Annotated in this window: 40 protein-coding genes; 20 read left to right on the top strand and 20 right to left on the bottom strand. The window is 68.6% G+C overall.

All coding sequences use genetic code 11. The annotated features are described in order from the left end of the window. Positions 1-127 precede the first annotated feature (127 nt). The 5 genes from ACPYN9_RS15820 to ACPYN9_RS15800 form a co-directional block, all read right to left on the bottom strand. Positions 128-898 carry an ABC transporter permease gene (locus tag ACPYN9_RS15820; protein ID WP_424467602.1) on the bottom strand — a complete coding sequence of 257 codons (771 nt, stop codon included), beginning with the start codon at positions 896-898 and terminating at the stop codon, positions 128-130. After that, positions 898-1,623: an ABC transporter permease gene (locus ACPYN9_RS15815; protein WP_424467600.1), complete on the bottom strand. Its 726-nt coding sequence runs from the start codon at positions 1,621-1,623 to the stop codon at positions 898-900. Before ACPYN9_RS15815 ends, ACPYN9_RS15820 begins: the two co-directional genes overlap by 1 nt. After that, positions 1,620-2,684 carry an ABC transporter ATP-binding protein gene (locus ACPYN9_RS15810; RefSeq protein WP_424467598.1) on the bottom strand — a complete coding sequence of 355 codons (1,065 nt, stop codon included), beginning with the start codon at positions 2,682-2,684 and terminating at the stop codon, positions 1,620-1,622. The genes ACPYN9_RS15815 and ACPYN9_RS15810 overlap by 4 nt, the downstream gene beginning before the upstream one ends. 49 nt (positions 2,685-2,733) lie before the next feature. Continuing rightward, positions 2,734-4,413, bottom strand: coding sequence for an aromatic amino acid ammonia-lyase (locus ACPYN9_RS15805; RefSeq protein ID WP_424467596.1), 1,680 nt, complete (start codon positions 4,411-4,413; stop codon positions 2,734-2,736). 143 nt (positions 4,414-4,556) lie between these two features. After that, positions 4,557-5,495 (bottom strand): ABC transporter substrate-binding protein, encoded by a 939-nt coding sequence (locus ACPYN9_RS15800; protein WP_424467594.1) that lies wholly within the window; start codon positions 5,493-5,495, stop codon positions 4,557-4,559. A 244-nt stretch (positions 5,496-5,739) separates the two neighbouring features. Here ACPYN9_RS15800 and ACPYN9_RS15795 point away from each other — a divergent pair, with 244 nt between their 5' ends. Beyond that, positions 5,740-6,681: an asparaginase domain-containing protein gene (locus ACPYN9_RS15795; RefSeq protein ID WP_424467592.1), complete on the top strand. Its 942-nt coding sequence runs from the start codon at positions 5,740-5,742 to the stop codon at positions 6,679-6,681. A gap of 212 nt (positions 6,682-6,893) precedes the next feature. On the opposite strand, the gene purM is transcribed toward ACPYN9_RS15795, so the two are convergent. Next, positions 6,894-8,000 carry a phosphoribosylformylglycinamidine cyclo-ligase gene (gene purM / locus ACPYN9_RS15790; protein ID WP_424467590.1) on the bottom strand — a complete coding sequence of 369 codons (1,107 nt, stop codon included), beginning with the start codon at positions 7,998-8,000 and terminating at the stop codon, positions 6,894-6,896. Between the two features lie 198 nt (positions 8,001-8,198). On the opposite strand from purM, the gene purF reads away from it, so the two are divergent. The 4 genes from purF to ACPYN9_RS15770 all read left to right on the top strand — a co-directional run bounded on the left by purF (position 8,199) and on the right by ACPYN9_RS15770 (position 12,389). Then, the gene (purF, locus tag ACPYN9_RS15785) at positions 8,199-9,656 is read left to right on the top strand and encodes an amidophosphoribosyltransferase (RefSeq protein ID WP_424467588.1); all 1,458 of its coding nucleotides are present in this window, start codon (positions 8,199-8,201) and stop codon (positions 9,654-9,656) included. A 214-nt stretch (positions 9,657-9,870) separates the two neighbouring features. Further along, positions 9,871-10,500, top strand: a complete 630-nt coding sequence (locus ACPYN9_RS15780) for a biotin transporter BioY (RefSeq protein ID WP_424467586.1) — start codon at positions 9,871-9,873, stop codon at positions 10,498-10,500. Between the two features lie 93 nt (positions 10,501-10,593). Next, positions 10,594-11,295, top strand: coding sequence for an energy-coupling factor ABC transporter ATP-binding protein (locus tag ACPYN9_RS15775; RefSeq protein WP_424467584.1), 702 nt, complete (start codon positions 10,594-10,596; stop codon positions 11,293-11,295). A 479-nt stretch (positions 11,296-11,774) separates the two neighbouring features. Then, on the top strand, positions 11,775-12,389 hold the full coding sequence (locus tag ACPYN9_RS15770) for an energy-coupling factor transporter transmembrane component T family protein (protein WP_424467582.1): 615 nt from the start codon (positions 11,775-11,777) through the stop codon (positions 12,387-12,389). Positions 12,390-13,472: 1,083 nt separating this feature from the next. Here the strand turns inward: ACPYN9_RS15770 and ACPYN9_RS15765 are convergent. Further along, complete coding sequence (locus ACPYN9_RS15765; protein WP_424467580.1) at positions 13,473-13,910, bottom strand: hypothetical protein; 438 nt, start codon at positions 13,908-13,910, stop codon at positions 13,473-13,475. 90 nt (positions 13,911-14,000) lie between these two features. Beyond that, complete coding sequence (locus ACPYN9_RS15760; protein ID WP_424467578.1) at positions 14,001-14,375, bottom strand: sterol carrier family protein; 375 nt, start codon at positions 14,373-14,375, stop codon at positions 14,001-14,003. A gap of 169 nt (positions 14,376-14,544) precedes the next feature. On the opposite strand from ACPYN9_RS15760, the gene purD reads away from it, so the two are divergent. The 4 genes from purD (at position 14,545) to ACPYN9_RS15740 (ending at position 18,681) form a co-directional block, all read left to right on the top strand. After that, positions 14,545-15,828: a phosphoribosylamine--glycine ligase gene (purD, locus tag ACPYN9_RS15755; RefSeq protein ID WP_424467576.1), complete on the top strand. Its 1,284-nt coding sequence runs from the start codon at positions 14,545-14,547 to the stop codon at positions 15,826-15,828. Then, on the top strand, positions 15,825-16,718 hold the full coding sequence (locus ACPYN9_RS15750) for a phosphoribosylaminoimidazolesuccinocarboxamide synthase (protein ID WP_424467574.1): 894 nt from the start codon (positions 15,825-15,827) through the stop codon (positions 16,716-16,718). The genes purD and ACPYN9_RS15750 overlap by 4 nt, the downstream gene beginning before the upstream one ends. A gap of 73 nt (positions 16,719-16,791) precedes the next feature. Further along, the gene (locus tag ACPYN9_RS15745) at positions 16,792-18,327 is read left to right on the top strand and encodes a SulP family inorganic anion transporter (protein WP_424467572.1); all 1,536 of its coding nucleotides are present in this window, start codon (positions 16,792-16,794) and stop codon (positions 18,325-18,327) included. Between the two features lie 60 nt (positions 18,328-18,387). Continuing rightward, positions 18,388-18,681, top strand: coding sequence for a DUF1905 domain-containing protein (locus tag ACPYN9_RS15740; protein ID WP_424467570.1), 294 nt, complete (start codon positions 18,388-18,390; stop codon positions 18,679-18,681). 2 nt (positions 18,682-18,683) lie between these two features. On the opposite strand, the gene ACPYN9_RS15735 is transcribed toward ACPYN9_RS15740, so the two are convergent. After that, positions 18,684-19,190, bottom strand: coding sequence for a DsbA family protein (locus tag ACPYN9_RS15735; RefSeq protein WP_424467568.1), 507 nt, complete (start codon positions 19,188-19,190; stop codon positions 18,684-18,686). Positions 19,191-19,539: 349 nt separating this feature from the next. Beyond that, positions 19,540-21,024, bottom strand: coding sequence for an MFS transporter (locus ACPYN9_RS15730; RefSeq protein WP_424467566.1), 1,485 nt, complete (start codon positions 21,022-21,024; stop codon positions 19,540-19,542). 92 nt (positions 21,025-21,116) lie between these two features. On the opposite strand from ACPYN9_RS15730, the gene ACPYN9_RS15725 reads away from it, so the two are divergent. Further along, a complete protein-coding gene (locus tag ACPYN9_RS15725; RefSeq protein ID WP_424467564.1) occupies positions 21,117-21,791 on the top strand; it encodes a TetR/AcrR family transcriptional regulator in 675 nt (224 codons plus the stop codon). 202 nt (positions 21,792-21,993) lie between these two features. On the opposite strand, the gene ACPYN9_RS15720 is transcribed toward ACPYN9_RS15725, so the two are convergent. From ACPYN9_RS15720 to ACPYN9_RS15710, 3 genes are all read right to left on the bottom strand, one after another. After that, positions 21,994-23,106, bottom strand: coding sequence for a transaldolase family protein (locus ACPYN9_RS15720; RefSeq protein ID WP_424467562.1), 1,113 nt, complete (start codon positions 23,104-23,106; stop codon positions 21,994-21,996). 240 nt (positions 23,107-23,346) lie between these two features. Further along, entirely contained in the window at positions 23,347-24,198 is an 852-nt protein-coding gene (locus tag ACPYN9_RS15715) for a hypothetical protein (RefSeq protein WP_424467560.1), read from the bottom strand. After that, the gene (locus tag ACPYN9_RS15710; RefSeq protein WP_424467558.1) at positions 24,198-25,601 is read right to left on the bottom strand and encodes an AI-2E family transporter; all 1,404 of its coding nucleotides are present in this window, start codon (positions 25,599-25,601) and stop codon (positions 24,198-24,200) included. Before ACPYN9_RS15710 ends, ACPYN9_RS15715 begins: the two co-directional genes overlap by 1 nt. A 164-nt stretch (positions 25,602-25,765) precedes the next feature. Between ACPYN9_RS15710 and purS the strand changes: the two genes are divergently transcribed. Genes purS through ACPYN9_RS15695 form a run of 3 tightly spaced genes read left to right on the top strand, consistent with a single transcriptional unit; the run spans position 25,766 to position 27,373 of the window. After that, positions 25,766-26,131 (top strand): phosphoribosylformylglycinamidine synthase subunit PurS, encoded by a 366-nt coding sequence (gene purS, locus ACPYN9_RS15705; protein WP_424467556.1) that lies wholly within the window; start codon positions 25,766-25,768, stop codon positions 26,129-26,131. After that, positions 26,128-26,832 (top strand): phosphoribosylformylglycinamidine synthase subunit PurQ, encoded by a 705-nt coding sequence (gene purQ / locus ACPYN9_RS15700; RefSeq protein ID WP_424467554.1) that lies wholly within the window; start codon positions 26,128-26,130, stop codon positions 26,830-26,832. The genes purS and purQ overlap by 4 nt, the downstream gene beginning before the upstream one ends. A gap of 31 nt (positions 26,833-26,863) precedes the next feature. Continuing rightward, positions 26,864-27,373, top strand: a complete 510-nt coding sequence (locus ACPYN9_RS15695; RefSeq protein ID WP_424467552.1) for a DUF3817 domain-containing protein — start codon at positions 26,864-26,866, stop codon at positions 27,371-27,373. Between the two features lie 94 nt (positions 27,374-27,467). Here ACPYN9_RS15695 and ACPYN9_RS15690 read toward each other — a convergent pair whose 3' ends face one another. Next, positions 27,468-28,496, bottom strand: a complete 1,029-nt coding sequence (locus ACPYN9_RS15690) for an ATP-dependent 6-phosphofructokinase (protein WP_424467550.1) — start codon at positions 28,494-28,496, stop codon at positions 27,468-27,470. Positions 28,497-28,701: 205 nt separating this feature from the next. Then, positions 28,702-30,222: an MFS transporter gene (locus ACPYN9_RS15685; protein ID WP_424467548.1), complete on the bottom strand. Its 1,521-nt coding sequence runs from the start codon at positions 30,220-30,222 to the stop codon at positions 28,702-28,704. A gap of 54 nt (positions 30,223-30,276) precedes the next feature. Between ACPYN9_RS15685 and ACPYN9_RS15680 the strand changes: the two genes are divergently transcribed. Continuing rightward, entirely contained in the window at positions 30,277-30,831 is a 555-nt protein-coding gene (locus tag ACPYN9_RS15680; RefSeq protein WP_424467546.1) for a TetR/AcrR family transcriptional regulator, read from the top strand. Between the two features lie 152 nt (positions 30,832-30,983). On the opposite strand, the gene ACPYN9_RS15675 is transcribed toward ACPYN9_RS15680, so the two are convergent. Beyond that, positions 30,984-32,027: a LacI family DNA-binding transcriptional regulator gene (locus ACPYN9_RS15675; RefSeq protein WP_424467544.1), complete on the bottom strand. Its 1,044-nt coding sequence runs from the start codon at positions 32,025-32,027 to the stop codon at positions 30,984-30,986. 177 nt (positions 32,028-32,204) lie between these two features. Between ACPYN9_RS15675 and ACPYN9_RS15670 the strand changes: the two genes are divergently transcribed. The 3 genes from ACPYN9_RS15670 to ACPYN9_RS15660 all read left to right on the top strand — a co-directional run bounded on the left by ACPYN9_RS15670 (position 32,205) and on the right by ACPYN9_RS15660 (position 35,399). Then, the gene (locus tag ACPYN9_RS15670) at positions 32,205-33,140 is read left to right on the top strand and encodes a dihydrodipicolinate synthase family protein (RefSeq protein ID WP_424467542.1); all 936 of its coding nucleotides are present in this window, start codon (positions 32,205-32,207) and stop codon (positions 33,138-33,140) included. Positions 33,141-33,335: 195 nt separating this feature from the next. Further along, the gene (locus tag ACPYN9_RS15665) at positions 33,336-34,637 is read left to right on the top strand and encodes an Nramp family divalent metal transporter (RefSeq protein WP_424467540.1); all 1,302 of its coding nucleotides are present in this window, start codon (positions 33,336-33,338) and stop codon (positions 34,635-34,637) included. Positions 34,638-34,826: 189 nt separating this feature from the next. Continuing rightward, positions 34,827-35,399, top strand: a complete 573-nt coding sequence (locus ACPYN9_RS15660) for a YdeI/OmpD-associated family protein (protein WP_424467538.1) — start codon at positions 34,827-34,829, stop codon at positions 35,397-35,399. Between the two features lie 172 nt (positions 35,400-35,571). Here the strand turns inward: ACPYN9_RS15660 and thrC are convergent, their stop codons facing one another. Together thrC and ACPYN9_RS15650 are read right to left on the bottom strand one after the other, a co-directional pair. Further along, positions 35,572-36,996, bottom strand: a complete 1,425-nt coding sequence (gene thrC, locus ACPYN9_RS15655; RefSeq protein ID WP_424467536.1) for a threonine synthase — start codon at positions 36,994-36,996, stop codon at positions 35,572-35,574. A 62-nt stretch (positions 36,997-37,058) separates the two neighbouring features. Next, positions 37,059-38,561, bottom strand: a complete 1,503-nt coding sequence (locus tag ACPYN9_RS15650; protein ID WP_424467534.1) for an amino acid permease — start codon at positions 38,559-38,561, stop codon at positions 37,059-37,061. 224 nt (positions 38,562-38,785) lie between these two features. Between ACPYN9_RS15650 and ACPYN9_RS15645 the strand changes: the two genes are divergently transcribed. Beyond that, complete coding sequence (locus ACPYN9_RS15645; protein ID WP_424467532.1) at positions 38,786-39,301, top strand: GyrI-like domain-containing protein; 516 nt, start codon at positions 38,786-38,788, stop codon at positions 39,299-39,301. 33 nt (positions 39,302-39,334) lie between these two features. Here ACPYN9_RS15645 and galK read toward each other — a convergent pair whose 3' ends face one another. Continuing rightward, positions 39,335-40,498, bottom strand: a complete 1,164-nt coding sequence (gene galK / locus ACPYN9_RS15640) for a galactokinase (RefSeq protein ID WP_424467530.1) — start codon at positions 40,496-40,498, stop codon at positions 39,335-39,337. Further along, on the bottom strand, positions 40,495-41,625 hold the full coding sequence (gene galT, locus ACPYN9_RS15635; protein WP_424467528.1) for a galactose-1-phosphate uridylyltransferase: 1,131 nt from the start codon (positions 41,623-41,625) through the stop codon (positions 40,495-40,497). The genes galK and galT overlap by 4 nt, the downstream gene beginning before the upstream one ends. 64 nt (positions 41,626-41,689) lie before the next feature. Between galT and ACPYN9_RS15630 the strand changes: the two genes are divergently transcribed. Together ACPYN9_RS15630 and purL are read left to right on the top strand one after the other, a co-directional pair. Then, positions 41,690-42,499, top strand: a complete 810-nt coding sequence (locus ACPYN9_RS15630; protein ID WP_424467526.1) for a DeoR/GlpR family DNA-binding transcription regulator — start codon at positions 41,690-41,692, stop codon at positions 42,497-42,499. 123 nt (positions 42,500-42,622) lie between these two features. Continuing rightward, complete coding sequence (gene purL / locus ACPYN9_RS15625; protein ID WP_424467524.1) at positions 42,623-44,965, top strand: phosphoribosylformylglycinamidine synthase subunit PurL; 2,343 nt, start codon at positions 42,623-42,625, stop codon at positions 44,963-44,965. Positions 44,966-45,178 lie beyond the last annotated feature (213 nt).

Genomic DNA, 45,178 nt, shown 5'->3' with positions numbered 1-45,178 from the left:
AGTGTCACCACCAAAACCCCCGGAACTGTCACCGATGTCCTGACACAGAACTGTCACCGATGTCCTGCGACATGACAAGCTCAGAAGGGCCACTTCACTGGCAGCGATCGGTGTGTGGGGCGGGGCGCTAGGCGCTTGTTGTGGCGACGCTCGTGGATGCGGCAGTCGCGCCGGAGACCGCGCCGGCGCCAGAACCGAGCCCGGAGCCCGACCCCGCGCGGGAGCCGGAAGCCGCCTTCGGGCCGCGTTTCTTGCGACCAGGCACGACGAGGCGTCCGAGCAGCGCGAGGAGCCCGTCGACGACAAGCGCGAGCAGCGTCACGAGGATGGCTCCGACGAGCACGCGGCCGTAGTCGGTGACGGCGAGGCCGTCGAAGATGTAGCGGCCGAGTCCGCCAAGGTTGACGTAGGCGGCGATCGTCGCGGTGGCGACGACCTGCAGCACGGCGCTGCGGAGGCCAGCGACGATGAGCGGCATCGCGTTGGGCAGCTCGACCTGCCACACGATCTGCCACTCGGTCATGCCCATGGCGCGCGCCGCATCCACGGTCGAACGGCTGACGTTGGCGACACCCGAGTAGACGCCGGCGAGCAGTGGCGGCACGGCGAGCACCACGAGTGCGATGACGGGCGGGAACAGGCCGAGGCCCATGAGCAGAACCAGCAGGGTCATGAGGCCGAGGCTCGGCAGTGCGCGCAGCACGTTGGCGGTGGCGACGATGAAGGTCGTGCCCTTGCCGGTGTGGCCGATGACGAGGCCCAGGGGGAAGGCGACGATGGCGGCGAGCGCGACGGCGAGGAACGAGTACCAGAGGTGCTCGCCGACGCGGGCGGGGATGCTCGCGGAGCCGACCCAGTTGGCCGGGTCGAGGAAGTAGGCCAGCATTTCGTTGAACATCAGACGTTCCCCTTGCCGATCACGGTGTCGAGCATGGCGGTCTCAGTGCGCTCGTTGGGCGTGCGCTTCGACGCGCGCTTCGCCTTCACGCGGCCGCTGCGCAGCCACGGCGTGGTCGCGACGCCGACGATGGCGATGACCCGGTCGAAGATGAACGCGAGCACGAGGATCGTGATGATGCCCGCGAAGATCTGGTCTGGGTAGTCGCGTTGGAATCCGGCGGTGAACAGCTGACCGAGTCCGCCGACGCCGATGACGGCGCCGACCGAGACGAGCGACACGTTGGTCACGGCGACGACCCTGAGCCCGGCGACGAGCACCGGGATGGCGAGGGGCAGCTCGACCTCAATGACGCGTTTGATCGCCGAGTAGCCGATGGCGCTCGACGCGTCTTTGACGTCGGCCGGCACGGCGTCGAGTGATTCGAGGACAGTGCGGATGAGCAGCGCCGTCGAGTAGAGCGTCAGCGCGATGATGACGTTGAGCGGGCTGATGATGGGCGTGCCAACGATCGACGGGATGACGACAAACAGCGCCAGCGACGGGATCGTGAAGACGATGCTCGCGACCACGATCGCGATGGCGCGCCCGCGGGGGCGGCCGACGAGCAGCATCCCGAGCGGCAGCGCGATGACAAGACCAAGCACGGTCGGCACGACGGAGAGCACGGTGTGCTGGATGATGATGGGCCACACCGTGTCCCAGTTGCTGATGAGCCAGTTCATGACCGGTCGCCGCTCGCCGCCGCGACCTGCGCGAAGACCGCCTCACCGCGCACGACGCCAGCGGCGACGCCCGCCTCGTCGACGACGACCGCGAGGCCCGCCGGCGACGCGAGCACCGCATCCAGCGACCGTCGCAGGTTGTCGTCGAGCGTGACGACGGCACCGACCGGCACCCGCAGGGAACTCGCGCGGTGCAGCCACGCGTCGGGGTGGCCGTTGTCGTCGACCGCGAGCGACCACTCGGCGGTGTGGGGGTCGAGGCTGATGATGCCGGCCACCGGGTCGGCGAGGTGCTCCGCGGTGAGCGACGCCTCACGGAACGTGAGGGCCCGGTAGCCGCGGTCCTTGGAGATCATGCTCGACACGAACGAGTTCGCCGGCCTCGTCATGACCTCCTCGGCTGCCGCGTACTGGTGCAGCACGCCGCCTGGCCCGAAGACCGCGATCTTGTCGCCGAGGATGAGCGCCTCGTCGATGTCGTGCGTCACGAACACGATGGTCTTCTTCAGCTCACGCTGGAGGCGGATCATCTCCTGCTGCAGCTCATCGCGCACGACCGGGTCGACGGCGCTGAACGGCTCGTCCATGAGCAGGATGGGCGGGTCGGCTGCGAGCGCACGGGCCACGCCCACGCGCTGCTGCTGCCCGCCGGAGAGGTCGGCCGGGTAGCGGTGCACGAGCTCGGGGCGCAGGCGGACGCGCTCGATCGCATCCATCGCCTTGGCGCGCGCCTCCTTGGCGGGCACGCCCTTGAGGCGCAGCACCGTCGCCACGTTGTCGAGCACGGTGCGGTGCGGGAAGAGGCCGGCGTTCTGGATGACGTAGCCGATGCCCAGGCGCAGCTGGGTCGACGGCACGTCGGCGACGTCCTTGCCCGCGACCGTGATGCGACCGCTTGAGGCGTCGATCATCTTGTTGATCATGCGCATCGACGTCGTCTTGCCGCACCCGCTTGGCCCGACGAAGGCGGTGAAGGAGCCCTCCTCGATCTCCAGGCTGAGGTCGTTGACCGCGGTGGTGCCGTCCGGATACGTCTTGGTGACGCTCTCGAAGGTGATCATGCTGCTCCTTGGCTGGGGACGGGGTGATCTTGGTGCGAGAGCTTGCAGCTCACGCGTCCTGCACGTGCTCGCTCAGCTCGGCGATGTCGGCGCGCACGCGGTCGATTCGCTGAGAGGTCATGATGGCTGGGTCGTTCAGCGCAAGCGTTTCACGGATGCGCTTCGAGAGTTGCACGACGAGCGGCGCGCGGTCTTTCATGCTGGGCGCCGGGGCCGCGACGCCAACGCCGACGGCGAGGAGCGCCTCGATCGCGAGCAGGCGCTCGGCTGCTTCGAGGCTGTCCTCGAGCAGGCGCACGGCGAGGTAGCCCTGCGCGTTGTGATCTTCGACGCCGTCGCCGACCACGCCGCCGAGGTGCGAAACGGGTGCGGCGAGCTGCTGCAACCGCGCCATGAGCGACGAGGCCGTGTTGGCGAGGATGACGGGCACGAAGGGATGCTCGGCGTCGTCGATCGACAGCACTTGCTCGACGAGCGAGCGCTCGGAGCGCAGACGCCGGATCATGAGGGAGCAGCGTCGCTCGCTCATGATGCCGAAGTGCGCCAGCAGGAGGCGCACGGAGTCGGCCGTAATGGCCATCTGGATGGTCGAGAAGTTGCCGTTCGAGATGATGACATCGTTGTCGACGTCGATGTATGGGTTCTCGCTGCGGGCGTTGAGCTCGACGGTGACCGACTCGCGCAGCACGTCCGCCTGCTCGATGAGGGTGCCGTGCACTTGGGGCACGGTGCGCATGGAGAGCGGGTCTTGCAGGGAGCCTGCGGTCGCGGGCCCGTAGGCGCGGCTCGAGCCGAGGAGCGAGCGGAAGCGGGCGGCGGCTCGGATCTGGCCGGGGTGTGGCCGGGCGGCGACGACCTTCTCCTGGAAGCCCTTCACGCTGCCATTGAGCGCGTCGAAGGTGTGCGCGACCACGAGGTCGGCGGATGCGGTGAAGCGGTCGAGCCGCACCGAGGTGAGGGCGGCGATGCCGACGGAGGCGGCGTTCGCGCCGACCAGCGCAAGCCCGTCCTTCGCGGCGAGCTCCAGCGGGGCGAGCCCTGCCGTGGCGAGCGCTTCGCGGGCGGGAGCCGTCTGCGTCCCGGTCTCGTCGAGGACGCGCCCGCGCCCGACGAGCACGTTGCCGATGGCGGCGAGCATGGAGAGGTCGGCGGCGCCGACGGACCCCTCGGAGGGGATCGCGGGCGTCACACCGCACTCGAGGAGGCATCGGAGGCCTTCAAAGAGCGACGTGGTTGCGCCCGAGTTGCCCTGCGCCATCACGGCGAGACGTGCGAGCATGACCGCGCGGGCCTCGATGGGGGTGAGGTTCTTGCCGACCGCCGCGTCGTGTGAGGCGAGCACAAACAGCTGGAAGGCGTGCTGCAGCTCTTCAGGGATCTCCTGGTCGCGGAGCGGGCCGAGACCGCGGTTCACGCCGTAGGCGGGTTCGCCGCGCGCCATGACGCTCTCGATCACGGATCTAGCCTCCGCAAGCCGGACGCGCACGTGCGGGTCGATGTCGAGCTGCCCGACCGTCACGGCCAGACGCTCCAGGATGCGCGGCGTCATGCGGTCGCGCCCGATGACGAAGCTCGTCTGGGGTAGCGATCCCTCAGCGCTCGTGCCGGCCAGCGCATTCACACCGGCGGACGACGCATCCCTGACGGCCCGCTTGCCCTGCGCCGCGCGCTTGCTTGGGCGCATCGTGGGGCGCACTTGCGGCCGTTCGGCGTCTGCGTGCTGCTGCATCCGGAACTCGCTTCTGGTGGATCTTGAACGCTGGAGGTGAAGTACGCGGGGGAAGTCGGTTCGGGGGAAGCTGCGGGGTGTGGATGCGGGCGGGTCGTCCCCACCCGCATCCACCCTCATAGCCGTGCGGGGTGCAGCGGTGCCTACGCGCCGAGCAGGCCCTTTTCGGTGAGCCAGTCGGTCGCAGCCTTGGTGGGCTCGACCTTCTCTTCGCCGGACACGCGCGTGTTGAGCTCGATGAGCTCCTCAGTGGTCAGCTGCGCCGAGATGGCGTCGATGACCTCGGCGACCTCCGGGGTGAGCTTCTCGGAGTTGCCGACAGGGATGACCTGCTGCGCCGGGAAGTTGTTCTTCGGGTCCTCAAGCACGACCAGGTCGTTCTCGACGATCGCGGGCGACGTCGTGAAGATGTTCGCGACCTGCACCTGACCGCTCACGAGGGCATCGACCGTTGCCGGTCCGCCACCGTCAGCGATGGGGGTGAAGGCGCTCGGCTCGACGCCGTAGTTCTCCTTGAGGCCCGGGAGGCCCTGCGGGCGCTCCTGGAACTCGGCGGGCGCACCGTACGTGATCTCAGCGTTGTGCGCTGCGAGGTCGGCGATCGTCTTCAGGTTCCACTTCTCAGCGGTCTCCTTCGTGACGACGACCGCGTCCTTGTCCTCGGCATCTGCCGGCGTGAGGCCCTTGAGGCCCTCCGCCTCGAGCGCCGCGGTGAGGTTCGTGTTGATCGTCTCCGCGTCGGTCGTCTCAGCCTCGGGGTCGAGGAAGATGAGGAGGTTGCCGGTGTAGTCGGGGATCAGGTCGATCGAGCCGTCGGACAGCGCCGGGATGTACGCCTCGCGCGACCCGATGTTGAACTGCGTCTCGACGGTGAAGCCGGCGTCCTTGAGCGCTTCCGCGTACAGGTTGCCGATGATCTCCGACTCCGGGAAGTTCGCGGAGGAGACGACGATCGTGTCACCGGATGCGGCCCCGTCGTCGGTTCCACCCGCGGCGGTGTCGGTCGGGTTGGAGCATGCTGAGAGCAGGCCGATCGCTGCGATCGCAGCGATGCCTCCCGTGATCAGACGCTTCTTCTGCATTGGGGTTCCCCTATCTTCGGCGGTAGCCAGAACATCAGTGAGTTCGGCCATCTTAGGAATGTGCCCCAAGAATTCGGCACGCGCTTCCCGGACGGCGCGAATTAACTCTGTGTTACGTCGTCAACGTCCCGGACCGCCACCATGTTCCCGGGCCGCACGCGGCGCATCCCCCAGCACATACCTCCGAAGAACGCGAAGTCAACCCTCAGCGCGCGCCCCAGCGAAAACCGGTAGACATGTGACCGTGACGAGCACAGCATCCCTCCCACTCATCTCCGTCATCGCGACGGGCGGCACCATCGCCAGCACGACCACCGCATCGGGAGCGACAACCCCGAGCCTCGGCGCCGATGCGCTGCTCGAGGGCACGCAGGCCCCCGGGGCGCGCCTGCGTCCCGTCAACCTCATGGCCGTCGACTCATCGAGCCTCACGCTCGCCGAGATGCAGTCCATCAGCGACGAGGTGCGCCGGCAGGTCGAAGACGACGAGGTGAGCGCCGTCATCGTGCTGCACGGCACCGACTCCATGGAAGAGTCGTCGCTGCTCACCGACCTGCAACTGACCAGCTCGAAGCCCGTCATCTTCACCGGGTCGCAATTCACGGCCGAGTCGGAGACGCCCGACGGACCCGCGAACCTCGCCGCCGCGCTCGCCGCCGCACTCGACCCCGCCAACCGCGGGCGGGGCGTGCTCGTCGCCTTCGGCGGTCGGCTCCTCAAGGCGTGGGGCCTCACGAAGGCGTCCGCGGACCGAGCCGACGCGTTCCGCAGCGTCACCGACAAGCCGGCGAAGCGCATCCACCTGCCGGCACCCGTCGCCGGAATCCGCGTCGACACCGTCGCCGTCAACCCCGGAGCGGATGCAACGCACCTCCACGCGAGCCTCGAAGCCGGCGTGCAGGGCATCGTCCTCGTCGCCCTCGGCTCAGGCAACGCCAGCCAGAGCATCGTCTCCGCCGCGTGGGAATGCCAGGCGTCCGGCGTGCCGCTCGTGGTGTCGAGCCGCGTGCCCTTCGGCGTGCTCAAGGCCAGCTACGGCGGAGGCGGCGGCGGCCACGACCTCGCGGTCGTCGGCGCCATCCACGCCGCCGTTCTGCGCGCCGGCCAGGCGCGCATCCTGCTCGCAGCCCTCATCGCCAACGAGGCGAGCAGCGAGGAGATCGCGGCCGCGTTCGCCGCCGAGTAGCGGCAGGCGGGGCCGGCGCGCGGCTCGAGGCTCGGCGCGCTGTCGCTGACGCTGTCGCTGTCCAGAACGAGTGCAATATCGGCGCCAGGAGCACCGAAACACCCGCGAAGCGCGCAAATGACACTCTGATTGGTCAGCTCGCGCGGAGATCTGCGTCCGCGTGCCCAGACCTCCCCGTCGTTCGACCGAGGGAGGGCGCCTCGAGTCGCGCCCTAGCCTGCGTAGCTGCCGACGAGGCGCACCGCGCCTCCGTCGACGCCCTTAGCGCCCTGCTCGAAGCCTTCGAAGTCTCGAGCCTCAGTCGAGATGGTGCCGGCGACCCACGACGGCAGGCCGGCGGCCTCGAGCCACTCGACAACGGCGGAGGCGCGCCGCGCGTCGACGACCGCGAACATGCCGATGCCGAGGTTCCAGGTGCCTTCCGTCGACTCCAGGTCGGCGCCGGCGAAGCCTGCGAGGACGCGGAAGACGTCGTTCGGAGACCAGGCGCCGCGGTCGAGCTCGATCCACGCACCCTGCGGGAGGACGCGGGCGAGGTTCGCCGCGATGCCGCCGCCGGTGACGTGGCTGAACGCGTGCACAGCACCATCGAGGGCGGGCTCCGCGAGAAGCTTGACGAGCGGGCCGGTATAGAGGCGGGTCGGCTCGAGGAGCACCTCGCCGACGACGCCGCCGAGCTCCGCCGAAGTGTCCGTGAACGCGAGGCCCTGGTCGGCGATGATGCGGCGAACCAGCGAGTAGCCGTTCGAGTGCAGACCGCTCGACGCGATCGAGATGACGACGTCCCCGTGCTGCACGCGCTCAGGCCCGAGCATCCGGTCGGCCTCGACGACGCCAACAGCGGCACCCGCCACGTCGTAGTCGTCCGGCCCAAGCAGGCCAGGGTGCTCGGCCGTCTCGCCGCCCGTGAGCGCGGTGCCGGTCTCGGCGCAGGCCTTCGCGATGCCCTCGACGATCGAGGCGATGCGCTCCGGCACCACGCGACCGCACGCGATGTAGTCAGTCATGAAAAGCGGCTCGGCACCCACGACGACGATGTCGTCGACGACCATGGCGACAAGATCCTGGCCGATCGTGTCGTGCTTGTCGATGGCCTGCGCAATCGCGACCTTCGTGCCAACGCCGTCCGTCGACGTCGCGAGAATGGGCTTCGTGAACGACGTCAGCCGCGACGCGTCGAAGAGACCGGCAAACCCGCCGACGCCGCCGAGGACTTCCGGTCCGTGGGTCGCCTGAACGGCTCGCTTCATGAGCTCGACGGCGGTGTCACCCGCGCGGGTGTCGACGCCAGCGGCGGCGTAGAGGTCGTTGCCTGACACAGAATGCCCTTTCCTCGGGGGATGCGCCCAACAGCCTAGCCCGCCGCCACGGTTACCCCCGAAGCGAACCCTTCCCTCGCGGGTGCGCGAGGACGCGTCAGCTGTGACAAAATCGGAAAATCGTTCAGGGCCCCTCGTGGCCTCCTTACATTCGTGGCCCTCACGGGCCCGCTTACTCGTGCTTGGAGCTCCCCCAGCGTGTGCGGCATTGTTGGTCACGTCTCGACCAGTCCCGTCAACCAACAGATCTACGACTCCCTCCTCCTGCTGCAGCATCGCGGCCAGGATTCGTCCGGCATCGCGACCGCCGACGGCGACACGTTCCACATCGCGAAAGTCAAAGGTCAGGTCCGCGAGGGCTACCGCACCCGCGACATGCGAAACCTCCTCGGCAACGTCGGCCTCGGCCACGTCCGCTACGCGACCGCCGGCAGCGCGAAGAGCGACGACGAGGTGCAGCCGTTCTACGTGAACGCGCCCTACGGCATCGTCCTCGTCCACAACGGCAACCTCACCAACACGCGTGAGCTCCGCAAAGAACTCTTCAACGTCGACCGCCGCCACCTCAACTCGTCGAGCGACACCGAGCTGCTGCTCAACGTGCTCGCCAACGAGCTGCAGCACGGCATCAACGGCGACGAGCTCACCCCGGACGACCTGTTCGACTCGATCACCCGCCTCCACGACCGGGTCGAGGGCTCCTACGCATCCGTCGCCCTCATCTCCGGCTACGGGCTCCTCGCCTTCCGCGACCCGTTCGGCATCCGCCCCCTCGTGCTCGGGCGCCGCCACGACGAGCACGGACGCGACGAATGGGTCGTCGCCTCCGAGTCGCTCGTGCTCGAATCGGGCGGCTACGACCTCGTGCGCGACGTCGAACCGGGCGAAGCGATCTTCATCACCATGGGCGGAGAGCTCTACTCCCGCCAGTGCGCCGCCAACCCGCGCCTCGCGCCCTGCTCGTTCGAGTACGTCTACCTCGCCCGCCCCGACTCCGTCATGAACGGCATCTCGATCTACGAGTCGCGCCTGCGAATGGGAAAGACCCTCGCCGCGAACGTCGAGCGCAGCATCAGCGCCGGCGACATCGACGTGGTCATGCCCATCCCAGACTCGGGCCGCCCCACTGCCATGGAGATGGCCAAGACCCTCGGCATCGACTACCGCGAAGGGTTCTACAAGAACCGGTACGTGGGCCGCACGTTCATCATGCCCGGGCAGAAGGTGCGCAAGAAGTCCGTGCGCCAGAAGCTCAACGCCCTGCCGACGGAGTTCCGCGGCAAGAACGTGCTGCTCGTCGACGACTCGATCGTGCGCGGCACCACGTCGAAGGAGATCGTCGAGATGGCCCGCCAAGCCGGAGCCAACTCGGTGACCTTCGCGTCCGCTGCTCCCCCGGTGCGCTACCCGCACGTGTACGGCATCAACATGCCGTCGCGCGGCGAGCTCGTCGCATCCGGCCGGTCGATCGAGGAGATCGCGTCGGTCATCAGCGCCGACCGCCTCGTGTACCAGGAGGTCGGCGATCTCTTCACGGCCATCACCGAAGGCTGCAACGTGAAAGAACTCGACATGAGCTGCTTCGACGGCAATTACGTCACCGGCACCGTCACGCCCGAGTACCTCGCCTGGCTGGAGCTCAACACCAAGAGCTAGCTGCGCGCGCGGAGCTGCCCCTGCGTCCGCGCCTGCCCCTGCCCTGCCCCTGCCCCTGCCCCTGCCGGGTGCATCCACACGAAAATCGCATGTTCGTAATCCAACGAGCATGCGATTTTCGTATGGATGCCCCGAGGTTGTGGCGGACGTCGGCGAGGGCGGGGCGGGGAGCGGCGGGCAAAAGGCGGGCCAGATGCGCCGGTAGAGTCCTCTCGTGACCGACGCAGCCCCCGCACCCCACAACCGCACGCGCGATCTCACGCAGATCGCGGTATTCGCGGGCATCGTGGCGGCGCTGGGCGTGGTGCCCGCCATCACGATTCCCGGCCCGGGTGTGCCGATCACGCTGCAGACCCTCGGCGTGATGCTGGCCGGGGCCGTGCTCGGCTCGAAGCGCGGGTTCTCTGCGCTGCTGCTCTTCAACGTCCTCGTGCTTGCCGGACTCCCGTTGCTCGCCGGCGGGCGCGGCGGCCTCGCTGTGCTCGCGAGCCCCACGGTCGGCTACTTCATCGGCTTCCCCATCGCGGCATTCGCCGTGGGCTGGCTCGTCGAGCGCTTCGGCACCCCGTTCCGCCTCCTGCCCGGCATCGTGTCGACCGTGGTCGGCGGCGTGTTGGTGCTCTACATCCCCGGCATCATCGGGGTCGCCCTCGTCGCAAAGATCGGCTTCGGCGCCGCAGCCCTCTCCGCCCTGGCGTTCCTGCCAGGCGACCTGGCCAAGGCCGTCGTCGCAGCGCTCATCGCCCGCGGCGTGCACAAGGCCTACCCCGGGCTGCTGCCGCCCCGACCACGCCGCACGCGGACCGCAGACCCGGCGAAGCCCTCGCCCGCCGTGGATGCGTGAGCCCACGACCCGCGAAGCAGTCCGCGCGCGCCACCCCGCGCATCCACTGCACTCGGGCAGCAGCAGGATCGCGCACCGTATCGACGTGATCGCATGATCGAACTGCGCGGAGTGGACGTCACGTTCGGAGACGGGGCCCAGCGGAGGACCGTCCTCGACGACATCACCGCGACCCTCGCGGAGCAGCGCATCGGGATCATCGGCGCCAACGGGTCAGGGAAATCGAGCCTCGCGCGCCTCCTCAACGGGCTCCTCCTCCCCACGCGCGGAACCGTCACCGTCGACGGCTTCGACACCAGAAGCAACGGTCGCGACGTGCGCCGACGCGTCGGCTTCTGCTTCACCGACCCCGACTCGCAGATCATCATGCCGACCGTCGGCGAAGACGTCGCCTTCGGGCTCGGACGCCGCGGGCTCAGTAAAGCCGAGATCGCGGCGCGCACCGCGGCCGCACTCGAGCAAGTTGGCCTCCGGGCGCGCGCCGACGACCCAGCACACCTGCTCTCCGGAGGGCAGAAACAGCTGCTCGCGCTCGCATCAGTGCTGGTGACCGAGCCGAGCGTCCTCGTCCTCGACGAACCGACCACGCTCCTCGACCTTCGCAACTCCCGCGCCATCGCCGCTCGGATCGCGCGGCTGCCGCAACAGGTGGTGCTCGTGACACACGACCTGGAGCTGCTGAGCGACTTCGACCGCGTGCTCGTGGTGCACGAGGGGCGCATCCGCTTCGACGGGCCACCGCGAGCGGCCGTCGCCCAATACCGGACGCTCATCGACGCACTTGGCCCGCTGTGACCGGGGCGACGGGGGTGCGGTGGTGATGGCGGTGCGGAGCGGGACCGCTAGCGCGGTCGCGGCGACGGCGACGGCGACGGCGAGGGGGACGGTGACGGCGACGGCGACGGCGACGGCGCGGACTGTCGCGGCGACTGCGGAGACTACGACGACTGCGACGCGGCCCGACGATGCGCCTGGGACCGGCGGAAGGACTCCAGCTCGGAGTCGCCGGATCACTCACGTGGCCGCTGTGTCGGATGTCCGCGCGCGAACGGCGGTGATTGATCGGGGCGAGTTCGGTTCGCGGGGTGTTTCTGGCGTGCAGCCCGGGCTCGATGCTCGGCGCGCTCCGATCGCCGGGCGTGCCGGGGATGACAGCGAGACTGGCGTCGATCGGACCTCCGTCCCGGACATGGCGACCACGAGCGCCGCGAATGTTCCGACGTGCCCGCCCGCGTCGTCTGCGACGCCAGAACAACGTCTCGAGGTGCAGTCCTGTGGCTGAGCGAGGCGCGCAGCTGGCTGTCTACGTGCCCGGCGCATCCCCCGTTCACCGGCTGCCCGCGGGACTCAAGCTCCTCGCGCTCGTCGCTGCCGGCGCCGCGGTGCTCGCGATCTCCTCGCCGCTGGCTGCCGGAATCGCAGTCGCCATTGCCCTGCTCGGATTCGCGATCGCAGGCCTCAACCTCCGCTACGCGTGGCGAGGCGTGCGCCCGACCTGGATCTTCCTCGTCGGCATCTTCGCGTTCCAGTGGTGGAGCGCCGATCTGGCCCGCGCTGTCGGCGTCGTCGGGTCGATCGTCGCGCTGGTGCTCGCAGCGACGCTCGTGAGCCTCACGACGCGCACCGCGGCGATGATCGACGCCATCGTGTGGTCGCTGAAGCCGCTGCGGCGTTTCGGGGTGAATCCAGACCGCGTGGCTCTCCAGCTTGCGCTCGGCGTGCGCGCCGTCCCGCTTATCGCGGAGCTCGCCGAGACCGCCAGGCAGGCGCAGTATGCGCGGGGACGCCGCGGCAGCCCGCGCGCGTTTGCCGTGCCACTCGTTGTGCGGGCCTTGCGCCGAGCGGACAACATGTCTGACGCGCTGCACGCCCGCGGCCTCGACGACTAACGGCGTCGCTGTCACTCAGAGTGACGTGGCGGCCGACGAGCGGCATGGCAAGCCGACACCGAGTTCGGACCACGCACTCAGAGTGACGTGGGGAACGCAACGGGGCCTACCGCGCAGAAACTCCCACCCACGTCACGCTGACTGGTCGAATCGATGCCGCGACAGAGCAGCAGCCCCGCTCGCCGCCAACGCGCCGCAGAAACTTCACTCCGATCCACACCGAGACCGAGACCGAGACCACACACCAGCACCGGCACCAGCACCAGCACCTTCGCCGACACCGCAACCGCGCACTCAGAGTGACGTAGGGATCGGAACGGGGCATGCCGCGCAGAAACTCCCACCCACGTCACGCTGACTGGCCGAATCGATGCCGCGACAGAGCCGCAGCCCCCGCTCGCAGCCGCGCAGCCGAGTCGATGCCGCGACCAGGCGACAGCTCCGTGCTCAGCCGACGCGCGGCGGAACATCACTCCGGTCCACACCGAGACCGAGACCACGCACCGGCACCGGCACCGGCACCGTCACGTGGGCCGACACCGCAACCGCGCACTCAGAGTGACGTGGGGAACGCAACGGGGCCTGCCGCGCAGAAAATCCCACCCACGTCACGCTGACTGGCCGAATCGATGCCGCGACAGAGCCGCACCCCCGCTCGCAGCCGACGCGCCGCGGAGGCGCCGCCGCGACCAGGCGACAGCTCCGTGCGCAGCCGACGCGCGGCGGAGGCGCCGCCGCGACCAGGCGACAGCTCCGTGCGCAGCCGACGCGCGGCGGAACATCACTCCGGTCCACACCGAGACCGAGACCACGCACCAGCACCAGCACCAGCACCGGCACCGGCGACTGCGCCAGCACCGCAACCGCGCACTCAGAGTGACGTAGAGATCGCAACGGGGCCTACCGCGCAGAAAATTTCACCCACGTCACTCTGAGTGGCCGAGTCAGGCCGCAGACCGCTCGACCACAAAGCCCGACGCCCGGAGCTCGACGACCGACCGGGAGACACACAGCTCAACGGCACGACCGCGTAACCGCACGGCCATGAGTCCGGGCAACCAGTCTGCCCGGGGCGAGGTCGCTCTAGGTGCGGTTCTCGAGCTCGTCTGCGCGGATGAGCCGCGCGTCGATCGTCTTCTTGGCCGAGACGCGGCCTGCGATGTACCCGGCGAGCCCGCCGAGCGCCAGGGTGATGGGCACGGTGAACGCGAGCAGGAACGCGAAGACCTGGATGCGCGTGAACGCCTCGTTCGGTGGGAACGCGAAGGTCAGGATGGTGACGAGCACGACGCCGACGATTGCGCCGAGCACCATGAAGCTGCCCATGCGTGGAACACGGTGCACTCTGGCGTTCATCTCGCGAACGCCGTCGTCTTCGTCTTCTTCGTCACCGAACTCGGCAATGTCGGCGAACTGCGCCTCGTACTCGTCCAGCTCGCCCGCGGCGTTGGCCGCGCGGCCGGCCGTGGTGTCGTCGCCGTCTTCTGGGCGCGACGGAGTTGGTTCGTTCTCGCGGAGCATGCGTCTATTGTCTCGCAGTTCCTGGTGAGCGCGTGCAGACTTAGGGCTGCGCGGGAGCTTCCGCTCCCCCCGCCTCGTGGGGGGCGTCGTTCAGCGTCGGACCAGCGGCAGCCACGTTGACACGTCTGCGCGTGTTCCGGATGCGCGCACCCGGTTCGCGTCGACGGCTGCCCGCCAGGTGGTGCGTCCGGTGGCGAGTTCGAGCCAGGTGTCGGCGTCGAGCTCGATGACGTTGGGCGGGGTGCCTCGGGTGTGTCCTGGTCCTTCGACGCATTGGACTGCGCCGAAGGGTGGGACGCGGACTTCGACGCTCGCTCCGGGGGCTCGGTCCTCGAGGGCCTGCAGCGTGTAACGCACTGCGGTCGCCGCGTCCGTACGAGGCGTGGGGCGGCCTTCGCTGTGGGCTTCTGCCCACACGGTGATGGCGTCGAGGCCGGTGGTGTCGGCGATTCGGGGTTTCGGCACGTCTCCATTCTGCTCCAGGCTGTGGGGGCGGTGCGGAGCCGCGCCCGGCGCATGGTGCATGCCCGAACCTCCGGAACCACCGGAACCACCGGGGCGGCCCGGCGGACGTCCGTCGGTCATCTGCGTTCACGCGGAAGCGCGAAGCGTCGGCCCCGGTTAGGCTGGTGCGGTGAGAATTCTCGTCCTCGGATCCGGTGCCCGCGAGCACGCAATTGTTGCCGCCCTCCACAGCGAGCGTGCACACTCGATCGTCACGGCGCCGGGCAACCCCGGCATCGCCGCTGAATCCGAGGTGATTCGCCTCGATGTGAATAATCCGTCGCTTGTGACGGAGTTCGCGAAGGACGAGAACTTCGACCTGGTGGTCATTGGCCCCGAGGCGCCGCTTGTGGCGGGTGTCGCCGATGCGCTTCGCGAGGCTGGTATCCCGGTGTTTGGACCGTCGAAGGCGGCCGCCGAGATCGAGGGCTCGAAGACGTTCGCGAAGGACGTCATGTCGCGCGCCGGTGTGCCGACGGGTGGTGCGCGCCTCGCTTCCACGCTTGATGAGGCTGCCGCGGCCATCGATGAGTTTGGTGCCCCGTATGTCGTGAAGGCCGATGGTCTCGCGTCTGGCAAGGGCGTCATGGTGACGGAGAGCCGTGAGGATGCGCTCGTGCACGCCGAGCATTGGCTCGCTGCCGGCCCGGTGCTGGTCGAGGAGTTCCTGGACGGCCAGGAGGTGTCGCAGTTCGTTTTCTCCGATGGCGTCAACGTGCGCGCGCTGCCACCGGCTCAAGATTTCAAGCGTCTCCTCGCGGGCGACGAGGGCCCGAACACTGGCGGCATGGGCGCGTACACGCCTGTCCCGTTCCTAGGTGACCGTTTCGGCGGCGAGCGCGCGTTCTCGAAGCGCATCGTCGATGAGGTCGCGAAGCCGGTCGTCGACGAGATGCGCGCGTCCGGCACCCCGTTCGCTGGCCTCTTGTACTGCGGCCTCATCGTGACGAGCGCGGGTATTCGTGTCATCGAGTTCAACGCACGGTTCGGCGACCCTGAGACGCAGGCGGTGTTGGAGCGCCTCGACCAGCCGCTTTCCGAGCTGTTGTATGCGTCGGCGACCGGCACGCTTGGGCATCTGCCGGAGGAGCTGGCGATCGCGGACAACGCAGCGGTCACGGTGGTGCTCGCGAGCGAGGGGTACCCGGAGGACGTGCAGTCGGGTCGCACGATCACCGGTGTTCCGGATGCGCTCGCCGAGCCGAACGTCAAGGTGCTGCAGGCGGCGACCACCGAGCGCGACGACGACACGCTCGTGACGAGCGGCGGTCGCATTCTCAACGTTGTGGGGACGGGCGCGACGATCGCGGATGCTCGCGCGTTCGCGTACCAGGGGCTGTCGCGCATCCACATCGACGGCGCGCAGTACCGCGCGGACATCGCGGAGCTCGCGGCCCGTGAGCAGCAGTCGTGACCGACGCAGCTGAGGCTCTCGTGCTCGAGGGCTGGTCGCATGTGTCGTCTGGCAAGGTGCGTGAGGTGTACGAGGAGCTCGGCGACGACCGCGTGCTGCTGGTGGTCGCGAGCGACCGGGTGAGCGCGTTTGACCACATCCTCTCCCCCGGCATTCCCGGCAAGGGGGCGCGGCTGACGGCGCTGAGCCGCTGGTGGTTCGATCGCATTGATGTCGCGAATCATCTGCGGGAACCTGCCGGGTGGGATGCGTCGCTGCCGGCGGACACCGCTGCTCGGTCCATGCGGGTCGTGCGGCTCGAGATGTTCCCGGTGGAGTGCGTGGTGCGCGGCTATCTGACCGGTTCGGGGCTCGTCGAGTACCGGGAGCGCGGAACGGTGTGCGGCATCGAGTTGCCGGCTGGCTTGGAGGACGGGGACCGTCTTCCAACACCTATCTTCACCCCTGCCTATAAGGCGCCGCAGGGTGAGCACGATGAGAACATCAGCTTTGAGCGGATGATCGAGCTCGTTGGCCTGGACGATGCGGTCGCGCTTCGCGACCTGTCGTTGCGGATCTTCCGCGAGGCGTCGGCGATCGCCGAGGCGCGCGGCGTCATTCTTGCGGACACGAAGTTCGAGTTCGGGCGCAACGCGTCGACGGGCCAGATCACGATCGGCGACGAGGTGCTCACGAGCGATTCGTCGCGGTACTGGGACGCAAAGCTGTACGCCGACACGTCCCTCCCGGTGAAGCAGCGCCTGTCGTCGTTCGACAAGCAGATCGTGCGCGATTGGCTGTCGGCAAATTGGGACAAGCAGGGCGAGCCGCCCACGCTCCCGGCGGAGGTCATCGAGCGCACGCAGGCCCGCTACGCGGAGCTCTTCGATCGCCTCGGGGTCCGCGCCTAACCTCGCAGCGCTTCCTCCTCATCTTCTGCAGGGTTCAGTCCCGCCCGCCTTCACTTCGAGACTGGACCCAGCCGTGCCCTCTTCACCCGCATCCGTGCCGGGAACGCCCGGATCTTTGGCGATCTCGCCCGAGCAGCGGCAGTCGGTGCTGCGCACCCTGCGGTCGCCGCGCCTCCTCAAGGTGGAGGTCCTCGGCGGCTTGGTCGTCGCGCTTGCGTTGATTCCTGAGGCGATCGCCTTCTCGGTGATCGCGGGGGTTGACCCCCGGGTCGGACTGTTCGCGTCGTTCACGATGGCGGTGTCGATCGCGATCCTCGGCGGCCGGCCGGCGATGATCTCGGCGGCCACTGGCGCCGTGGCGCTCGTGATCGCGCCGCTCATGGCGTCGCACGGGCTCGACTACCTGATTGCGGCGGTGCTGTTGGCCGGCGTGCTGCAGGTGCTGCTCGCGGTGGTCGGCGTCGCGAAGCTGATGCGGTACATCCCGAGGCAGGTGATGGTCGGCTTCGTGAACGCGCTCGCGATCCTGGTGTTCCTCGCGCAGGTGCCGGAGCTGCTCGGCGTGCCGTGGCTCGTGTATCCGCTGACCGCGCTTGCGCTGCTCATCGTGTTCGGCCTGCCGCGTCTCACGACGGTCGTGCCCGCGCCGCTCGTGGCGATCGTGGTTCTGACGCTCATCACGGTGTTCGCGTCGATTGACGTGCCGACCGTGGGCGACAAGGGTGAGCTGCCGAGCACGCTGCCCGGGTTCTTCGTCCCGGATGTGCCGCTCACGTTCGAGACGCTGCAGGTGATCTTCCCGTTCGCCCTCGCGATGGCGTTTGTCGGACTGCTCGAGTCGCTCATGACGGCGAAGCTGGTCGACGACATCACCGACACTCGCTCGAGCAAGACGCGCGAGGCGTGGGGCCAGGGGGCGGCGAACGTCATCACGGCGTTCTTCGGGGGCATGGGTGGATGCGCGATGATCGGCCAGACGATGATCAACGTGAAGGCGTCGGGCGCCCGCACGCGCATTTCGACGTTCCTGGCTGGCGTCTTCCTCCTGCTCCTGGTGGTGCTGCTCGGCGACGTTGTGGCGCTCATCCCGATGGCGGCGCTGGTCGCGGTGATGATCTTCGTCTGCTGGGCGACGTTCGACTGGCACTCGATCCGCCCGTCGACGTTGCGTGGGATGCCGCTCAGCGAGACCGCCGTCATGGTGGTCACGGTCGTCGCGACGGTCGCGACCCACAACCTCGCGATCGGCGTCGGCGCTGGGGTGCTGTGCGCGGTGCTGCTCTTCGCGCGCCGAGTCGCGCACGTCGTTGAGGTGCGCCGGACGCTCACGGAGGGTGGCGCAGTCGCCGAGTACGCGGTGACGGGGCAGCTCTTCTTCGCTTCGTCGAACGACCTCTACGCCCAGTTCGACTACGCCGCGGACCCGGGTCGAGTGGTCATTGATCTCGGGGCGGCGCACATCTGGGACGCCTCGACCGTCGCGGCGCTTGACGCGGTCATCGAGAAGTACGAGGGCAGGGGCACGTCGGTCGAGGTGGTCGGCTTGAACGCGGAAAGCGAGACCAGGCTGCAGCGGATGCGCGACGTGCTGCCCGGCGGCGGGCACTAGTTCGCCAGTCTCGGCGTTCTGCTCCTCGCCCGCGCGCGCACGGTGCGCCATCATGGGTGGATGGAGTTCTCGTTCTCGAATCCGCTGTGGCGCTGGGAGAAGCGGCGCGAGCTGTGGACGTTCGTGAGCCTCAGCGAGGACGCGTCCGACAAGATCGCGGCGGCGACCGAGAACTTCACGCACGGTTTCGGCTCGGTCAGAGTCGAGGCGACGGTCGGCGGCTCCACGTGGCGCACGTCGATCTTCCCGAGCGACGACGCCTACATCCTGCCGATCAAGAAGGCCGTCCGCGAGGCCGAGGGTCTTGAGCTGGATGCGCCGGTCACCGGCAAGGTACGCCTCGTCGACCTGTAGCCCTACTGTCGCGCCAGCGCGCGGTCCAACGCATCGGTCAAGTCGCTGAGCTTCTCAAGCTGCAGCACTTCCCCATCCAGCACAAACGTCGGGGTACCCTGAGCGCCCACACGCTGCGCATCGTCAATATCTACTCGGATGCGCTCCAATGTCGCCGGGTCGGCGATAGCAGCGTCGTAAGCCACCAGGTCGAGTCCCAGCTCATCCGCGTAACCGCGGAAGGTTCCGGATTGCGACTCGGTCCGGGCCGACCAAGCCTTTTGGTTCTCGAAGAGCTCCAAGTACATGTCCTCAAAACGTCCCTGCTGGCCTGCCGCCTCGGCCGCGGGCGCTGCATCCATCGCGTGCGAATGACCGGGGAGAGGGAAGTGCCGCACGACGAAGTTGATCTTGCCCTCGTACTGCGCACGCAGGGCGGTCACGGTCGGGTGGAGCGTGGCACAACTGGGGCACTCGAAGTCGAGAAACTCCACCAGGGTCGGCGCCTCCGGGCCAGCAGCGTCGAGCATGTGCGAGTCAGCGCGGGCCCCTGGGAGCGCACCTTCGACGGACGCGGCCACCGACCCACTTGACGTCCGAGGCCACGCGGACCAAATCACCGCAAGCACAACGATCACCGCGATCCCGATTGCAACCGCCGAGATCACGACTCTCCTACCCCGTGAACTCATGATTCCCCTCCCCGCAGCCCACAGTAGGCGACTGGGAGGCTCGGCCGAGCCTCCCAGTACTCGAACTCAGCACAAAGGCGGAGAGGCACCCGCCGCGTTCCCGCCTAGCCGTGTGACTGGGTGGGTCGAGGCGGGTGCCTCTCTCGTACGTTCCCGATGCGCGCGCGGCGCATCCGGTTCACTGCTGTCAGTGCGCGAGCACCGGCTCGGCTGCGCCCTCGTCCTGGATCTCACGGCTGAGTGACAGCCCCTGGTTTCGGCGGCGGAAGAGCAGCGCCGAGACCACGGCGCCGACGGCGAAGAACCCGGCGCCCCACCAGTAGGCGGCCGCATAGCTGGCGATCATGGCGTCGCCGACCGCATCCCGACCGTGCTCGAGCAGGTAGTCGGTCGCGGCGGTCGCGGCAATCGTGTTGAGGAGCGCGGTGCCCACCGAACCACCCACCTGCTGGCTCGTGTTGACCATCGCCGACGCGACGCCCGCGAACTCGCGGTCAACGCCGAGGGTCGCGGTCTGCATCGATGCGGGCATGATCGTGCCCATCGCGAAGCCGATCAGCATAAGCGGAGGCATGACCTGCCCCGCGTACGTGCTCGCGGCGTCGAGGAACGTCAACCACACCATTCCGGTCGCGGCGATCGTCATGCCGATCGGAACCAGGAGCTTCGGCCCGAAGCGGGGCACGAAGATGTTCGTGCCGAGCTGCGCGGCCAGCACCAGCATCGCGATCATCGGCAGGAACGCGAGGCCCGTCTGGATCGGCGAGTAGCCGAGCGTGAGCTGCAGGTAGTAGGTGACGAAGAGGAAGATGCCGAACATGCCCGCGCCGGCAATCATGACCGACAGGTAGGCGGCGCCGCGGTTGCGGTCGCGCACGATGTGCAGCGGAAGCAGCGGATGCCCGGCTCGGGTCTGCCAGAAGACGAACGCGGCGAGGAAGACCACGGCGCCGGCGAGCATGCCCCACGTGAGCGGGGAATCCCAGCCGTCAGTCTCGGCGTGCGAGAACCCGTAGACGAGGGCGAAGAGGCCGGCGGAGACGAGCAGGGTTCCCGGGATGTCGAGCTTGGGACGCGCACCCGTGCGGGCGATCGACGGTACGAACACGAAGGCGCCGACGAGGGCGACGGCCGCGATGACCACGTTGATGTAGAGGTTCCAACGCCAGTCGAAAGCTTCGGTGAGCACGCCTCCGAGCAGAAGACCGACGGCTCCTCCGGCGCCAGCGATCGCTCCGAAGACGCCAAAGGCTCGGGCGCGCTCCTTCGGAATCGTGAACGTCGTCGTGAGCACGGCGAGCGCGGTTGGGGCGAGCAGTGCGCCGAAGACGCCCTGGAGGGCGCGTGCCGCGACGAGCAGCTCGAAGGACGGCGCCGCGCCACCGAGGGCGGAGGCGACGGCGAAACCGATGAGGCCGATAACAAACGTGCGCTTGCGCCCCAGGAGGTCGGAGAGGCGTCCACCGAGGAGCAGGAGGCTTCCGAAGGCGAGCGAGTACGCGGTGACGATCCACTGGCGTTGACCGTCGGAGAAGCCGAGGTCAGCCTGGGCGGACGGGAGGGCGATATTGACGACGGTCGCATCGAGCACGACCATCAGCTGAGCGAGGCCGACGACGACGAGCGTCAGCCAACGGCGCCGGTCCGGCGCAAGTGTTGAGGTTTCAGGCATGCGCATCAACATATACGAGACTGGCCAGTTTCGGATACACTGAGTTCCGCAATGTGCGCAGCTACTCTGTGTGACGACGAGAGGCGGTTTCAATGACGCAGGCCAACCTCGCCGCGAGCTCCCCCGAAGCAACGGCGACCCCACCCGAGACGCCCGACGCATCCGCGAAGCCACGACTCGGGCGCAAGCGCGACCACACGCGCGACAACGACATCCTCGACGCCGCACTGGACGTGCTCGCCGAGACGGGCTACGACGGCATGACGATCGACATGGTCGCGACCCGGGCGAAAGCAGGCAAAGCCACGCTTTACCGGCGCTGGGCGTCTAAGTCAGATTTGGTACTCGACGCCGTCGCATGCATGAAATCGAGAGACCTGGACCTCGATGCCCTCCCAGACACAGGCACTCTGCGAGGTGACCTCGTCGCCATGGTCAAGCCGCCGAACATCGCCGATGCCGAGCGCAAGCTCAACGTCATGACGGGCGTCGTCTCGATGATCTCGCGCGACCCCGAGATGGCCGCGGCCGCGCAGGAAGCGATCGTCGCGCCCCGTGCCGCGGCGAACCGGGTCATCTTCCAGCGCGCGGTCGACCGCGGCGAGATCGCGGCCGACCTCGACCTCGACACGCTCAGCATGATCGCGCCAGCCATGGCCGCGTTCCGCACGCTGATCCTGCGCAAGTCACCCGATCGGGAGTTCCTCGTCGGCATCATCGACAACGTCGTGCTGCCGGCGGCCCGCCGAGGCGCTCCCACGCGCTGACCAGGCACTTCTGCGGATGCGTGGATGCGTGCGGGCGCGCAGAAGGGGAGGGCCCGTCGGCTTTCCTCGCGAGAAAACTACGGACCCTCCCCCGTTGTCGTCCAGCTGATTGAGCAGTTGAACGCATGAGCCCGGCCCCTCCGGGTGTCGCGACGCGGCGCGGCCGTGCTCAGCTCAGGGTGCGGATGAACCGCGGATGCGGCTACGCGGCCGGCACCAGGATGTCGCGTACGAGTGCGTCGAGCTGCGCATCCGCGTCGAGGAACTGGCGCAGCGTGTTGCGTGCCGCCCCGAAGTCCTCGAACTTCTCTGGCGTCATGCCGTCGACCTCGTAGGCACGGCGGAACTCGCTGAGCGTGCCGAGCTCTTCGAGGATCGCGGCGTCGACGGGCACGTGGATGCGCTCGGAGACCGGGATGGCGTTCTCGTTGATGCGCGCCTGCCAGTCGAACGGCGGCGAGACGACGATGTCGCCTCCGACGAGCTCGGACCACTGCAGCTGGTTGCGGAACGCCGCCGACAGCACGCGGCTGCGGTAGCCGCGCTCCTGGAACACGGCGTGCGCCCGCTTGAGCGCGGCGACGCCCGCCCACTCGAGGATGCCAGGGGTGACGAGGATGCGGTTCGCGGTCGTCCACTTCTTGAGCCAGTCGTCGAGGCGACCGCCCATGATCGTGACAACGTGGCCGAACTCCTGCTCGGGGAGGCCATCCGCGGCACGTCGGTCGAGGGCGCGCTCGAGCGCAGCCCCGACGGCGACGGCCTGCGGCACGGTGAAGCTGAGGGTCGCGTTGATGCTGACGCCGCGGTAGGCGGCCTCCTCCATGGCTTCAATGCCCGTCTTCGTCGCGGGGATCTTCACGATGATGTTTTTCGCGAGCTTCGAGAACTCGACCGCCTGCTCGGTGAGAGCCGCGGCGTCGCGGTGCAGGCGCGGGTCGGTCTGGATGGAGAGGCGACCGTTGCGGCCGCCACTGCGCTCGAATTCAGGCTCGAGCAGCCGCGCCGCCTCGATCGACAGGTCACGTACTGCCTGCCAGCCGATCTCCGACTCACCCCAGGTGGGGTTCTGCGCGGCGATCTCCTTGATGCGCGGGCCCCACACATCCGGGCGCTTCTTGATCGCAGTGAAGGCGATGACCGGGTTGCAGGTCGCGCCGACGGCGCCGAACTCGATCGACTTCGTGAGCTCTTCGGGGTCCGCCGAGTCGTTCCAGAGCGCGGTCTTGGTGTTCTGGGCCGCCCACGCGAGTGGCGCGAGCTTCGGGGCAGGGGCGCCGTTGTCGTTGGAAGGCGCTGTCTCGAGCAGGGTCATGCTGTTCTCCTCATCGGTGGCTGATGGCCGGGTTCGCCGGTTCCGCGGCAGCCACGCATCCCGATTTCTGGGACGCCAAGCCTCGCGGGCCGGAGCCGACAACAGACTCGTCATCGAGCCCAGGCCAGCGACCACCCACCTGCCGCATATGTCCTGACATTATCACAACAGCGTTTGCGTGCAACAGGGTTGAGCGAGCCACGTCAAGACCCACGCGTCGGGGCGCCCCGAGGGGAACGGTCAGCCGCGGTAGGTCGCGCGCTCTCTCCGCGACATGCCCTTCTTCGGCCGCTGCATCCGGATGACGGCCACGAAGACGACGACGAGCAACGCCGCGCTGAGCATTCCAAGGACCCAGAGGATGTCGTACACGTAGCGGTCCCACCAGGACGGCTCGAACTCGACCACGGCGCGCCAGACGTTCACGAACGCCTCGGGCGCACTGTTGGCCCTCGCATTGCCCTCGCCCGCGACCCAGAGCGCAGGCGCGAGGAAGATCAGCATGAGCATGATCGAGAAACTCATGCGCGAGAACCTGGCCTTCGCAAGGCTGCCCTTGGGAGCCTCCTCCGCGTTGAGCTCGGCCGCGCGCGCGGGGTCGCGCCACGAGATGACCGGCAGCACGATGAAGACGAGCCCGACGAGCGCCCCGCAGAGCACCGCGGCGATGCCGAGGAGCCAGGTCAGGAACGCGTTGAGCAGCACCTCGGCAATCGGGCCGTCCGTCTCGTTGAGTTCCGGGACGATGCCGCCGGTGAGCGTGAGGACGAGGAGGAGCAGCGACCCGAGGAACCATGCAGCCGTGAAGAGCAGCGGACCGACGGCCATCGTGCGCACCACGAATCGCCCGAGGAGTGGGCGCTCATCGGAGTCGGGATTCCCGAGCAGCTCCACGATCAGCCAGATCCCCAGGAGCGCGGGAGCACCCATCCCCACGTACGACCAAGTGGATGCGTCGTACGGGAACTGCGTGATGTCGGCGATCGTGTACAGCGTCCAGACCCCGACGAGCACCGCGACGGCGATACCCGCCGTGCTGAGCTCGGCGAGGATGCCCTTCTCCCGGATACCCCGGGTCAGCTGCCCCCACATCAGACGTCGATGTTCGAGCCCTTGGCGCCGGCTCCAGCGGCAGCCGCAGCGTCGTCCTCACCGAGGTCCTTGCGCCACGGCAGCCGCGTTCGCATGTCGTCCGGTGCCGCCTCGTCCTCCTGGAGCTTCTCGAGGGGCTCGTACCAGGCGCGGATGAGGGCCCAGCTGACGGCCGCGACGGGCACGGCGAGGAGCGTGCCGATGATGCCGCCCAGGATCGTGCCGACGGTCAGCGCGATGAGCACGACGAGCTCGTGCAGCTTGAGCGACTTCCCCAGCACGACGGGCTGCAGGAAGTTGCCCTCGAGCTGGTTGACGAGCACGACGATACCGACGACCACGATCGCTGGAACGAGCCCGTTCGTGACCAGGGCGACGAGGGCGGCGAGCACACCGGCCAACGTTGCACCCACAATCGGGATGAACGCGAGGATGAACACCAGCACGGCGAGCGGGAACGCGAGCGGCACGCCAACGATCGCAAGCCCGATGCCGATGAAGACCGCATCCACGAGCGCGACGATCACGGTTCCTCGCACGTAGCCGCCCATGACCTCAACCGCACGGGACCCCATGAGCCGGGCGCGGCGCTTGTTCGCGCCCTTGAGCGGCTTCGTCAGGAAGCCCCAGATGAGCGGCCCGTCTTTCATGAAGAAGAACAGGATGACGACGAACAGCACACCGCTCGTGATGAAGGTCGTGACGCCGGAGATGCCAGCGGTGAGGCCGCTCGCGGCGGCGTTGCCGAACTGGCTCGTGAAGATGAAGTCCTGCGCCTGGCCGATCCACTCGTTGATCTGGTCCTGATTGATCGTGATGGGGAACGTCGCGTTGACCCAGTCGATGGCCTGGTTGAACCCCTGGACCGCCTGGTCAGACAACTCACCCCACTGGTTGCGCACGAGCAGCACGACGGTCGTGAGCGCACCACCGAGGAAGACGACGATCGCGAGCAGTACCGTCACGGTCGCGAGGGCCGGCGGCCACTTCTTCGACGTGAGGAACTTGATGATCGGCCAGGCCGCAGCCGAGACGATGAGCGCGAGTAGTACGGGGATGACGACGATGGTGACCTGCAAGCCCGCGAAAATGAGCAGCGTGGCCGCGGCGACGATGACCAGGCCCTGCAACGCGCGAGTCGCCACTCGGCCGAGCTGGTCTGTCCACATCACACCGACGCTCGTGGGGCGGCGGCCGCGACCCTCACCGTCGTCCGGAGCGTAGGCCTGCACCGCGTTGCCGCCCACCATGACCTCGTCTCGGGCGGGAGCGTCGACGTGCTCGACGGACGACGCTGCTTGGGCCGCGAGCTGCGCTGCGACCGAGTTCGCGGATGGCGCCGGCAACGCAGGGCGAGCCGCCGGCTTGTCGCCGCCGAAGAGGCGCTTGAGCTTGTCGCGCATGGATGCTCCTGGGAGGTCAGCGGGGCGGCCGACGGGGATGCCCGCGGCCGCGAATGTGGGTCAAGGCTATGCGTGTGCACCGACATTCTGGACGAGCCTCGCAGGTCTGCGGCTGACGGTAAGCTGGGGGCGTCTCTTTCCTCCACCGATCGGAGCCGCTCCCGATGCCCAAGATCGTCGTCATCGTCATGCCAAAGCAGGAACTCCTCGACCCGCAGGGCAAGGCCGTCGCCGGCGCGCTCTCTCGCCTCGGCAAGGACCACCTGCACGACGTGCGCGTCGGAAAGCGCTTCGAGATCACCACCGACCGCGACGTCACTGCTGAGCTCATGGAAGAGATCTCGCACGTCGCCGACGAGCTGCTCGCCAACGGCGTCATCGAAGACGTCATCTCTATCGACGTGCTCCCCGACGGCACCGAGTCCGCGGACGACGCCGACGAGAGCGACGACGTCGCAACCGCAGACACCGAAGCCTCCCTCGCATCCGTCATCGCGGCCGAGGTGCAGTCGAAGGGCACCGCTTCATGAGCCCCCGCGTCGGGGTCATCACCTTCCCCGGGTCGCTCGACGACCGCGACGCCCAGCGGGCAGTCCGCCTCGCAGGCGGCGAAGCCGTCGCGCTCTGGCACGGCGAGCACGATCTGCACGGCGTCGACGCCATCATCCTCCCCGGCGGCTTCAGCTACGGCGACTACCTGCGCGCCGGCGCCATCGCAAGCCACTCGCCGATCATGGCCGAAGTCATCTCGGCAGCCAACGCGGGCCTGCCGGTGCTCGGCATCTGCAACGGCTTCCAGATGCTGACCGAAGCGCACCTCCTGCCCGGTGGGCTCATCCGCAACGACCACGGCAAGTTCGTCTGCCGCGACCAGGTGTTGCGCGTCGAGAACAACGACACCGTCTGGACCAACGCCTACGAGAAGAACGCCGAGATCACCATCCCGTTGAAGAACGGCGAAGGCGGTTTCATCGCCGACGACGAGACGCTCGCGCGCATCGAAGGCGAAGGCCAGGTCGCGTTCCGCTACGTCGACGTCAACCCGAACGGCTCACGCAACGACATCGCCGGCCTCACCAACGAACGCGGCAACGTGGTCGGCCTCATGCCGCACCCCGAGCACGCCGTCGAGCTCGGCTTCGGGCCAGACACGGCAACCCACATGGCCTCGGGCCTCGACGGGCTCCCCATCTTCCGCAGCGCCGTCGAGGCGCTGCTCGCGCGCGTCTGACCTCTCGCGACCCGACCAGGTTGGCACGCAGATGACGCAGAGCACCATCACCCCGCAGCAGCAGGCACCCGCCGACGACCGCCGCCTCACACCGCGCATCCTGCTGCGCGCCGTGTCCATCGGCGAGGCCATCACGTGGGCCCTGCTGCTGATCGGCATGTTCCTCAAGTACGTCACGCAGACCACCGACCTCCTCGTGTCCGTCGGCGGCTCGCTGCACGGCGCCATGTTCATGGTCTACCTGGTCGTCACGGCGTTCGTCGGCATCAACCAGCGATGGCCGTGGTGGATGTTCGGGCTCGGCTGGTTCGCGGCCATCCCGCCGTTCGCGACCCTCGTCTACGACTGGTGGGCGGAACGCCGCGGCAGCCTTGAAGGCGGCTGGCGCGAGGCGCCCGCGAAGGGCTTCTCGCTGCAGCGCGTCGTGCGCTGGTTCGTCGACCGGCCCATCACGATGACCGTCGCCGTCGTCGTGCTCGCCGTCGTCATCCTGACCGGCTCCCTCAGCGGGGCCCTGGTCGCGCCGATCGGCAACCACTGAGCAGGCGAAGCAGCACACTTCCAGAACGCAACGAAGAGGGCGGATGCACGTGCATCCGCCCTCTTCGCGTGTCTCGGGTCAGCGACCCTGCGGCCTAGCGGCCGAAGAAGATCTTCGCCTGGTCCCAGCGGTCCTGCGGAACGGTCTTGAGACCGTCGAGCGCTTCCTCGAACGCGACCGTCTGCATTTCAGTACCGCGCAGCGCGACCATGTTGCCCCACTGCTTCGCGTTGACCATGTCGACCGCGTACTGACCGAACCGGGTCGCGAGAACACGGTCGTAGCCGGTCGGAGCGCCGCCGCGCTGGATGTGGCCGAGCGTCGTATTGCGGGTCTCGATGCCGGTGAGCTTCTCGAGCTCAGCCGTGACGTAGTCACCGACGCCACCGAGCAGCGGGCGGCCGGAGACCTCGGTGCCCTGCGACAGCACCTCATCCATACCTTCGGGAATGAAGCCCTCAGCCACCACGACGAGCGGCGAACGCCCACGCTGGTGCACCTCGGTCACCCACTCGGCAACCTGCGTCATGGCGACCTTCTGCTCGGGGATGAGCACGGCGTGCGCGCCAGCGGCCATACCCGAGTGCAACGCGATCCAGCCGACGTGGCGGCCCATGACCTCAGCCACCATCACACGGTGGTGCGACTCGCCCGTCGTGCGAAGGCGGTCCATCGCATCGGTCGCGATCTGCACCGCCGTGTCGAAGCCGAACGTGTAGTCGGTGGCCTGGAGGTCGTTGTCGATGGTCTTCGGCACACCGACGACGGGGATGCCCGCATCGGCCAGGCGCTTGGCGCCGGCCAGCGTGCCTTCGCCGCCGATCGCGATGAGCGCATCCACCGAGTGGCGCTCGAGCATGACTGCGATGTTCTCCGGTCCGCCGTTCGGGCCGTCAAACGGGTTCGTGCGGGAGGTGCCGAGGATCGTTCCACCCTGCTTCGCAAGACCGCGGACCTTGGTACGAGGAAGGTCCATGATGTCGCCATCAATGACACCACGCCAGCCGTCACGGAACCCCACGAACTCGTGGTCATAGGTCTTGATGCCGTGGAGCACACTGCCGCGAATGACAGCGTTGAGTCCGGGGCAGTCGCCGCCGCTGGTCAGCAGTCCGATCTTCATTCGTTCTCCTCAGGGTGTGGCAATACACGCAAACAGCCATCACGGTCGAGTAGCCCACCCACTGCGGGAACGGATTCGATGCAGAAGCGGATTCCTGCGTTGGAAGACGGCTCGACAGCGACAGTACCGGGTCCGGGTGTCTCGCGCGATTTCTGGAGCCCGTCGGACGGCGGTGGCCGCCGGTCGGGCGCGCGGCGGCGCTGGCTTACGCCGTGGCCTTGCCGACCATGCGAAGCGCGAGGATGATCGCGCCGACCATGAGCACGGCGCCGACGGCCGACGTCACGGTGCTCCCCGCGTCGAACGCGTGGAACGCAGAGTCGAGCAGCGTCTGAGCCTGCACCGTTTGCCCGCTGGCCTCGAGCTCGTTCGAGACGTTCACAGCACCCGCGAGCGTCTCTCGGGCAGCGTGCGCCTGTTCAGCGCTCGCTCCCTCGGGCACGACCATGCCGGAGCGATAGCTCGCGGTCAGCACGCCACCGAGCACGCTCGTGCCGAGCACTGCGCCGACCTCGTACGCCGTCTCGGAGACGGCCGAGGCCGCACCGGCCTTCGCCGGCGGCACACTCGCGATGATGACGTCGTTCGAGAGCGTCTCGGCGATGGCGATTCCGGCGGCGAGCAGCGTGAACGCGGCCACGAGCATCCACAACGGTGCCGAGCCGCCCGTGATCGCGAGCGAGAGGTAGGCGACAAACGCGAGCCCCAGGCCGAAGGCCATCGCGACGTGCACCTTGACGCGGCGGACGACCCGCACGATCACGAGGCCCGCGACGATCATCATGACGGTTCCGGGCAGCAGCATGAGGCCCGCTTCCAGCGGCGTGAGGCCGAGGATGAGCTGCAGGTGCTGCGAGAGGAAGAACAGCAGCCCGACGAGGGCGATGACGCTGACCAGGTTCACGAGCACCGAGCCAGTGAAGGCGGGGACGGCGAAGAGTCGCATGTCGAGGATCGGATTCTCTTGCGCCAACAGGCGGCGCACGAACAGCCAGCCGGACAGGACGCCGACGAGCAGCGCGCCGACCGAGATGAGGTCGATGCCGTCGGTCGCCGTGTGCTTGATGGCGAAGACGACGGGCGCGAGCGCCGCCATCGAGAGCAGGATCGCCGGCACGTCGATGGGGCCGGGGTTCGGGTCGCGCGACTCGGTGACGAGGAGCGGAGCGAAGATCAGGAGCGGCAGCAGGAACGGCACCGCGATGAGGAAGACGGACCCCCAGTGGAAGTGCTCGAGGAGCACCCCACCGACGATCGGCCCGATGGCCGTGCCCGCCGAGAATCCCGTCGCCCAGATCGCGATGGCGAGGCGGCGCTGCGCGCGGTCATGGAACATGCCGCGGAGCAGCGAGAGCGTGCAGGGCATGATCATGGCACCGAAGACGCCGAGCAGCAGGCGCGAGAGCAGGAGCATCTCCGCGGAGACGGAGAACGCCGCGAGCACCGAGACGAGCGCGAAGCCTGTGGAGCCGATGAGCAGAAGCTTGCGGCGGCCGATGCGGTCGCCGAACGACCCCATCGTGACGAGGAGGCCTGCGAGCACCAGCGGGTAGATGTCGATAATCCAGAGCTGCATCGCGGCGCTCGGCGAGAGGTCGAGCGCGATGTACGGGAGGGCGAAGCTCAGGACCGTGTTGTCGATCGACACGAGGAGGACGGGGAGCATCAGCACCGCGAGGCCGAGCCATTCCTTCCGGCCTGCGCGCTGTTCGATCAGTGTGGTCATGAGCAAGGACTATACCGACCAGCCGGTACAGTTGGCAACTGTAGGATGGCGCGCATGAGTTCCGCACGAGAGAAGATCCTCGACGCCTACGAGGAGTCACTGACGACCGTGGGCGTTGCCGCAACGACACTCGACGCCGTCGCCCGCATCGCGGGCGTCTCCAAGGGCGGACTCATCTACCACTTCCCCTCCAAGGAGGCGCTGGCGGATGCGCTCATCGCCCGATTCACGGGCATGGCCAGGGCCAGCGCGGACCAGCTGCAGGGAGACGCAGCCACCACGGTGCGGCGCTTCATCGAGATGAGCAGCTCGGTCGGCGACGAGCTCGACACCTCCTGGCTCGCCGTCATGAACCTCTCCCGCAACGGCAACCAGAGCGCGACCCGCGCGATGCTCGAACTGGAACGCTCCTGGCACGACGCGATCCTCGACTCGACCGGCAGCCCGCTCGTCGCGCACATGACGAAGCTGCTCGGCGACGGGCTCTACCACTCCACGTCGTTCGTCACCGAGTCGCGCCAGAGCCTCCCGGAGGCCGCGAAGCTCCTGCCGAGCGACGCGGAGCGCGAGGCGATCATCCAGACACTGCTCGACCTGCTCGACGAGTAATCGCAGTCGACGGCTTGCGCCCACCTCGGGCCAACCCCTGACCAATCACAATGCAATACACGCCCGAATGACGCCCCGAGTGCCAGAGACCCCGGTTTTTGCACTGACAGTGGACGGCCAGCGCCGCGGCGAGCCGACCCTAGGTGGCTGTTTCAGCGCCGCGGCGGCGGACAGCTCGAGGCGCGCGGAATGAGCGTCGGCATCGCGCGGCGGATGACGGGCCCGGATCCGGGCGTGAGCAGTAGCTCGAGCGCGGTCGTGGCGATCTGGTCGAACGAGGTGCGCACCGAGGTGAGCGGCACGGGCAGCGCCTCGGCGAGGGGCACGTCGTTGTAGCCGACGAGCGCGAGGTCGGTGCCGATCTGCAGCCCGCTGCGGTGGGACGCGGCCATGACGCCGAGGGCGAGGTTGTCGTTGGCGGCGAAGATGGCGGTGGGTGGCTCGTCGGTGGCGGCGAGGATGCGCTCGGTCGCGGCGGCGCCGTGTTCGATGCGGAACCCGTCGCCCGCGATGCGGTGCTCCGGGATCTCGATGCCAGCCTCTCGGGCTGCCCGCAGCGCGCCTGCGAGGCGGTCCCGCGCACTCGAGGTGAAGTCGGGGCCGGTCACGAGAGCGATGTCGCGGTGCCCGAGGTCGATGAGGTGGCGCACGGCGAGGTAGCCGCCGACTTCGTCGTCGCCGAGCGAGGAGGGGCTGACGCCGTCGGTGCGGAGGACGAGGGCGAGTGGGATGCCCGATTCCTGGAGCGACTGCGGGAAGCTGTCGACGCGGCGCGACGAAGCGATGATGAGCGCGTCCACGTTGCGGTCGAGCAGCACCTGTGCGGCGCGCTGCTCACCTTCGGCGTCGTCCCCGGTGGTCGCGACGACGGCGACGTAGCCGCGGGCGGCGGCGGCGCGCTCGATGGCCTCGTACATGAGGGCCATGACGGTGTCGCTGAGGCGAGGCACGAGCACGCCGATCGTACTCGTGGAGCCGCGGCGCAGCTGGGACGCAAAGACGTTGCGCCGGTAGCCGAGCTCGTTCGCGATCTCGCGCACCCGCACGGCGGTGGCCGATTGCGATTGTGTGGCGCGCTCGTCGAGGATGCGGCTGACCGTCGAGATGCTGACGCCGGCCTCGGCTGCTACCTGCTTGAGGGTCACGACTCTGCGCTCGCCCGTTCCAGGGGCCACAGCACTGTCGTTTCGCCTCATGCGGAGGAGTGTATCTCGCGTGGCGCGCGCCGATCGGCAGGAATCTCAGACTTCGGGGGTTGACATCGGGAACGTTTGCATCAAGACTTGCAATCGTTCCCGCAAACGTTTGCATCACAACAAAAATCAGCGAACGCCCGGGACCCACCACCTCAACGATGAGCAAAGGAAGACAAGATGTCGATCGATCTCCGCGGCCTCTCCCCCGCCCCCGTCACTCCCTTCACCGAAGACGGCGCCGTTGACTACGACGCAATCCAGCGCCTCGGCTCCTGGCTCGGCTCCGTCGACGGCGTCAAGAGCCTCGTCGTCCTCGGCCACGCCGGCGAGGGCACGTTCCTCACCCAGACCGAGCAGGCGAAGGTCATCACCGCCTTCCGCGAGTCGGTCGACTCCCGCATCCCGATCGTCGCCGGCATCACCCAGGAGGGCAACGACGTCGCCGCCGAGGAAGCCCAGCGGGCAGTGGATGCGGGCGCATCCGCCGGTCTCGTCTACCCGTCCCACGGATGGCTGCGCTTCGGGTACCAGGACGGCGCACCGCAGACCCGCTACCGCGACATCTACGAGGAGAGCGGCCTGCCGCTGATCCTCTTCCAGTACCCCGACAACACGAAAGCCACCTACAACCTCGACACCCAGCTCGAGATCGCAGGTCAAGAGGGCGTCTTCGCGACGAAGAACGGCGTGCGCAACATGCGCCGCTGGTACACCGAGATCCCTGCGCTGCGCGCCGCCTACCCCGAGCTGCAGATCCTCTCCTGCCACGACGAGTACCTGCTGCCCACGATGTTCGACGTCGACGGACTGCTCGTCGGCTACGGCAACATCGCCCCCGAGGCGCTCGTCGAGCTCATCGAAGCGGGCAAGGCGCACGACTACGACCGGGCGCACGAAATCCACGAGCGCCTCCTGCCCGTCACCAAGAACGTGTACCACCGCGGCTCCCACATGGAGGGCACGGTCGCACTCAAGTGGGGCCTCGTGCACCGCGGCATCCTCGACCACGCCACCGTTCGCACCCCGCTGCTGCCGCTCGCCGACGGCGCAGACCGCGAGATCGCGGAGGCATTCACCATCGCAGGGCTCGACCGCGTGACGGTCGCCTCCTAGCAAGGAGGGGCAGCGACAACAGGGTCGCTGCCCCCTACGCTTGACGTCGACTGCACGACGATCGACGACACACGCCGCCCCCGGGGCGGCACTGGAAGCGCCGGTTCCCGCAACCCGCGCGACCCCCAAGTCAATGACGACTTCGCGGCCGGATGCCACGCATCCGCACAGCCGCACTCCACGAAGGAGACCCCCATGGGCGACACCCGCCTCCACTCGACGCCGGGCACCGACCACGCGCGCATCTCGACCGAAGCAGTCCGCACGATCGTCGAATCCAGCCGCACTCGCCGCCGCTTCTGGCAGCAGCTCACCCTCATCGGACCCGCGTTCGTCGCGGGCGCCTGGCAGTTCGGGCCGGGTAACCTCACGACCGCCGTGCAGGCGGGAAGCAACTACCAGTACGCGCTCATCTGGGTCATCGCGGTCTCGACGATCCTCATGATCTTCCTCACCGACATGAGCGTGCGCCTCGGCATCAAGTCGCCGATCTCGCTCATCGCCTCCATCAAGGAGCACCTCGGCAAGCCGCTCGGCGTCGTCGCCGGTGTTGGCGTCTTCCTCATCACGCTCTGCTTCTCGGTCGGCAACGCCGTCGGCTCCGGCCTGGGCCTGTCGATGCTCATCGACGGCTCCTCGCCGGTCATGTGGACCCTCATCTGCACGCTCGGGGTCGCCGCGGTGCTGTTCATCCGCAGCATCTACAACGTCGTCGAGAAGGTGCTCATCGGCATCGTCGCCCTCATGGCGATCTGCTTCGTCGTGAGCGCGTTTGTCGTGAACCCCGACTGGGCGGCGGCCGGCCGCGGCCTCATCCCCACCGCACCCGAGGGCTCCTGGCTGCTCATCGTGGCGCTCGTCGGCACGAACTTCTCGATCAACGCCGCCTTCTACGCCTCCTACGGCACGAAAGAGCGCGGCCGCACCGAAGAGGACTACCGCGACGTCACCCTCGTCGACACCATCCCAGGCATCATCGCGCCCGGCATCATGACGGGGCTCGTCATCATCGTCGCCGCCGGCGCGCTCGGACGCACCGGCGAGACGGCCACCTCCATCACGGGCCTCGCCGCGATCTTCGAGCCCTTGGCGGGCCCCGTCGGCGGGTTCATCTTCGCCCTCGGGTTCTTCGGCGCCGCGTTCTCGTCGATGATCCCCAACGCGATCGCGGGCGGAACGATGCTGTCGGATGCGTTCGGTCGCGGCGCATCCGCCAACACCCTGACCGCGCGCCTCACGAGCGGGTTCATCCTCGCGTTCGGCCTCGGAGTGACGCTGCTCTTCCAGACGTCGCCGGTGGAGCTCATCGTGCTCGCCCAGGCGCTCACGATCCTGGTCGCGCCCATCCTGGCCGCGCTCATCATCATCATGGCCAACCGTCGCTCGCTCATGGGCGAGATGCGCAACAAGTGGTGGCAGAACGCGCTCGGCATCATCGGCCTCGTCTCCGTGCTCGCTCTCTCGGTGCGGCTGCTGACCAGCTTCATCGCCGGGTAGCTTTCGCTTCCGCGGCGTCCTGCCCCGCGACCTGGCCATCCACAGGGCCCGTGCTCAGCTGCTGAGCGCGGGCCCTGTCCAATGACAGTGCGATATCGGTGTAATTCGTGCGTCTTGGCGCCGTCGGGGCCGAATTTGCACTCCGACTGGGCAGCGCCGGCAGGCCCGGTCGCCTCCTAGGATGACCGCATGGTGAGCTTTGCCGACAAACCCGTCCACGACTTCACGATCGAGGAGTGGGAGGCGTTCCTCGAGTCGGGTCCAGACGACGGCGGCGTGCGGCTGAAGCTGCGCAAGAAGCTCTCGAAGGCGCCGGGCATCACCTGGCAGGAAGCCCTCGACGTGGCCCTCTGCTACGGGTGGATCGACGGGCAGTCCGCGCGATTCGACGACGACTACATGCTGCAGGCCTTCACGCCGCGGCGAAAGAACAGCCCTTGGTCGAAGATCAACGTCGGGCACGTCGGGCGCCTCATCGAAGAGGGGCGGATGCGGCCCGGTGGGCTCGCCGAGGTCGAGCGCGCGAAGGCCGACGGTCGCTGGGATGCGGCCTACCGGGTCAAGGGCGCAGAGGTACCCGCAGACCTGCAGATCGCGCTCGACGCGAACCCCGCTGCGCTCGCTTTCTTCGAGGTGATGAAGAAGCAGGAGCGCTTTCAGGTCATCTTCCGCATCTCGAACATCAAGACGCCCGCGATTCGTGCCGCGCGCATCCGGGACGTCGTCGAGAAGGCCGCCCGGGGCGAGCACCACTACAAGTAGGCACCTACGCTTCGCGCAGTCGCTGCCTCGCTGCCTCGGCACCTTGGCGCGTTGGCACAAACACACGAAACGTGCATGCTCCCGGCGGCGGGAGCATGCACGTTTCGTAGGTGTACCGCTGGCGCAGGGCGGGCGAGTGGATGCTCCCGGCGAGGGAGCCCACCCGTACGGGTCAGCGCAGCACGCGCTCCGAGATGAACGCGCGCAGCGCCTGCTCGTCGTCGTCGAGCTCGACAACCCGCTGCGGGGCGTCGAGGAGCTCCTGCGTCTCCGCGTCGACCTCGACCGGCGAGCCGAGGGCCTCGGAGATCGTGTCGGCGAACTTCTGCGGCTTTGCCGTCTCGAGCACGAGCATCGGCACGCCGTCCTCGAGGTGCTCGCGCGCAACTTTCACGCCGTCGGCGGTGTGCGGGTCGATCGTGACTCCGGATGCGTCGTGCACGGCGCGGATCGTCGCGAGGCGGTCGGCGTGCGTGCTGGTGCCGCTGACGATGCCGAACAGCGGCTCGAAGGTGTGCTGTGCCTCGGACAGGTCAATCTGACCGGTCTCGGCGAGCTCGCGCCACGCTTCAGCCGTGCGTCCGCCGTCGCGGCCGAGGAGCTCGAACACGAAGCGCTCGAGGTTCGACGCGCGCGACACATCCATCGACGGGCTCGACGTGGCGAGCGTGTTCTCGGCGTTGCGCGGGCGGTAGAACCCCGTGCGGAAGAACTCGTCGAGCACGTTGTTCTCGTTGACGGCGAGCACGAGCTTGCGCACGGGCAGGCCCATGAGCTTCCCGTACAGGCCCGAGAGGATGTTGCCGAAGTTGCCGGACGGCACCGCGAACGAGACCTCGAAGCCGTCGCGCTCATCCGCCGACAGCTCGTCGGTGGCCCGCAGCCACGCCCACACGTAGTAGGCGATCTGGGCCGAGATGCGGCCGAAGTTGATGGAGTTCACGGCGCCGAGGTTGTTCGCGCGCTTGAAGTCGATGTCTTCCGCGAGGCGCTTGACGAGGTTCTGGCAGTCGTCGAAGACGCCCTTGACCGCGATGTTGTGCACGTTCTCGTCCTGCAGCGAGTACATCTGCGCGCGCTGGAACGCGCTCATGCGCCCCTGCGGCGAGAGCATGAAGACGGAGACGCGCTCGCGCCCGCGCAGCGCGTGCTCCGCGGCCGAGCCGGTGTCGCCGGACGTCGCACCGAGCACGTTGAGCACGAGGTCGCGCTTTCCGAGCACGTAGTCGAGCGTCTGCCCGAGGTACTGCATCGCCATGTCCTTGAACGCGAGGGTCGGGCCCTCGGACAGGCCGACGAGCGTGAGCTGCGCATCCAGCTTCTGGAGCGGCACGACGTCGTCGGACACGAACCGGCCCTCGCCGTACGCGTGCGCGGTGAGCTGCTCGAGGTCTTCGCGCGGGATGTCGGTCGCGAAGAGGCCGAGCACCGCGGTTGCGAGACCGGCGTAGTCGAGCGAGCGCCAGCTCTCGAGGTCTTCGCTCGTGATGCGGGGCAGTACCTCTGGCACCGCAAGCCCGCCGTTCGGGGCGAGGCCTTCGAGAAGAACGTCGGAGTAGGAACCGAGCGTGCCGCCACGGGTAGAGATGTATTGCAAGTTCGCTCGCCTCAGTCGTCGTGTTTCGCCGGGAATGTGCGCCCCCATCGTATCGGGGCGGGTTAGTCGCGCGAGGTGCCCTTGACTTCCTGCGACCGCTCGGGCGTGCGCTGCCGCGATTGCACCCGCAGCGCGCCGGTCTCGTCGACCAGGTCAGCGCGCCGCTTGCCGGCCGCCCCGACTGCGAACTGGTAGGCGACGAGCAGCAGGGCCAGCCACACGGCGCCGACGATGAGCGCGACTCGCGTGTTTTCGAACCAGCCGAGCACGCCGAGCACAAACACCAGGAACCCGAGCGTCGCCCACGACGCGTATGGCCACAGTGGCACGGGGAACTCGGATGCGCTGCGCCCGCCGCGTGCGATGTCGCGCTTCATCGCGATGTGCGAGCAGACGATCATGATCCACACCCACACGGTCGCGAAGGTCGCGATGGACGCGATCACGAGGAACACGTCCTCGGGGATCACGGCGTTCATCCACGCGCCGACCGCGAGCGCCGCGACCATGAGCGCAACGGTCGCCCACGGCACGCCGTTCCGCGAGACCCGCAGGAACACGCGCGGCGCCTGCCCCTGCTCGGCGAGGCCGAAGATCATGCGGCCCGCGCCGAACACGTCCGAGTTGATGGCGGAGAGCGCGGCCGTGATGACGACGAAGTTCAGGATGTGCGGGGCTGCGGGGATACCGAGGCCGTCGAAGATCGAGACAAACGGGCTCGCGTCGCCCGTGATCGTGTTCCACGGCGCGAGCATCATGATGACCGCGAGCGCGCCCACGTAGAAGAGGAGGATGCGCAGCGGCACGCTGTTGATGGCCTTCGGGATGACGCGCTTCGGGTCCTGCGCCTCGCCCGCCGTGATGCCGATGATCTCGATGCCGCCGAACGCGAAGACCACGATCGCGAAGGACGCGATGAGGCCCTCGATGCCCATGGGGAAGAAGCCGCCCGTCGCCGGGTTGAAGAGCGCCCCGATGCCGGACGCGTCCGGTGACTGGTTGCTGAACCCGAAGACGATGATCGCGATGCCGCCAGCGATCATGGCGATGATCGCCGTGACCTTCACGAGGGCGAGCCAGAACTCGAGCTCGCCGAAGGCCCGCACCCCGAGCAGGTTGATGGCGGTGATGAAGAGGATGACGGCGACGATCCACACCCAGCGCGCCACGTCCGGGTACCAGAAGCCCATGTACACGCCGAACGCGGTGACGTCGGCGATCGCGACGACGATCATCTCGAACGCGTACGTCCAGCCGGTGATGAAGCCCCAGCGCGCACCGAGGTAGCGGTTCGCGAACTGCCCGAACGACCCCGTCACGGGGTGCCGCACCGTCATCTCGCCGAGGGCGCGCATCACCATGAAGACGGCGGCGCCCGCGATCATGTAGGCCAGCAGCACGGCGGGGCCGGCGGCCTGAATCGCCGCGGACGAACCGTAGAAAAGGCCAGTCCCGATGGCCGAACCGAGCGCCATGAAGCGGATGTGCCTCGCCGTCAGCGCGCGGGCCAGGGGTCGCCGACGCGTCGCCTCGGTGTCGATGCCGTTCGTCTCGACCGTCTTCATTCGCAGTACGCGTTCCTCGTGGCTCGGGCGGCGCATCCACCCGACCGTCTTCTGCGCCGGCGCGCCACCTGCGGAATCGTAGCGCCTCCCACGGACACGGGAGACGCCCGCCGTAGGCCAGAAAATGCCGAGAACACCCCGAAACGTCCGCGCGCGCATGGCACGTTGCCCTAGGTTGGCGTCAAGCATTTGCCCCGCTTGAGTGGGGCGTCGAGGAGGACACCATGCCAGAGACACTGCCGCTGCCGGAATCGCCCCGCCAGGGCGTCGAGCGCTTCGACCTGACCGCCGTGCCGCTCGCCGTGGCCCGCTACGACAACGTCACCATGGGTGACCTGCGCACGCTCTTCGACACGACCTTCCAGGCGATGGGCGCCGCGATCGGTGCCGACAAGGTGCACCCCGCAGGGCCGGCGCTCGCCGTGTACCACGGCGACCCGTCGCAGACTTTCGACGTCGAGATCGGCTTCCCCGTCACCGAGCCCATCCGCGAGAAGACGATCGTGGGCGACATCACGATCCAGAACTCGACGCTGCCCGCTGGCCCTGCAGCAGGCGCCTCACACCTCGGCTCGTTCGACGGTCTCGGCGACGCGTGGGGGCGCCTGATCCAGGATGTCCTCGACTCCGGCGATGGCCCCGGTTCCATGGTCGAGATCTACGTGACCGAGCCGAGCCCCGACATGAACCCGGACGACCTGCGCACCGACCTCATCGTCTCGCTCGCCCCGCGCCAGTAGCGCGCGGGCGGGCGCCCCGGGGCGGCGCGGGCGTCAGGCCCGGCCGGCCCCCTGCGAGGGGAGCACCTCAAAGGTCACGGGCTCCGCGAAGCCGGCAGCGGCGAACGCGTCGTGGATGCTGCGCGAAATGGATGCGAGATCGTCGCGTTCCACGAGCGCGATCGCCGCTCCCCCGAATCCGCCGCCCGTCATGCGCGAGCCGATGGCCCCTGCAGCGACGGCCGTCGATACAGCGAGGTCGAGCTCGGGCACGGAGATCTCGAAATCGTCGCGCATCGATGCGTGCGACTCGGCGAGCAGCGGGCCGATGCTGCGCGGACCGCTCTCGCGGAGCGCATCCACGACGGCGAGCACCCTCGCGTTCTCGGTGACGATGTGGCGCACGCGGCGGTACGTCTCTTCGTCGAGCACCTGCCGGGCCCGCTCGAGGTCGTCGACGCTCACGTCGCGCAGCGATGAGACGCCGAGACCTGCAGCACCCCGCTCGCACGACGCGCGGCGGTCGGCGTAGCCGCCGTTGGCGTGCGCATGCTCGACCCGAGTGTCGATGACGAGCACCGCGAGGCCCTGCGCCTCAAACGAGAGCGGCACGATCGTTGATTCGAGCGAGCGGCAGTCAAGCAGCACACCGGCGTCGCGCTGTCCGAGCAGCACCGCCGACTGGTCCATGATGCCGGTCGGCGCGCCGACGGCCTCGTTCTCGGCGAGGCGCCCGATGCGGGCGAGCGTCCGCCGGTCGAGCCCCAGGCTCCACAGTTCATCGATGGCCACGGCCACGGCGCCCTCGAGCGCGGCGGATGAGGAGAGCCCGGCCCCGAGCGGCACGTCCGACTCGACGTGCAGGTCGAGCCCGCGCACCTCGCTGAGGTCCGCGCCAAGCCGGCCGGCGGCCCAGATGACCCCGAGCGCGTACGCGGACCAGCCGCCGAGCACATCCGGTGCCAGGTCGTCGATCGCGATCTCCTCGACGCCGTCGCGCAGGCCGCTCGAGACGCGGACGAGCCGGTCGTCGCGCAGCCTGGCGGCGACCACCGTGTGCCGGTCGATCGCGAACGGGAACACGAAGCCTTCGTTGTAGTCGGTGTGCTCGCCGATGAGGTTCACGCGGCCAGGCGACGACCAGAGGCCAGCGGGCGACCCGCCGTGGATGCGCGCGAACGCGTCCGAGGCGGCAGCCGTGAGCTCGGGCCGGGTCATGCCGCATCCACCTTCGCGAGGGCCGCGCGCAGCAGCTCGGCCGTGGCCTCCGGCGGGACGTCGCCGATGAAGGCGCCCATGGCCGACTCCGAGCCGGCGAGGAACTTCAGCTTGTCGGCGGCGCGACGAGGCGAGGTGATCTGCAGCATGAGCCTGATGTCCTCTCGGTGCCGGTTCACCGGCGCCTGGTGCCAGGCGGCGATGTAGGGGGTCGGGGTGTCGTAGATCGCGTCGATGGCGCGCAGCACGCGGCGGTACTCGCGGGCGATCTCGTCGCGCTCCTCCGGCGTCGTCTCGGCCAGGTCGGCGACGTGGCGGTGCGGCAGCATGTGCACCTCGAGCGGCCAACGCGCGGCGAACGGCACGAAGAACGTGACGTGCTCGCCGCGGATCAGGACGCGGTCGGAGGCCTGCTCGAAGTCGAGGATGTCCTGGAACAGGGCGGGCCCATACTGCTCGACCGAGCGGATGAGCGCGGCCGTGCGGGGCGTGATGTACGGGTAGGAGTAGATCTGGCCGTGCGGGTGGTGCAGCGTCACCCCGATGTCCTTGCCCCGATTCTCGAAGGGGAAGACCTGCTGCACGCCGGGCAGCTGCGAGAGCGCCGCGGTGCGGTCGGCCCAGGCCTCGACGACCGTGCGGGCACGGGAGAGAGACAGCGACGCGAACGAGCCCTCCGACTCGGGGCTGAAGCACACGACCTCGCAGCGGCCGACGGACGGTTTCGTGCGGCCGAGGCCGACGGAGGCGAGCTCCTTCAGCTGCGCCGCAGCGTCGACGTCCTCGTCGGCGAGGGTCGGGCCGAACGACGGCGACTTGTTCTCGAAGACGGCGACGTCGTAGTTGCTCGGCACCTCGGTGAGGTTCGCGGGCGACGACGGGGCGAGCGGGTCGAGGTGCTTCGGCGGCAGCATGACGCGGTTCTGGCGTGCGGCGGCGATGGAGATCCACTCGCCGGTGAGCGGGTCCTGGCGCATCTCGGCCACCGGCGGCCGGTCGGCGGGCACGCGGCTGTCGAGGGCGCGCTCCGGGTCGAGCGTCGTGTCGGCGTCGTCGAAGTAGATGAGCTCGCGACCGTCGGAGAGCAGCGTCTGGCGCTTGACGATGTTGTTCGTGAGGGAGTGCACGCTCCGATTACGCCACTTTCGTTTTCGAAAGTCAAGCGCAATCTGTCTTACGAAGGCGTAAGATGTGACCGTGGTAAACACCGAGACGACGCCAGACGGCCCCGCAGCCGCCCGCAGGGCGGACCTTGTCGAGCTCGTGAAGCGTCGTGGCTTCGCCAGGGTCACGGACCTCAGCAGAGAGCTCCGCGTCTCCGAGGTCACCGTGCGCTCCGACCTCACCGCGCTCGAACGCGAGGGCATCCTCGGTCGCGTGCACGGCGGCGCGATCTTCGGACGCGGCCCCGCGGGCATCGAAACCTCCTTCGAGACCGCACGGCAGAGCGCGGCCGACGAGAAGCGCCGCATCGGAATCGCAGCGGCCGCGCTCGTGACGAGCGGGTCGAGCGTGCTCCTCGACGTCGGCACGACCACGACGGCGGTCGCCGAAGCCCTGCTCGCACGCGAAGACCTCGACGACGTGGTCATCATCACGAACGGCCTCTCGATCGCGCTGGCCCTGGAGTCGGCCATCCCGCGCTTCACGGTCGTCGTCACCGGCGGCACTCTCCGCCCGCTGCAGCACTCGCTCGTCGCGCCCTACGCCTCCGCCATGCTCGAGCGCATCCACACCGACCTCGCGATCATCGGCTGCACGGGCGTGCAGGTCGGCGCGGGGGTGACCAACGTGAACCTGCCCGAATCCGAGCTGAAGCGAGCGATGCTCCACACGGCAGACCGAGCGGTGGTCGTCGCCGACGCGAGCAAGCTGGGCCGCGCCCACGTCGGCGTCATCGGCGGCCTCGACAAGTTCGAGAGCGTCATCACCGGGGCCGAAGCCAATGCCGGCGAAGTCGAGACGCTGCGCGCGGCCGGCTGCGACGTGCGCCTGGTCTGACCGCGCCGGCCCGCCCACGCGCATCCACAGCCCTTCGCGCGGGCACCCGCGAACGCCGTAGACTCGTGCGGTGCGGACACGCCCCGACTTCTCCGCATCGCGCCGCCAGAAGGAGCCTCGCCAGTGAGCAGCCAGACCACCCACGTTCCGGATACCGTCGACAACGCGAAGGCGACCCCCGAGAAGGAGCAGCCGTACGGCGCCCTCGGGTTGAAGCCGGACGAGTACGACAAGATCCGCGAGATTCTCGGCCGCCGGCCCACCTCGGGTGAGCTCGCCATGTACTCGGTCATGTGGTCGGAGCACTGCTCCTACAAGTCTTCGAAGAACTACCTGCGCCAGTTCGGCCAGAAGGTCTCGGACGAGATGAAGAAGAACCTCATGGTCGGCATGGGCGAGAACGCCGGCGTCATCGACGCGGGCGAGGGCTGGGCGGTGACCTTCAAGGTCGAATCGCACAACCACCCCTCCTACATCGAGCCGTTCCAGGGCGCGGCGACCGGCGTCGGCGGCATCGTGCGCGACATCATCTCAATGGGCGCCCGGCCCGTCGCCGTGATGGATGCGCTGCGTTTCGGCGACATCGACGAGGCCGACACGGCGCGCGTCGTGCACGGCGTCACGAGCGGCATCTCCTTCTACGGCAACTGCCTGGGCCTGCCCAACATCGGCGGCGAGACGTGGTTCGACGGCGTCTACCAGGCGAACCCACTCGTCAACGCGCTGGCGGTCGGCGTGCTCCGCCACGAAGACCTGCACCTCGCGAACGCGCGCGGCGCGGGCAACAAGGTCGTGCTCTTCGGCGCGCGCACGGGCGGCGACGGCATCGGCGGCGCATCCATCCTCGCCTCCGACTCGTTCGACGAGAAGGGCCCCACAAAGCGGCCCGCCGTGCAGGTCGGCGACCCGTTCGCCGAGAAGGTGCTCATCGAGTGCTGCCTCGAGCTGTTCCGCGAGAAGGTCGTCGAGGGCATCCAGGACCTGGGCGCTGCCGGCATCTCCTGCGCGACGAGCGAGCTCGCGGCGGCCGGCGACGGCGGCATGTACATCGAGCTCGACAAGGTGCTGCTGCGCGACCCGAACCTCACGGCAGAAGAGATCCTCATGTCGGAGAGCCAGGAGCGCATGATGGCGGTCGTGCACCCCGACAAGCTCGACGCGTTCATGGCGATCGTCGACAAGTGGGACGTCGAGACGAGCGTGCTCGGCGAGGTCACCGACACGGGCCGCCTGGTCATCAACTGGCGCGGCGTGGAGATCGTGAACGTCGACCCGCGCACCGTCGCGATCGACGGCCCCGTCTACGACCGGCCCGTCGCGTACCCGACCTGGATCGACGCGCTGCAGGCCGACTCCGCATCCGCACTCCCCCGCCCGCAGTCGGGCGAGGAGCTCCGTGAGCAGGTGCTCGCGCTCATCTCGTCGGCGAACCTCGCCAACCCCGAGTGGATCACGCAGCAGTACGACCGCTACGTGCTCGGCAACACCGCCTTCGGTACGCCGGAAGACGCGGGCATGGTGCGTATCGACGAGGAGTCGGGCCTCGGCTTCGCGATCAGCCTCGACGCCAACGGCCGTTACGCGCAGCTCGACCCCGCCGCGGGCGCCAAGCTCGCGCTCGCTGAGGCCTACCGGAACGTCGCAGCCACCGGCGCGCGCCCCGCAGCCGTCTCTGACTGCCTCAACTTCGGCAGCCCTGAGAACCCCGAGGTCATGTGGCAGTTCTCGAAGGCCGTGGAAGGCCTCGCGGACGGCTGCCTCGAGCTCGGCATCCCCGTCACGGGCGGCAACGTGTCGTTCTACAACCAGACCGGCGACGTGCCCATCCACCCGACGCCCGTCGTCGCGGTGCTCGGCCTCATCGACGACGTCGCCCGCCGCGTGCCATCGGGCTGGCAGGAGGAGGGCGACAACCTCTACCTCCTCGGCACCACGCTCGAAGAGCTCTCCGGCTCCGTCTGGGCGGACGTCGTGCACGGCCACCTCGGCGGCCTCCCCCCGCAGGTGAACCTCGAGCGCGAGAAGGCGCTCGCAGACCTCGTCATCGGCGCCGCTCACCAGGGACTCCTCACCTCGGCACACGACCTGTCCGAGGGTGGCCTCGCGGCCGCGATTGTCGAGTCCTCGACGCGCTTCGGCGTCGGAGCCCGCATTGTCCTCGACGGCCTCATGCACAAGGAGGGGGTGGATGCGGCTACCGCACTGTTCAGCGAGTCGGCGGGGCGCATCCTCGTCTCCGTCCCGCACGACGATGACGTTCGCTTCCAGGCCATGTGCGAGGCGCGCGACTTCCCCGTCACGCGCGTCGGCGTGAGCGACGGCACCGGACCCGACGCGAAGCTCGAAGTGCAGGGGCTCTTCGAGTTCACGCTCGCCGAGCTCTCCGAGGCGCGCGGCGCGACGCTGCCGAAGCGCTTCGGCGACGTGGTCGGGCCAAACTCGGCGCCAATCACCGCTGTCCTGTAGCGGCCTCGATCTAGTCGCCGGCCGCCGCTCTTGAGTCTCGGGGTGGGGTTGTGGGGGGGGGGGGGGGGGGGGGGGGCGGCCCGCCCGCCGCCCCCCCCGCCCCCCCCCCCCGCCCCCGCCCCCCCCCCCCCCCCCGCCGGGGGCGGGGGGGGGGGGGGGGGGGGCGGCCGCCCCCCCCCCCCCCCCCCCCCCCCCCCCGCCCCGCGCCCCCCC

The organism is Pseudoclavibacter helvolus, from assembly GCF_049707175.1.
Taxonomy (GTDB): Bacteria; Actinomycetota; Actinomycetes; order Actinomycetales; family Microbacteriaceae; genus Pseudoclavibacter; species Pseudoclavibacter helvolus_A.
The sequence above is the reverse complement of the archived record's forward strand: the minus strand, read 5'-3'. Positions and strand labels throughout refer to the sequence as shown.

Coding starts and splice junctions, on each gene's coding strand:
- ACPYN9_RS15820 (WP_424467602.1), bottom strand. CDS start 898: ATGTTCAACGAAATGCTGGCCTACTTCCTCGACCCGGCCAACTGGGTC.
- ACPYN9_RS15815 (WP_424467600.1), bottom strand. CDS start 1,623: ATGAACTGGCTCATCAGCAACTGGGACACGGTGTGGCCCATCATCATC.
- ACPYN9_RS15810 (WP_424467598.1), bottom strand. CDS start 2,684: ATGATCACCTTCGAGAGCGTCACCAAGACGTATCCGGACGGCACCACC.
- ACPYN9_RS15805 (WP_424467596.1), bottom strand. CDS start 4,413: ATGCAGCAGCACGCAGACGCCGAACGGCCGCAAGTGCGCCCCACGATG.
- ACPYN9_RS15800 (WP_424467594.1), bottom strand. CDS start 5,495: ATGCAGAAGAAGCGTCTGATCACGGGAGGCATCGCTGCGATCGCAGCG.
- ACPYN9_RS15775 (WP_424467584.1), top strand. CDS start 10,594: ATGATCGAACTGCGCGGAGTGGACGTCACGTTCGGAGACGGGGCCCAG.
- ACPYN9_RS15765 (WP_424467580.1), bottom strand. CDS start 13,910: ATGCTCCGCGAGAACGAACCAACTCCGTCGCGCCCAGAAGACGGCGAC.
- ACPYN9_RS15740 (WP_424467570.1), top strand. CDS start 18,388: ATGGAGTTCTCGTTCTCGAATCCGCTGTGGCGCTGGGAGAAGCGGCGC.
- ACPYN9_RS15735 (WP_424467568.1), bottom strand. CDS start 19,190: ATGCTCGACGCTGCTGGCCCGGAGGCGCCGACCCTGGTGGAGTTTCTC.
- ACPYN9_RS15730 (WP_424467566.1), bottom strand. CDS start 21,024: ATGCCTGAAACCTCAACACTTGCGCCGGACCGGCGCCGTTGGCTGACG.
- ACPYN9_RS15725 (WP_424467564.1), top strand. CDS start 21,117: ATGACGCAGGCCAACCTCGCCGCGAGCTCCCCCGAAGCAACGGCGACC.
- ACPYN9_RS15720 (WP_424467562.1), bottom strand. CDS start 23,106: ATGACCCTGCTCGAGACAGCGCCTTCCAACGACAACGGCGCCCCTGCC.
- ACPYN9_RS15715 (WP_424467560.1), bottom strand. CDS start 24,198: ATGTGGGGGCAGCTGACCCGGGGTATCCGGGAGAAGGGCATCCTCGCC.
- ACPYN9_RS15710 (WP_424467558.1), bottom strand. CDS start 25,601: ATGCGCGACAAGCTCAAGCGCCTCTTCGGCGGCGACAAGCCGGCGGCT.
- purS (WP_424467556.1), top strand. CDS start 25,766: ATGCCCAAGATCGTCGTCATCGTCATGCCAAAGCAGGAACTCCTCGAC.
- purQ (WP_424467554.1), top strand. CDS start 26,128: ATGAGCCCCCGCGTCGGGGTCATCACCTTCCCCGGGTCGCTCGACGAC.
- ACPYN9_RS15695 (WP_424467552.1), top strand. CDS start 26,864: ATGACGCAGAGCACCATCACCCCGCAGCAGCAGGCACCCGCCGACGAC.
- ACPYN9_RS15690 (WP_424467550.1), bottom strand. CDS start 28,496: ATGAAGATCGGACTGCTGACCAGCGGCGGCGACTGCCCCGGACTCAAC.
- ACPYN9_RS15685 (WP_424467548.1), bottom strand. CDS start 30,222: ATGACCACACTGATCGAACAGCGCGCAGGCCGGAAGGAATGGCTCGGC.
- ACPYN9_RS15680 (WP_424467546.1), top strand. CDS start 30,277: ATGAGTTCCGCACGAGAGAAGATCCTCGACGCCTACGAGGAGTCACTG.
- ACPYN9_RS15675 (WP_424467544.1), bottom strand. CDS start 32,027: ATGAGGCGAAACGACAGTGCTGTGGCCCCTGGAACGGGCGAGCGCAGA.
- ACPYN9_RS15670 (WP_424467542.1), top strand. CDS start 32,205: ATGTCGATCGATCTCCGCGGCCTCTCCCCCGCCCCCGTCACTCCCTTC.
- ACPYN9_RS15665 (WP_424467540.1), top strand. CDS start 33,336: ATGGGCGACACCCGCCTCCACTCGACGCCGGGCACCGACCACGCGCGC.
- ACPYN9_RS15660 (WP_424467538.1), top strand. CDS start 34,827: ATGGTGAGCTTTGCCGACAAACCCGTCCACGACTTCACGATCGAGGAG.
- ACPYN9_RS15650 (WP_424467534.1), bottom strand. CDS start 38,561: ATGAAGACGGTCGAGACGAACGGCATCGACACCGAGGCGACGCGTCGG.
- ACPYN9_RS15645 (WP_424467532.1), top strand. CDS start 38,786: ATGCCAGAGACACTGCCGCTGCCGGAATCGCCCCGCCAGGGCGTCGAG.
- galK (WP_424467530.1), bottom strand. CDS start 40,498: ATGACCCGGCCCGAGCTCACGGCTGCCGCCTCGGACGCGTTCGCGCGC.